Genomic DNA, 56,218 nt, shown 5'->3' on the forward strand with positions numbered 1-56,218 from the left:
CAGACGAAATGCCTCCGCCACCGCCTCTTGCGGATAGCGACGCGCAAAGCTGCGCCAGAACCCCACGTAGCCGAGCCGGCCGGAGAGGACGTTTTCCATGACCGAGAGACGATCAACCAGCGCGTACTCCTGGAAAATCATCCCCATGGCGCGCCGTGCCTGACGCAGTTTCTGGCCTGACAGCGACGTCAGCTCCATACCGTCCAACCGGATGTTGCCTTCACTGGGTTCCACCAGGCGGTTGACGCAGCGAATTAGCGTGCTCTTGCCTGCACCCGATGGGCCAATCAGCGCCATTACCTGGCCATTGGGCAGGGTGAGTTCGATGTTGTTGAGGGCGCGATCCCCGGTGGAGTAGCGCTTTCCAACGCCGTTTAGGGTGAGCATGGTCTACCTCGTTACATAGCATAACGGCCAGAAGAGGGCTCTTCTGGCCGGTAGAAGCGCGTCAGTGACGCTTAATCGCAGTCGTAGGTCACGCCGTTGGCATCGGCGATGGTGCGGATGACGTTCCAGTGCTTTTCGTAGGTGATCGGGATAAATTGCGCCTCACCTGAGTTGGAGAACTCGGCCTCAAGGGCGGTGCCTTCCCACTCGTAGCTGAAAAACGCGTCTTGGATCTTCTCCTGAAGCGCCGGCGTTAAGTTGTGCGCCGTGCCGTAAGCGGTGGTGGGGAAGGTTTCCGAGGTGTAGATCGTGGTGTAATCCTCCTCGGCGATGACGTCGCGGGCGAGCATACGGTTAAGCACCGAGTTCGCCACGGCGGCTGCTTCGTAGTCTTGATTGATCACGCCCAAAATTGAGTTGTCGTGCGAGCCCGAATAGGCGGTGTCGAAATCCTCGTCGGCTTCCAGGCCGTAATCCGAGCGCAAAAGCGCAGAAGGCGCGCGAAAGCCGGAGTTGGATGTCGGCGAGGTAAAGGCCAGTTCGCGCCCTTCAATATCCTCCACCGAGCGGATGTCACTGCCGGGATAGGTAATGATCTCCATCTCGTAGCCGAAGCTGCCGTCCTCGCCGGCCATGATGGTGAACGGGCGGAAGCCGCCGCAGTTCACCGCCACCGGCACACCACCGGTATTAAACCCCGCGACGTGAAGGCGGCCGGCGCGCAGCGCTTCTTGCTGGGCAGCGTTGGATTGCACCGGGAAGAACCGCACGTCTTTGCCCGTGGTATCGCTTAAGTGGTCGAGGAAATCGGCCCACACCTCGGCGTAAACGGCCGGGTCTTCCACCGGCGTGTAGGCGAAAATCAGCGTATCGGGGTCGACCTGCTGCGCTTTTTCAGCGGGAATGTCGGCGATCATGTCGCCATCGTTATCGCTGTAACGCGAAGAGAGATCGGCGCTGGCGGCAATGCTTGCGGTGGCAAAAAGACCAGCAATAGCGCTATTGAGCAGGGTACGTTTTAACAGCATGGCGAAAAGGCTCCAAAACAGAGGGCAATGGGCGAGACACCCACCTACCCTGGCCGGCCGAGATGACACTGGCGCGACGAAGACGTGACGAAGCGATGAAAAAAGCGTGACCGTCAGCGGCTTTATGCGCTGGTCGCCGGGACGTTTCATACGTCTGTCATGCCCAGCGCCCACACTGCGGCGCTGAAAGTATTGACGCCGAAGGAGATCACCATGCGTCTTGCCCTGTTTGACCTCGATGACACGCTGCTGGATGGCGACTGTAGTGCGCTTTGGAACACCTGGATGGCCGATCGCGGCTGGGTCGAGGATCCGGTGGACTATCTGGGGCGCACTCGGGCCATGAATGCGGCATACCATGAGGGGCGCTTGCGGCTGGAAACGTATCTGGCGCTGACGCTATCGCCGTTGATCGGCCGCCACACCGACGAGGTCGCCACTGAAGTGCAACGCTTTGTGGCTGCTTGCATCGCGCCGCGGCTATTCGCGCAAGGCAGGGCGCTGCTCGATCAGCACCGTCGCCACGGGGAGTATTTGATGCTGATCTCGGCCTCGTCGCGGCACCTGGTGGCGCCCATTGCCGCCATGCTAGAGGTTGATGCGGTGATCGCCACCGAACCCGCGCTTGACGCTGACCGCTTTACCGGGGCGACAACGGGGGTGCTCTCCTATCGCGGGGGTAAAGTGGCGCGCCTGAACGCCTGGTTAGAGCAGCAGGCGTGGGACGTCCACCACATGAGCTTCTATTCTGATTCGCAAAATGATTTGCCGCTGCTTAACAGGGTGAACCGCCCGGTCGCGGTCAACCCCGACCCGGTGTTAGCGGAAATCGCCCGTTGCGAGCGGTGGGAGCGCCTCGACTGGCGCGCGCCCTAATCGCTGCGTTGGCAAACGTGCTTTGCCCCTCTACCCTGAAGTGTGTGAATTTTACGTCAATGAGGGCAGAACATGACCAACAAGGTACTGATTACCGGCGCGAATCGCGGTGTGGGTTTGGCACTGGCCGAGCACTACCATCAAGCGGGCTGGGGTGTGATTGGCGTGTGTCGCCAAAGCTCGGATGAGCTCAAGGCGGTGGCCGAGCGCGTGATTGAGGGTATCGATGTCACCCAGTCGGAAGACGTGGCGCGCCTCGCCCGCGAACTCGAAGGCGTCACGCTTGGCGTGCTGATCAATAACGCGGGGCTTTTGCGCGACGAGTCCCTCGGGGAGATCAATTTCGACACCATCCGCGAGCAGATGGAGATCAACGCCTACGCGCCCCTGCGGGTATGCGAGGCGTTGCTGCCGAATTTGGCCAAGGGCAGCAAGATCGCCAACATCACCAGCCGCATGGGGTCGATTGCCGATAACGACTCCGGCGGGCGCTACGGTTACCGTGCCTCGAAAGCCGCGCTTAACGCTTTCGGCAAATCGTTGGCGATGGATCTCAAGCCAGAGGGGATCGCCGTGGCGCAGCTGCACCCCGGCTTTGTGCAAACGCGCATGGTCAACTATGGCGGTTTGATCGCCCCGGAAGAAGCCGCCGCGGGTATTGCCGCGCGTATCGAGGCGCTCAATCTCGACAACACCGGCGGCTTCTGGCACAGCAACGGCGAGACGCTGCCCTGGTAAGGCTCCCGCTTATTGCCCGAGCGGCGCCAGCTGGTAGATCTGCTCGCGCCGATGCTGCTGACGCGCGATCAAGGTTTGCCGCCAGGTGTGGAACTCTTGCGCGACATCGTCCGGTAGCGTCTGCTTATGGGCGAAGGCAGCGAGCCAGGTAAGCTGTACGGCGCGGTCTTGATAATCGCCGAGCAGTTTCTGGCGCGGCTTTAAGCGCTTGAGCAAGTCGCTGTGTCGCTCGGGCATGAGTTCGGCCAGATAGCGTATGCGTTTGACGCTTTTGCGCAGCTCATGCAGCGCCGCGTCGGGGGAGTCGGCGCTAAGGTTGGCAAGCTGCGTATCGTGATCTGTGATGCGCGCCTTGAGCACCTGGTGGATCTGTTTGGGTTTTAGCCCCTTGAGCGCTTGCTTGAAAGCATCGCTCTCGATCAGCGCCCGCCAGCGCTGCATGTCCTCCTCGTAGGCTTCGCTTGTCAGCGCCTCGCAAAGGGTTTGTTGACGCTTCCGCGCTTCATCGCGCAGCCAGCGGCGAAGCGCGGCACCCAGGTGGGGGAGCTCGGGGGTGTCGCTAATATCCTGCAAAAACACGTCAAGGTCGCGTAACTCGCTGGTGGCTTGGGCGCGCTTTTTGATGCGCTTGAGCGCTTTTTTCAACTTGGGCACCGGCGTGGTCGCTTTGATGGCTTCCACCACGGCGCGGCTGCGACGCAGGTTGACCCGGTACTGGTGCAGAAACTCTGGGTCTTCCCCCGCGATCACGCCAGGCTCCAGGGCGCGTACCAGGCCGTAACGGTGTTGCAGCATGGTGGGCAGACGCTTGGGCAGTGTCTTGTTTTTTATCTTGTTTTTGAGTTTCGGCTGACCGGCCAAGGTGCGCTTAAAAAGCGCATAGCTTGCGTCCACTGGCGTGAGGCTATCGCTCAGCTCGCCGCCTTTTTCTAGGCCCTCCACCTCCTTCCAGCTATCGATGGGCAGCGCGATATGCAGCATGCCCAGCGTCGGCAGGGAATCGGGTGCGTCGGCGATGAGCCGCTGCGCCAGTTGCTCAAGGGCGGGGTTGTGGCCGATAAGCGTAACGCTCTCCGCGCTGGGGTTGGCGTGAACAAGCCAGTTAATGAGCGCTTTGGCGTCAAAGTTGTAAAGCGCGGGCGCGTTACGCGCGCGGCTTTTAAGCGCCAACCCCGGCAGTGAGTGACTCAGGTTTGAAAGGGTCTGTTGCGCGCGCACCGCCGGGCTTGCGTAGACCGTGCCGGCGAAGGCGCCGCGACGCTGCAGTCCGGCGGCGACGGCACTCGCTTGCAGTTCACCGTGCGGGCTAAGAGGGCGCTCATCATCGGCAAGCGACGGATCTTCCCAGCTTGATTTGGCGTGGCGAAGAAGAAAAAGGTGTTTCACGGCGACGCTCCTTGTGAACGGTGGTTAAGGTGACTTGGGGCTGTTTATAGCGTAGTAGGCGTGGGCGTAGGTGAGTGGTAGGGTTTCGTTAATGTTTTTTTACCTAACGAGCCAGGGTAATGCGGGGAGCCAGCCATTCCATGAACGATGTTTTTATGCACGAAGATGCTGTGACACTGCTGGGTAAATTGGTTGCTTTTGACACCACCTCAAGTCGCTCCAATTTGGACCTGATTGAGTTTATCGAAGCCTACCTTGCCGATTACGGCGTGGCGAGCGAGCGGGTGATGAGCCCGTGCGGGCAGAAAGCCAACCTGATCGCCCGGATCGGCCCAAAGGCATCGGGTGGGGTGATGCTTTCCGGCCATACCGATGTGGTGCCGGTCGCGGGGCAGCCGTGGTCGTCCGACCCTTTCATTCTGCGCGACGGCGGTGATGGTCGGCTCTACGGCCGAGGCAGTTGCGATATGAAAGGCTTTATCGCCTGCGCGCTGGCGATGGTGCCCGAGTGGGTAAAAGCGCCCTTGGCGCAGCCGATCTATTTGGGGTTCTCCTACGATGAGGAGATCGGCTGCGTTGGCGCGCCGGATTTAATTCGTCGCTTTTACCAGCACCACTCCACCACGGCGCATGTGATCGTGGGCGAGCCGACGAGCATGCAGCCGGTGGTGGCACAAAAAGGCGCGACCAACCTGCGCACCACCGTCATCGGCCGCGAGGCGCACAGCAGCCAGGTCTATCAGGGCACCTCGGCGATTCACATGGCGGCAAGGCTGATCACTTTTATCGAAGACACCATGGCGGCGCTGGTGGAAGAGGGGCGTGTGGACACGGCGTTTAACGTGCCGCATACCAGCCTGCACGTGGGCAAGATACAGGGCGGCACGGCGATCAATATCATGGCCCGCGAGTGTCAGTTCGAGTGGGAGATCCGTCATCTCCCCACCGATACGTTCGATGAAGTCTATGCCCGCGTTCACGCCTATGCGGAGCGCTTAAAAGCCGAGCTAGAAGCGCGCGGCAAAGCGGTCGAGATCACCACCGAGGCGCTCAATGTCACCGTGCCGGGGCTTGCCAACCGCGATAACGCACGCGTGCTGCGGTTGACCAAAGACCACCTGCCGGGCGCTTGCTGCGACCACGCCGTGGCGTATGCCACCGAAGCCGGTCAGTTCCAGCGCCAAGGGCTTGAAACCCTTATTTTGGGGCCTGGAAGTATCGCGCAGGCGCATCAGCCGGATGAGTACATCGAGAAAAGCGAGCTTGAGGCGTGCATCGCCTTCATGGCGCGGATGGGCAAAGCGCTAGAAGTGCCTTTTGAAACCGGGTAGCGGCAATCAATGTCCGGCAAACAAAAACCCCACGCGCCTAAGCGGGTGGGGCATCTAGCGGTTTCATCATCGCGAATTAACGCGCTACGACGAAGGGTGCTCTTCATACAGTTCTGCTTTCGCATGGCGCATAACGTCTTCACAGGCTTGCTGATGGGCGAGCTGCGTGAGCAGCCGCTGGGTCACTTCAAACCCCTTACCCAAGCAGGTGTCGACTTCATCACGGCTAACCACGGGGGTTACGTCATAGTGGATTTTCAACGTTCTGCCACCGCCCTCAAGCCGGTCGGCGATCCCTCTTAGCCGCCACGCGATTCGCTCTTTCCAGTTGGCCGATGTTTCTGCGCCTTCGTTTACGCTAAACGTGCACTGCCATTGCGGTTTGTAGACCTTCATGGGAGAACCTCCGCTACGTGTAGGAAAGATTAATCGATCGTGATGCGTACTCCGTGTCAAAAATCATGCTGCGTTGATAGTGTACCCAAATTGTCACCCAAGCTAAACAAACCCTACGAGACGTTAACGGGGGAATCGATTAGGCTAGGAGCTTCTTTGCCTTGGTGGGCGCATGGTAATAGTGAGGGCCATCATGCTGATTAAAACCCGCGATTTGGCGCAAGAGAGTTTGCTCCTTTTGGTGGCCGCCACGCTTTTGTGCCTGGGGGCGGCTGGATTGGCGTTGAACCTCTGGGAGCGCCATTACGCCCTGGTGGCCAACGTGCTGGTGCCCGATGCCGCGCTAAGCGCGATGCTATTTGGCGCCGGGCTTCTGGCCTCGCTACAAGGGTGGCGCGGGGTGCGCCGTGCCTCCACGCTCACGCTGCTTCTCCTGTTGGGGTATACCCTGGCGCACAATGCGGTGGCCGGCGGCGTCTCGGCGTCGTGGGTGACCCAGGGGCGGCGCATGGCAACGCTTCCCACGCTGATTATGCTGCCGGCGGCGGTGAGCCTGCTTTTCGGGCTCACTTGCCGCTGGCACCAGCGGCTATGGCGATTTTCCGGGGCTTTGCTGCTGGGATTCGGCGCGCTGACGGTTGGCGTGCTCGCGGATTTATGGTTTCAGGCCGCGTTGAGGGCCAACGGATCGCTGGCCACGTCATCGCCACTGGTGGTGGTCTTTTTCGCTTTTTTGCTGGGGGTGGCCATGCTGCTTGCCAGTCAGCGCGAAAGCGACAAAGCGCTCAACCCGGGGCCACTGACAGTCGTGGCGTGCGTGGGAGGGGTGGCACTGAGCAGCCTGGCGTGGCTGGCGCTAAGCCAGCAACAGCATGCCAATACCCAGCGCCAAGCGAGCTACTTGCTCGACAATATTCAGCTCAACGCCGAGCAGGTAGTGAGCGACAAACTGCGCTTGATGGAGCGCATGGCCGCGCGCCTGGAAGCCGCCGAAACCCGCCTTGATCCGGTGGTGATGGCGCGGGATGCGCGTAATTACCTGCGCGACACGCCCAGCATCGAGGTGATTGCGCTGATGGACGCCGACTCCGGGCAGCGCGAGTGGGCGTTTGAGCGTTCACTGGCACGCACGCGCTGGCTGGAACAGCAGCTAGCGCGTGAGGTGATACAGGCGTGGCTGGAGGCGCCTTCCGAGCAGTCGCGGCTGCTGCTGCCCGATACAAGTCGTCCGGCCGATGCACTGCTGTTGATCCATTTACCCGAGCATAGCCAACAGCTCGTCACGGTGTTCGATCTAGCGACCTTGCTGCACGGCGAGCTGGGGTTGGAGTTTGGGCTTTTTCAGGTCGGGGTGATCCGCGGCGACGAACGCCTTTTTCTTCTGCAACCGGAAACAGGTGAAAGGGAAACCTCCACGGCTTTCGATTACCCGCTGGCTACCCAAGCGGTGGCCCTGCCGGGAGGCATCGACCTACAGCTACAGGCGTATCCGGGGAGCAACGAAGACTGGCAAACGGCCAGTCTCGTGCCGATGGGCGTCACCTTTGGCGGCCTGACGCTTAGCTGGTTGTTGGCGTTTAGCCTGGGAACGGTGCGTTTGACCTCAGCGCGCAGCCAAGAGCTCGCTCAGGCACGCCAAGCGCTAGAGGATCAGCAGCACACGCAGCGGATGATCGCGCAGGATGCGCCGCTTGAGCATATTTTGGAGGCGATTTGCCAACTGCTTGAGCGGCAACTGCCGGGCGCTCTCTGTTCGATCATGCTCGCCAATGACGAAAAAACACACTTGTACTTGGCCGCGGGCGAGCGCTTACCCGCCTCCTATAGCAAGGCGGTGACGCGTATTCCCATTGGCCTTATGCGAGGCGCCTGCGGCAGCGCGGCGTTTCTCCACGAGCCGGTGATTTGCGCCGATATCGCCAACGACAGCCGCTGGCGAGGGTACCAAGAGATCGCGCTGAAAAATGGCCTCAGTGCCTGCTGGTCGTGCCCGGTGCTCAGCGGAGAAGGCCAGCTTTTGGGCACCTTTGCCACGTACTACTCCCACGTCGCCGAGCCGGATAAAGCCCACCAGAGGTTAATCGAAAAAGCCGCCGGGCTGGTGGCGCTGGCCGTGGAGCGCGCCCAAGTGCGACGTTCGCTGCAGGAGAGCGAGCAGCGCTACCGTTCGCTGTTCGTGCACCATCCGGATGCGGTGTTCTCCCTCGATTTAGAGGGGCGTTTTGTCAGTGCCAACGCGACCTGTGGACTCATCACCGGCTATGCGCCGGAGGAGATGCTGGGGCACTCTTTTGTCGATTTTATTCAGCCCGAGGATATCGAGCGGCTGACGCAGCACTTTAACGCCGCCAAGCAAGGGCATATCGAACGTTACGAGTTTGTGCTCTACGACCGCGCAGGCGAGGCCCATGTGATCGAATTGATCAATACGCCGATCATGGTCAATGGCGAGATCGAGGGCGTGTACGGCATCGGTCAAGACGTTACCACCAGCCGCCGCCAGCAGACTCGGCTGCGTACTCTAGAGCGCAGCGTCGAGGCGAGCGTCAACGGCGTGGTGATTGCCGATGCCACCCAGCCCGACCAGCCGATTATTTACGCCAATCGCGCCTTTAGCCAAATGACGGGCTACCCGCAAGACGAAGTGATCGGTCGTAACTGCCGCTTTTTGCAAGGTAAGGAGAGCGACCCCAAGGTGGTGGCGCGAATCCGCAAACACGTTAAAGCGCAGCGCGATATCCACGTCACGCTGTGCAACCATCGCAAAGACGGCACGCCCTTCTGGAACGATTTGTACATCGCTCCGGTGCGCGATAACGACGGCCAAGTCACCCATTTTGTCGGCGTGCAGCACGACATCACCGAGCACAAAGCGTTTGAGGCTCAGTTGGCTTATCACGCCTCCCACGACGACTTGACGCGTCTGCCCAACCGCTCGCTGTTTGAAGAGCGGCTAATGGCTAAGTTCAGCGCATCTCAGCGCCGGGGCAAGCAGGTCGCCGTGCTGTTTGTCGACCTGGACGATTTCAAACCCATCAACGATAACCTAGGCCATGCGGTGGGCGATCAGTTACTGATTGAGGTGGCGCAGCGTCTGCTCGCGGCGGTGCGGCCAACGGATACCGTCGCGCGGCTAGGCGGCGATGAGTTCGTGATCTTGCAGGCCAATATCGGTGATGAAACCCAGGTCATGGGCGTAGTCGAGCGCATGCTGCCGGCGCTGGCGCTGCCCTACCATGTGGATGGCCAGGAGCTTTATCTTACCGCGAGTATCGGGATCGCCATGAGCCAGCCTGGCACGCTGCGGCCACAGGAGCTGATTCAGCAGGCCGATATGGCGATGTATCAGGCCAAACAGCAGGGGCGTAATGCCTATCACTGGTTCAACCACACGCTTACCGATAGCGTCAGCGAGCGCATGGTGCTGCGCAATGACCTGCAAGAAGCGATCGACCATGAAGCCTTTGAGCTCTACTATCAGCCGCTGATCAACCGCGAAGGCAAGCTCTCCGGCGTGGAGGCACTGCTGCGCTGGCCGCACCCGCAAAAAGGCTTTATCTCCCCCGCACGCTTTATTCCGCTGGCGGAGGCGACGGGGCAGATCATGCCCATCAGCGAGTGGGTGCTAAAGCGCGCCTGCCGCGATATGCAGGCGCTTAACGCGCAAGGCTATGGCGCGGTGAAGGCGGCGGTCAATTTATCGCCGCTGCAGTTCCATCGCGCGAGCTTTTTAACCACGCTGCGCGATGCCCTGGATGCCTCAGGGCTGGCCACCGAACAGCTGGAACTAGAGCTGACCGAAGGCATTTTGCTGGACAACACCGAAGCCGCCATTGACACCCTGCATGCGCTGCGCAGCATGCAGATCCGCGTGGCTATCGATGATTTCGGCACTGGCTTTTCCAGCCTTAGCTATCTGAAAAATCTGCCCATCAGCACGGTGAAAATCGATCGCAGCTTTATCAAAGAGCTGCCGGACAGCGACGACGACGCGGCGATCGTGCAGGGGATTATCTCCATGGCGCACCACCTGGGATTGGACGTCGTTGCCGAAGGGATTGAGACGGCGCCACAGCATGCGCGCTTGCTGGCGTATCAGTGCGATATATTCCAAGGTTTTGGCCTGGCCAAACCCATGCCGTTGCACGAGCTGAAAACCTTTTTGCACGCCCTGAAGCGGGCGCCCATTAAGCCGGAGAGCGAGGTGCCGTCAGCGTGAGCGCGGAAAAACGCAGCTGGTACGTCTATTTACTGGAGTGCCAGCGCGGCACCTACGTGGGCATTACCAATGATCTTGCCAAACGCTACCGAGCGCACTGCGAGGGTAAAGGTGCGCGCTACACCCGCGCCAACCCGCCGCGTGGGCTGCTTGGCGCGCAGCCGTTTGCCGATCGCGCGGCGGCCAGCCGCGCCGAATACGCGTTGAAGCAACAACGCCCCGAGCAAAAACGCCGTTGGGCCGCCGCGTGGCGCTGCTCCGACACCTGGGATAACGAGGAAAAAAACACCTGCCATGTTGACGTTTCACAGCGATAAAACCAGCCTGCGCCAAGCCAACACCGAACTCCACGACGGCACCCTGGTCACGCCGTTTGAGAGCCCCGAACNCGCCGCGTGGGCTGCTTGGCGCGCAGCCGTTTGCCGATCGCGCGGCGGCCAGCCGCGCCGAATACGCGTTGAAGCAACAACGCCCCGAGCAAAAACGCCGTTGGGCCGCCGCGTGGCGCTGCTCCGACACCTGGGATAACGAGGAAAAAAACACCTGCCATGTTGACGTTTCACAGCGATAAAACCAGCCTGCGCCAAGCCAACACCGAACTCCACGACGGCACCCTGGTCACGCCGTTTGAGAGCCCCGAACGGGTGGCGTTGATCCTAGCCTGCCTAAAGCAGGCGCAGTTGGGTGAGATACGAGAACCGCCCGCCTTGGGATTGGCGCCGGTATTGGCGGTACACGATCGAGGCTACGTCGATTTTTTGCAAAGCTGCTGGCAGCGCTGGCAAGCGGCGGGGCACGCCGGCGAGGCGATGGCGAATATCTGGCCGGCGCGCACGCTGCGCGATGACCGTATTCCTAAGTCGGTCAGCGGGCAGCTCGGCTACTACGCGCTCGCAGCGGAGACGGCCATCACCGACGGCACTTTCGAGGCGGCCATGGCGAGCAAAGACGTGGCGCTCGCGGCGGTCGCGCATACGCTTGCCAGTGGCGAGCCGAGCTTTGGACTTTGCCGCCCGCCGGGGCATCACGCCGCGTTTGATCAATTCGGTGGCTACTGTTTTTTCAATAATGCCGCAATCGCGGCCCAATACGCCCGCGATGCCGGCAAGAAGCGGGTGGCGATTCTGGATGTCGATTTCCACCACGGCAATGGCACCCAGCAGATTTTCTTTGATCGCGACGACGTGCTGTTTGTCTCGATTCACGGCGACCCGGCGGTGACGTTTCCCTACTATCTTGGCTACGCCGATGAAACCGGCCGTGGCCCTGGTGAAGGGTTTAACGTCAATTATCCGCTACCGCCGGGTACCGATGTCGCCACTTGGCTTGCCACGCTGGATCAGGCGCTGGCAGACATCCAGGCGTTTGATCCCGAGCTTGTGGTGATATCGCTAGGGGTGGATATTTTCGAGGGCGACCCGATCAGCGCGTTCACGTTTAAGAATGACGACTTTGTGACCCTCGGTGAGCGCCTAGCGACGCTTAAACGACCGACCACCTTTTTGCTGGAAGGGGGCTACGCGGTGGCAGACATCGGCGTCAATGTGGTAAACGTACTGCGTGGTTTTGGCGGCGATAGCGGTAGGGCGTAGGATAGGGCGTAGCGATAGATGGTGCCGCGCACGGATGACTTTTGCACTAAATTCGGGCAGGCTAACGCACTCATCGCTTGGGGGAGGTTTTGGTGGCAGTTTACGGCGGTATACAAGCGCGTGAGCTGGGGTACTGGCTGGACGCGTTAATCAACGCAGCCTATGATCGGCGCTGCCCGCTCTCAAGCGTGCACGGCGGCTTTGCCCGTGCGCGCACTGCCCGTCAAGACCTTTTGGACATGGCCAACCGCTACCGCTGTAACCAGCAAAGCGCTGACGTCACCGCCGCCGCGCTGGGGCGCTGGTGCCAGAGCTACCTGACCGAAGAAGAGTGGTACCAGCTCACCGGTGCCCGCCTGAGTGCAAGCGATACCCCGGCGGATTGGCTGCTTCGCCACCACGCCGGCTGATCCCAACGATGACGATATAGCCCTCGCACAATCCCACTTGCAGAGTGGGGTTTTTGGGCTACCCTACTGCCCGTACTACCCATTGATTCGCGTTTAATCACAACTTTTTATAGGGGGTTGATTAGATGGCAGTCAAGAACATGCCTTTCCGTAACACCACGCAAAAACAGTACAGCGAAATGACCGACATGCCTTCCGCGCAGCGCGCGTCGGTGAAGGATGTCTACCCCACCCGTTTGAGCAAAGCGCCGGACGCGCTTTGGCAGCCTCGCCAGGACGGTGTGGTCAAAGGCCGCGAGCTTGAAGGCCCGCTGACGGCCGCGCAGCTTGACGAGTTTGAGCGCAAAGGCTTTCTGTTTATTCCCAATTTGATCAGCGGTGAAGAGCTCAAGGAGCTGCGCCAAGAGATGACGGCGCTGCTGGAAGAGGACGCCTTCCGCGGCCGCGATTTCAGCGTCACCGAGCCGAAAAGCCAGGAAATTCGCTCGCTGTTTGCCGTGCATTTTCTTTCCCAGCGGCTTGGCGAGCTGGCGAAAGATGAGCGCTTCGCGGGTGCGGCGCGTCAAATTATCGGCGCCGACCCTTACGTGCATCAGTCGCGGATTAACTACAAGCCGGGTTTTGCCGGCAAGGGCTTTAACTGGCACTCCGATTTTGAGACCTGGCACGCCGAAGATGGCATGCCGCGCATGCACGCGGTCAGCGCCTCGTTGATTCTGACGAAAAACCACGAGTTTAACGGCCCGCTGATGCTTATCCCCGGCTCCCACGAGAAGTTCGTGCCGTGTCTGGGGGAGACCCCCGAGGATAACCACAAAAGCTCGCTGAAAGCCCAAGAGGTAGGCGTGCCCGGCCCACAAGCGCTTACCGAGCTGGTCAAGGAGCACGGCATTGAAGCGCCGAAAGGCGAGGCTGGGGGCCTTCTGCTGTTTGACTGCAACGTGCTGCACGCCTCCAACGCCAACCTCTCGCCGGACCCGCGAAGCAACGTGTTCTTCGTCTATAACCGTCCAGATAACCGCTGCCAAGCGCCGTTTGCCGCGCCCAAGCAGCGCCCGAGCTTCCTGGCGCACCAGCCCGGTGAGCAGTGGACGCCTGAATAAACGCGCGTTCACGCAAAAATCGGGGTATAGCACTATTGCCATGGTGGGGTAGACTGTTGCGTCCGCCGTGAAGCGGCGGCACGCATCAGGAGAAGGAGACGACCCACCATGCGCTTTGTTCCCCACTTTACCGATGGCCAGGCGTTTTCCCAGCCGCTAGGCAAAATCGTCTGTATCGGCCGCAACTACGCTGATCACGCCAAAGAGCTGGACAACCCCGTGCCCACCGAGCCGCTTCTGTTTATCAAGCCGGCCACCAGCGCGGTGGATTTGCGCGAGCCGCTCAATCCGCCGTTTTCGCGCGGGGAGGTTCATTACGAGATCGAATTGGCGCTGCTGGTGGGGGATACCTTGACCGATGCCACCCAGGACGAAGCCCAACGCGCCATCGTCGGCATTGGCCTGGCGATGGACTTAACCCTGCGCGATGTGCAAACCCAGCTCAAAGAGAAAGGGCACCCGTGGGAAATCGCCAAAGGGTTTGACGGTGCCTGCCCGCTATCGCCGTTTTTGCCCCTAGAGCGTGTCCCCAACTGGAACGCGCTTGCCTTCACCTTGGAGATCGACGGCGAAGAGCGTCAACGCGGCGAAGGGGCCGACATGATTTTCCCCGTGCCCACGCTGGTGGCGGAAATGAGCCGCCACTTCACCCTGGAGCCGGGGGATGTGATCTTGACCGGCACCCCGGTGGGAGTGGGCGAACTCCCCCGCGGTGCCAAGCTCAAAATGACGCTCACCGGCGGGCTGGAAATCACCGGCAGCGTAGTGGAGTAAGCGTTACTTAAGTCTGTTCAAGCGCGTTACTCAAGCACGTCATTCAAGTGCGTCATTCAAGATAGGTATAGCCGCTTAGGCCGTCGCTTAAGCTTTGGGCGAAGTGGGTCTGCTCATGCGCGGAGAAGCCGCTGGCGGTGAGCTGGTCCATCAGTTTCTTTTTCAGCACCTCGGCGTCGAAATTGACGTAGGCCAGCACGTCGGCCACCCGGTCGCCCGCCACGGGGTTGGAGAGCATCCACTCGCCGTTAGCGTCGAGGGCGGCGTCGATGGAGTCGGTATCGCCGAACAGGTTGTGCAAGTCGCCCAGAATCTCCTGGTAGGCGCCGACCAGGAAGAAGCCTAGCCAGCGCTCCTCACCGTTGACCCACTCGGGCAGTGGCAGGGTGCTCTCCACCCCTTGGCCATCCACGTAGTGATCGATACGCCCGTCAGAGTCGCAGGTGATGTCCTGAATCACCGCGCGGCGCGTGGGAGGCTGGTCGAGCCCCGAAAGCGGCAGCACCGGGAAAATCTGTTCAATGCCCCAAATATCGGGTACCGATTGAAACAGCGAGAAATTGACGAACAGTTTGTCGGCGAGTTTCTCGGCAAGCTCATCTTGAATCTCGCGGTGGGCGCGGTTGCGGCTATCCAGCTGCGCGCGCAGCCGTGCGCAAGCGGCGGTATACACGCGTTCACCCTCGGCGCGCGCGGTGACGCTGCTAAGCCCCATGACAAAGCGTTCTTGCAGCTCGCTGATAGCATGGAGCAAGTCATGCCACGCCTCGACCAGCACCCGCGGCTCTTGCGCTTCTTCAAGCCGCTCAAACACCTGCCACAGCGTCTCAACGTAAGCGTCGTCAAGGGCCTGGCGCTCGGGCGGGGTGGCATCGATGCGCTCTTCGTCGATCACGTTGGTGATCAGCACCGCATGATGGGCGGTCAGCGCGCGGCCGGATTCGCTAATCAGGTGCGGCTGCGTAAGCCCTTGCTCCTGACATAGCTGGGCGAAGGCGTGAACCACATTGCGGGCGTACTCGGCCATGGAGTAGTTGGCCGAGCAGAAACTGCGCGAGCGGGTGCCTTCGTAGTCGACCCCCAGGCCCCCGCCAACATCCACGGTATCCACCGGCGCGCCGAGCTCGACCAGGCTTTGGTAGAAGCGCGCGCACTCGCGCAGGCCGCGCTGAATGTCGCGGATATTGGCGATCTGCGAGCCCAGGTGGAAGTGCACCAGCTGCAGGCTGGCCAGCGCATCGCGCTCGCGCAGGGTCTCGACAACCTGCAAAATCTGGCTCGCCGTAAGGCCGAACTTGGATTTCTCGCCGCCGGTATTTTGCCATTTGCCTTTACCCACCGAGGCCAACCGCGCGCGTAGGCCAATGCGCGGGCGCACCTCCAGCGCTTTTGCCTCCTCCAGAATCAGCTCAAGCTCGGAAAGCTTCTCCACCACCAGGTAGACCCGGTGGCCGAGCTTCTCGCCGAGCAGCGCCAAACGCACGTACTCGCGGTCTTTGTAGCCGTTGCACACGATCAGCGACGAGCCGCTATCCGATAGCGCCAGCACCGCCAAAAGCTCGGGTTTACTGCCGGCTTCAAGCCCTACGCGGCCGTGGCCGCGCTCGCTGGTGGCGAGAATCTCCTCCACCACGCGGCGCTGCTGGTTGACCTTGATCGGGTAGACCGCCGTGTAGCCGGCGCTGTAGTCGGCCTCCTGCATCGCTTGGTCGAACGCACCGCACAGCTGCTCCACGCGGTCGTGCAGGATGTCGCTAAAGCGCACCAGCACTGGCAGGCGCAGCCCGGCGCTTTGTAGCTGATGCACCAGGCCCGTCAGCGGCAGCGCAGGACCGTTCGTCTCGCTGCCGTGGGGGCGCACCAGGGTTTGACCGCCCTCGTCCACGTCGAAGTAGCCGCTGCCCCACTGATCGATATTCCAAGTGCGCCGAGCGCGCAGGGTGGGGCTTGCGGCGGAGGCCATATAACTCATTGGCGAACCTCGGGGATCGGCAGCGCGCCGTGCTTAAGGCGCGCGTGCAAAATGGTGCGAAAGCGCTCCGGGTCGTGGGGCGTCAAGTCGTGCGCGGGCGGGTCGACGTAGACGACCAAAAGCCGCGAGAGCCAGTAGCGCAGCGCGGTCATGCGCAGCATTACCGGCCAGAGCTTGCGCTCATCGCGGGAGAGCGGGCGGCGCGTCTGGTAGGCGCTTAGAATCGCGTCGTGGCGCTCGGCGTTTAAGCGTCCATCGGCGTCGGAGGCCCAGTCGTTGATCACGATCGCCAGATCGAAGAGCAGATCGCCGGTGCAGCCGTTGTAAAAATCAATCATGCCGCCGAGCCGGTCGCCGTCGAACAGGGTGTTATCGCGGAACAGGTCGCCGTGAATCGCGCCATGCGGCAACTCGCCGTGCTGACTGAACGCGGTTTCGAAGTCGTCGACCTCGTTTTTCATCAGCGTTTGGTCATCGGGGCTTAAATAGGTCAGCACCTTATGATGCATGGCCCTTAGCCAGTGCAGATCCCGGGGGTTGGGACGATGACCGGGGAAGTGCTGCGACACCACGTGCATTCGCCCCAGGGTATCGCCGAGTGCTCGGCACTGCGCGAGGTTGGGGGCTTCGGGGTGGCGGCCGGGCAGGCGCGGAAAGAGCAGCGCCGGCTTGCCGGCCAGGGTGTGCAGCGCCACGCCCTCGCGGTCGTGTACCGGCCAGGGTGTGCAGCGCCACGCCCTCGCGGTCGTGTACCGTGCCGGGCACCGGCAGGCGGTGCTCGTCGAGGTAGTCGAGAAGGTCGACAAAAAACGGCAGCTCCTCGTGCTCACCCTGCTCAAAGAGCGTCAATACCAGCTCGCGGCGGTCGGTGGTGACAAAAAAGGTGGAATTTTCCGTGCCGCCCGCCACGCCCTGAAGGGCGGTAAAGCGGCCAACGTCGAACTTGTCCAAAAACGCTGCGACCTGTGCGTCGCTAAGCGGAGTGAATACAGCCATGAGAGTCTCGCCCAGGTTGCTAAGCCCTCTATTGTAGCGGCTTGGGGCGTCACTTGGCAGCGCCTGGGGCGCCGATTGCGTTATGATGGGGGCAATTTTTACCGCAAGATAACTAAGGTGGACAACATGGCTCGCGCTCCCATTGTGCTGGTGGATGGCTCTTCGTATTTGTACCGTGCGTTTCACGCGCTGCCGCCGCTGACCACTTCCCAGGGGCAGCCCACTGGCGCGGTGAAGGGCGTGCTCAACATGCTCAAGCGCCTGATCAAGGACTACCCGGAAAGCCCCATGGCGGTGGTGTTCGATGCCCCGGGCAAGACCTTCCGCGACGACATTTACGAAGCGTATAAGGCCCAGCGGCCGCCGATGCCGGACGACTTGCGCCGCCAGGTGGAGCCGCTGCACGAGTGCGTGAAATCGCTAGGCCTGCCGCTTCTGTGCATCGAAGGGGTCGAAGCCGACGACGTCATTGGCACGCTGGCGCGAAAGGCCACCGAGTCCGGGCGCGACGCGGTGATCTCCACCGGCGATAAGGACATGGCGCAGCTGGTCAACGCGCACATCACGCTGGTCAACACCATGAAGGAGGAAACCCTGGACGAGGCGGGGGTGGAAGAGAAGTTTGGCCTGCCGCCGTCGTTGATTATCGATTATCTCGCCTTGATGGGCGATAAGGTCGACAACATTCCCGGCGTGCCGGGGGTGGGGGAGAAGACCGCCATCGGCCTGCTGCAAGGCATGGAGGGCGGGCTCGATACCATCTACGCCGATCTCGAACGGGTCAAAACGCTGGGTTTTCGCGGCGCCAAAACGCTGCCCAAAAAACTCGAGGAGCACCGCGAGCAGGCGTTTCTCTCATACCGGCTTGCCACCATCAAAACCGATTGCGATCTGCCGGTGGGGCTCGATGATCTGGATATCGCCCACCCCGACCGGGAACGCCTGCTTGAGCTCTACCGTGAGCTTGAGTTCAAGCAGTGGCTCGCTGAGCTTTTGGAGGGCAAAGACGAAGGCGTTGACGATATCGAAGGCGGCGCGACGCTGGATGACGAGGCGGACGGGCAAGGCACCGGCGCATCGCAAGGGCGCCAGGATCATGTCATTACCGCGCAAGACGATTTCGACGCCTGGCTTGCGCGGCTACAACAGGCCGACGCTTTCTGCTTCGACTTGGAAACCACCAGCCTGAACTATATGGAGGCGGACATCGTCGGCATTGGGCTTGCGCTTGAAGCCGGCGAAGCGGCGTATATTCCAGTGGCCCACGACTACCTGGACGCCCCCGAGCAGCTTGCACGCGACGCGGTTTTAAAGGCGCTCAAGCCGCTGCTTGAAGACGGCGATAAAACCAAAATCGGCCAGAACCTCAAGTACGATATGTCGGTGCTGGCCAAGGCGGGTATCGCGCTTGCCGGGCCCCTCGCCGACACCATGCTCGCCTCCTACGTGCTCAACTCCACCGCCACGCGTCACGACATGGATTCGCTCGCGCTTAAATACCTCGGCGAAAAAACCACGACGTTTGAGGAGATCGCCGGCAAGGGGGCGAAGCAACTCACCTTCAATCAGATCGCCCTGGAGCAAGCCGCGCCCTACGCCTGCGAAGACGTCGACATTACCCTGCGCCTGCACGCGACGCTGCGGCCCCAGGTGGAGAAAGAGGGCGCGCTTGCCGAGGTGCTGGATAGCCTTGAGCTGCCGCTGGTACCGGTGCTCTCGCGCATGGAGCGTAATGGGGTGGCGCTGGATGCCGAGCGTCTGCACACGCAAAGCCGTGAGCTGGAAAGCCGCATCCATGAGTTGGAGCGGAAAGCCTTCGATCTCGCCGGGCGCGAATTTAACCTTGGCTCGCCCAAGCAGCTAGCGGAGATTCTGTTCAACGAGCAGAAGATTCCGGTGATCAAGAAAACCCCCAAAGGCGCGCCCTCCACCGCCGAAGCGGTGCTTGAGGAGCTGGCGCTGGACTATCCGCTGCCCAAGGTGATCATGGCGCATCGTGGGCTTGCCAAGCTGAAGTCGACCTACACCGATAAACTCCCGCGTTTGATCAACCCGCGCACGGGGCGGGTGCATACCAGCTACCATCAGGCGGTGACCGCGACCGGGCGGCTGTCGTCGTCGGACCCCAACCTGCAAAACATCCCCATTCGCACCGAGGAGGGGCGCAAGATTCGTCAGGCATTCACCGCGCGCCACGGGTACCGCATTGTCGCCGCCGACTACTCGCAGATCGAGCTGCGCATCATGGCGCATCTCTCTGAGGATAAAGGGCTTTTGAGCGCCTTCGCGGAAGGCAAGGATATCCACGCGGCCACCGCCGCCGAGGTGTTCGGCACCACGCTTGAGAAGGTCTCCAATGAACAGCGTCGCAGCGCCAAGGCGATCAACTTCGGGCTGATCTACGGTATGAGCGCCTGGGGGCTGTCGCGCCAGCTGCATATCGAGCGCAACCAGGCGCAAACCTATATCGATCGCTACTTCGACCGCTACCCGGGTGTGGCGCGCTACATGGAGCGTATTCGCGCCCAAGCCGCAGAGGACGGCTTCGTCGAGACGGTGTTCGGGCGGCGCCTCTATTTGCCGGAGATTAACGCGCAAAACCGCAACCGTCGCCAAGGCGCCGAGCGCACCGCCATCAATGCGCCGATGCAGGGCACCGCCGCGGATATCATCAAGCGCGCCATGATCGACGTCGATGCCTGGCTTGCCGAAAGCGATTTTGATGCACTGATGGTGATGCAAGTTCACGACGAACTGGTGTTCGAGGTCGCCGAGGGCCACGTCGAGGCGTTTATCGAAGAAGTGAAAAAACGCATGCAGGCCGCCGCCGAGCTCAGGGTGGAACTTACCGTCGAAGCCGAAAGCGGCGCCAACTGGGACGAAGCGCACTGATATTTTTTTCTCCCACACGAAAACGCCCGCTGCCATGGCAGCGGGCGTTTTTTATAGCGTTTGCGGTGCGCGCGAGGGCGCGCCGGGCTTAACGCCAGCCAACGCGATCGAAGATGCGGATCGCTTCAGGGTTGTTTTCACCCAGCTCGCTGATGTTCAGGTCGTCTTTCTCAAAGTTGCCCCAAGACTCCAGCACCGGGTCTTGCTTCACGCCATCCACCACCGGGAATTCGTTGTTGCCAGAGGCGAAGACTTCCTGGGCGGTGTCGGAGGCCAAGAACTCAAGGAAGCGTACGGCGTTCTCGCGGTTGGGTGCGCCTTCAACCACGCCAGCACCGCCAACGTTGACGTGCGTGCCGCGACCGTCTTGGTTGGGGAAGATAATGCCCACTTTGCGCGCGGCTTCACGGTCGGCGACATCGTCCGACTTCAGCAGGCGCACGTAGTAGTAGTGGTTGGCAACGGCCAGGTCACACTCGCCGCTGGCAACGCCGCGAATCTGATCGGTGTCACCGCCTTCCGGGTCGCGCGCCATGTTATCGACGACGCCCTGGGCCCACTCTTCTGCACCCTCTTCACCGTGATGGGCGATCATCGAGGCCAGCAGAGACTGGTTGTAAATGTTGTTGGACGAACGAATGCACACTTCGCCTTCGAACTGCGGGTCGGCCAAGTCTTCGTAGGAGCTGATCTGGCTCGGGTCGAAGTTCTCGCGGTCGTAGAAAATCACCCGCGCACGCTGGCTAAAGCCGAACCACTTGCCCTCTGGGTGGCGCATGGCTTCCGGCAGACGCTCGTTGAGGACATCCGACTCAACGCTCTGGAAAATGCCGTCTTGCTCGGCGCGCCACAGGCGACCAGCGTCGACGGTCATCATCACGTCAGCGGGGCTGGCCACGCCTTCGCGCTGAATACGCTCGATCAGCTGATCGGAGTCGCCTTCGAGCACATTAACCTCGATACCGGTCTCTTCGGTAAAGGCGGTGTAAAGGCGCTCGTCGGAGTCGTAGTGGCGCGCGGAGTACAAGTTGATCTCGTTGGCCAGTGCCGTGCTGGCAAAAGCGCTACCCACTAGAACGGCTGCAACGGGCGCTGCAAAACGTGCGGTTTTCATCGTCGAACGTCCTCTTTCTTGATGGCTAATGATAATACGTTGCATTACTAAACGCTTTCATTTAAACGCTTAGCGCATGTCGCGTCAAGCCAATGAGAAAGAAAACCATCCAAAGTGAAGGCGATCGAGCAAGAAGGGTGCATTGGTGGTCAATAGAAAATAGAATGCAAATACCTTTCAATCCTCTCAACGGCGGAGTTGTCATGACGGTCACGATGAACACAGCGGAAGTCGCAGCGCCAGCCAGTGCACTGACGCTGAGCGGCGTGCGCCATACCTTTGATGGCAATACCGTGGTGAAAGGCATCGACTTGGAGATTGAGCCCGGCGAAGTGGTGTGCTTGCTCGGGCCTTCCGGGTGCGGAAAAACCACCCTGCTACGCATTGCCGCCGGGCTTGAAGTCCTGCAAGAGGGCAGCGTGGCCCTCGAAGGCGATGTGATCGCCGCTCCGGGGCAGCGCCATGTGCCGCCCGAAAAGCGCAACGTCGGGCTGGCCTTTCAAGATTCGGCGCTGTTTCCCCACCTCACCGTGCTGGAAAACGTCATGTTCGGGCTCAAAAAGATGCCCGCGCCCAAGCGGCGCAAGCGCGCCGAGGCGCTGTTGGCGCAGTTGGGCATGGCCAACTACACGCAAACCTACCCGCACATGCTCTCCGGCGGGCAGCAGCAGCGCGTGGCGCTGGCCCGCGCCTTGGCTCCCGAGCCTCGGCTAATGCTGCTGGATGAGCCGTTTTCCAGCCTGGATGCGCGCTTGCGCGATCAAATCCGCGACGACACCCTCCATGTACTGAAAAAAGTCGGCGCGGCAACGCTGCTGGTCACCCACGACCCGGAGGAGGCGATGTTCATGGCCGATCGCATCGCCCTGATGCGCGACGGCAGGATCATTCAGGTAGGCACCCCGCGCGAGCTTTACTGCGCGCCTAACGACCCCTTTGTGGTGACGTTTTTTGGTGAGGTGAATGAACTTGATGGCACGGTGAAAAACGGCAAGGTCGCAACGCCAGTGGGAAGCGTCGAAGCCGGCTGGCTGCCCGAAGGGAGTCAGGCGAAAGTGATGATTCGCCCCGAGGCGCTGCGGGTTGCCGAACGCGACGGAGACCCCAAAAACCACGACCAAAGCCATGTGATCATGGCCAAACTGTTGGGTCGCACCAGCTTGCTCCACCTGTGCGCCCACGGGAGCCAGGGCGATGAAGCGCACCTGCACGCGCGGGTACCGGGGCTTTTCCTCCCCGATGAAGGGCAGCCCGTGGATATCCACCTGGACCTTTCCCAGGTGTTCGTGTTTGCCTCACCCGACGCTGCTGCCGGGACGAGCGCGACGCATCGCCACGCTTAACAGAATCACCGGAATAATCCCCACCACCACGATCGCGAGCGAGGCCGTCGAGGCCTCCGCTAGGCGTTCGTCGGCGGCCAGGTTGTGTGCGCGCACGGCCAGCGTATCGAAGTTGAACGGGCGCAAAATTATGGTGGCCGGCAACTCCTTCATGACGTCGACAAACACCAAAATCCCGGCCGCCAAGAGGCTGCTGCGCATCAGCGGTGTGTGAATGCGCCGCAGCGTGCCGCCCGCCGTTTGCCCCAGCGTGCGCGCGGCGGCGTCCATGCTCGGCGTGACTTTGCCCAGGCTCGCTTCCACGGCGTTAAACGACACCGCCAAAAAGCGCACCACGTAGGCGTAAAGTAAAATAAACGCCGACCCGCTAAAAATCAGCCCGACAATCTGGCCGTAATGGGCGTGTAGCCAGGTGTTAATGGCGTTATCCAGCCAGGCAAAGGGAATCAAAATACCGACCGCCACGACCGAGCCGGGAATGGCGTAACCCATGGCGGCAATCCGCGAACTGACCCGCGCGAAGGGGGTGTTGTGGATGCGCACGCCGTAGCTCAACAGCATCGCCATGCCCACCGCGAGAAGCGCGGCAAGGGTCGCAAGCGAAAGGCTATTGAAGGCGAAGCTGATAAAACGCGTGCCGAACAGCGAATCGCCCTCGACGATGGCCATCTGCAGCAAAATCGCGCTGGGGAGCAAAAAACCGATCAACACCGGCAGTAAACAGGCGATAAAGGCGCTCGCCGCGCGCCACCCGTGGAGCGGGTACTCCGGCAGTTGCTGGTAGCGGTTGGTGGAGTGAAAGTAACGCCGTTTGCCGCGCGAGACGCGCTCGATCAGCACCAGCGCCACCACAAAGGTCAAAAGGCAAGCCGCGAGCTGCGCGGCGGCCACCGGCTCGCCGAGGCCGAACCAAGTGCGATAAATCCCTGTTGTGAAGGTATCGACGCCGAAGTACTGCACCGCGCCGAATTCGTTGAGCGTCTCCATCAACACCAGCGATACGCCGCCTACCAGCGCGGGGCGCGACAGCGGCACGGCGACCGTGGCAAACAGGTGCCAAGGCCCGCGCCCCAAGGTGCGGCCCACATCCAGCACGCACACCGACTGCTCCAGAAAAGAGGCCCGGGCCAGCAGGTACACGTACGGATAGAGCACCAGCGTAATCAGTGCCGCGGCACCGCCAAGCGAGCGGATCTCAGGGAAAAAATAGTCGCCGTACGCCCAGCCAAAGGTATCGCGCAGCAGGGTCTGCAAGGGGCCGGCGACCTGGAGAAAATCGGTGTAGGCGTAGGCGATCACATAGGTGGGCACCGCCAGCGGCAGCAAAAGCGCCCACTCGAACAGGCGCTTGCCCGGAAAGCGGCACATCACCACGAGCCACGCCGTCCCCGTACCAATCAAGAGGGTGCCGGTACCGACAATCAGCACCAGCCAGAACGTATTGGTTAAATAGCGCGGGAGCACGGTGCTGGCGAGGTGCTGCCAGACGCCTCCGGTGGGCATGAAGATGTGGGCGAAAATGACAATAACGGGAAGCGCGACGGTGAGCGCAATCAAGAAAAGCGTCACTGACCACCCGTTGACGCGGCTGAAGAAGCGTTCGGTGAGGGCAGAAAGCCCGCGACTGTCTGAATGGGACAAGTGAACCCTCCTTGAGAAACGATCGGCGTGTGAGCGTCACGCAGCGATAATGCGATGAAATATCAGTCGCGAATAGTAGCACCTGAGCGCTCACCGTGTACAAAACCTGCGAGCCAAAAAACGCCGCCTGCGTTGGCGTAACGCAGGCGGCGCAGCGATGCTGAAACGCAGAAAGCGTCTAGCCTAGCAGTATCGCCGGCAGGCCGGTGATCAACGCCGGGAAAAACGCCATCAGGATACACGCGAATAGGATGATCGCGACAAAGGGAATCACCGCTTTGTAGAGATCCACGATTTCAACCCCCGGCGGCGCCACCCCTTTGAGGTAGAAGAGCGCGTAGCCGAACGGCGGCGTGAGGAAGGACGTTTGCAGCACCACGGCCACCATCACCACGAACCACAGCACATCGACGCCCATGCTCTCCACGATGGGCAGCATGATGGGGAAGCTCAGCAGCACGATGCCCGTCCAGTCGAGGAACATGCCCAGAATAAACACCAAAAAGAGCATCAAGAGCAGGGCACCCACGGTGCCACCGGGCATCGAGAGGACCAAGTCGCTGATCACGGTCATGCCGCCGCCCAGGGAGAACACCCCGGTAAAGGCGGTGGCGCCGACCAGCACCAGCATCACCATGGTGGTGGTTTTGCCCGCCTCGATCAGGGTGTGGTAGCAGGTGGAGAGCTTACGGTCGCCAAAGATCATGAACAGGAGAAAGGCGATGAACACGCCAATGGCCGAAGCCTCGGTCGCAGTGGCGATACCGGTGAACAGCGCGCCCAGTACCCCCAGGATCAGCGACATCGGCGGTACCACGTACTTCGCCAGCATGATCAGAAGTTCTTTGGTGCTGACTTCTGCGCGCTCTTCGGCTGGCACCTTGGGGCCGTAAGAGGGTTTGACAAAGCAGATGATCAGCACATACAGCGCGTACATCACCCCGAGCATCAAGCCGGGCACGAGCGCGCCAGCAAACAGCGCCCCTACCGACACCGGGGAGTAGCTCGCCATCAAAATCAGCATGATGCTAGGGGGGATCAAGATCCCCAGGCAGCCGCTGGCCATGATCACACCGGCGCTTAACTCTTTGTTGTAGCCGTACTTCAGCATTGGCACCAGGGCAATCATGCCCATGACAGCAATGGAGGCGCCGACGATACCCGTGGTGGCGGCCAGCAGCACCGAGACCACGACCACGGTCAGCGCTAATCCGCCGCGTAGGTTGGCGAGCAGCAGGCGCATGGCATCGAACATCTTCTCGGTCACGCCCGAGTCGTTCAAAAAGCGCGCCATTAAAATAAACAGGGGAATCGCCACGAGGACGTAGTTATCCATGGCGTTGCCATAGACGTTATTGATGATGATGCCGAGGGTATTGATACCGGGGCCAAAATAGGCGCCAACCACGGCAACACCGCCGAGCACAAAGGCCAGCGGATGGCCCATGAACAGGCCGATCAGTAGGCCGCTAAACATCACGACGGTCAGTAATTCTGCACTCATGCGTGGTTCTCCTCACGCAGCTCAATAATAGCGCGCAGTACGATGGCAATGGCCTGGAGCAAGATCAACACAGCGGCGAGCACGATCACGCCTTTCACCGGATAAACCGGGATCGAGACCATGCCGTAGGTGGTTTCGCCACGGCTGAAGGAGCGCTCAAAAAACGCCCAGCCCTGGGTCAGCATCAGCCAGATAAACGGCACGAAAAATACCAGATAACCGATCAGCTCCAGGATTGCCTGTTTTTTACGCGTTAACAGGCGCTTTAGCACATCGACTTCCACGTGGGCGTGGTGACGAAGGCCGTAGGCGGCCATGAGCATAAAGTGGGCGCCAAAGAGCATTTTGGTGACATCGAAGGCCCAGTCGCTAGGGCGACCAAGGAAAAAGCGCATCGCGATGTCATACAGCACAATCAGCGTGATGACCGCGATAAGAGGCGCCACAATTCGCCCAAAGAGCTCATTGAACGAATCAATGGCTTTTGCGATCGCATGCATGGGAGGTCTCCCGGTTCTTAATGAAGGCTCTTGACGAAAAAACCGCCCCGGCGCAAGCGCCGAGGCGGTATCGGGGGTGGATTACATGCAGGCTTCGATTTCTTCGAGAGACGGCAGGTTGTCGATGGAGCGGCTCATGTTGTACGGCACGGTCAGGTCACGCCAGTTCGCGTAGTGCTCCATGTAGCTGATCATGGAGTGGTAGACCTTGGCATGCATCGGATCTTCGCAAGCACCGCGCAGGATCACTTCGTTGGTGGCGTCCTGGATGGTCGCAAGATCTTCCTCGCCGAGGGTGGTGATTTCAACACCGTCTTCGCGGAACTTGATTGTCGCATCGGTAGAGGTGCGCTCAGACCATGAGAGCGACCACGTCATGGTGGCTTCGGCGGCGATTTTCAGAATCTCCCGCGTCTCTTCCGGCAGCGCATCCCAGGCGTCTTTGTTGATCATCACGCCGAACACACTGGCGGATTGGTGCCAGCCAGGCGTGGACCAGTAATCGGCCACTTCGGAGAAGCCGGCATTGTAGTCGACGCCCGGCGTGGAGAACTCACCCGCGTCGATCACGCCACGCTCGATCGCCTGATAGACTTCGCCGCCGGCCAGGGTGACCTGGGAGCCGCCAAGCTTCTCAAGTACGCGGCCCTGGTCACGGCCGGAGAGGCGCAGACGTTTGCCCTCAAGGTCAGCGATGCTCTCGATCGGCGTGTTACCCATAAAGCCGGATTCGTTGTTGGTAATACCGTAGGGCAGGTAGACCATGTTGTAGTCGCCGTACACCTCTTGGTAGAGGTCAAAGCCGCCCCACTGCTGAATCCAGTTGAGGTAGTCGACCCCGTTGAACAAGCTGGTGGTGGTAGCTAGCGGCGAGAACGCCGGGCTGCGGCCAGCCCAGTAACCGGGCCAATCGCCGGCGGCTTGAATCGCTCCGGTTTCGGTGGCGTCAAACACCTCGGTGCCGGGCATCAGCGTGCCGCCCGCGCGGAAGTTGATTTGTAACTCGTCGCCGGCCAGTTTGTTGACCATATCAACCCAGTGCTGATCGATTTTGATCAGATCCAGGTTATCCGGCCAGGTCGTGGTCATGGTCCACTGCTCTTGGGCGTGCGCGGTGGAGGAGAGCGCGGCGAGGGCGATGCCCGCGGCAAGGCCGGTAACGGCAAATTTGGTCATCTTTGTCATTTTAACTTCCTGATGAGGTTGGCGATTAGCGTTATTCGGTTAAGCGATTTTAATCAATGGCTTGAGGGTTAATAACGTTATTGAAGCCACTACTTGTTGCGAATTGCGCAAGTAGCGCCCTACCGTGCAAACAAATATTTACGTTAACGTAAGTTATCTGCCTGCCATCACGACAACAAATTAGCACAGACGCCCGGCTGCAGCGCAATATCAGTAAAAAATGACGGATCAACGCCGATGCGTAGTGAGAATTTCTTAAAGTCTATATTTATCAATAAGTTGTATTTATTTAGCGAAGCTTTTATGACGAGGGCTAGGGAGCAAAGCGTTGAAAAATCGATATTTTTACAACCAAAGTCGTAAGCGTTTGACCAATTTAAAAGCGCCATTTTATGCGCCACGTTAAACGCCCGTTAGGTTTACCCCCCGCGCTGGCTGCGGTGCTTGTGCATAGGCAACGCCTTGAGCGCCGTGGCTTTCGCCAATGGCTGTGGCTTTCGGGTGAGCCCGCCCATGCCTACCGCGAAGCGCGAAGGCTCTGGAGCGCTCGCAACTGGCAAGCGCCGCTTTGGGTGGGCAGCTATCAAAAACGCGTACCGGAAAACCCAGAGCTCGCCGCTGATATACCCGTCTTGCCGGCCTCGCAGGCGCGCACGCGGCTAGGCCAAGAGCATCAGCTGATCATCTTTGATGCCGCAAGCGGCGGGCTAGACCCGGACGCCCTCGGCGCGCTCGGCGGCACGCTGATTCCCGGTGGCCTGCTGGTACTGATCACCCCGCCCGACTGGGGCAGCGCCCCGGATTGTGATTATCGCCGCCTGGCGGATTACCCCTACGCTTGGGAAACCCTCACGTCCCACTATCTGGGGCGGCTTGCCCGCTTGCTGTGTGACGACCCCGGCGTGATTCGCTGGCAAGCAGGGGAGGGGGTGCATTTGCCGCGTTTGCCCGCCGCGCCGCCTCGCACCAGCCCGCCCACGGACACGGAGTGTCTGAGCGTTGACCAGGCCCAGGCGGTAGCGAGGCTCACCGCGCTTAAGCGCCGCCGCCCGCTGGTGATCACCGCCGATCGCGGGCGCGGCAAGAGCGCGGCTTTGGGGATTGCCTGCGCGCGGCTGCTGGGCCAAGGCGTTGAGACGATTTGGGTCACCGCACCGCGACCGGCTGCCGTGGTGCCGTTATTTGAGCGTGTGGCCGCGCTGTGCCCACTAAGTGAACGGCCCTCATCTCATGAGGTGCGACTCCCCAGCGGGCAGCGTGTGGCCTTTATCGCCCCGGATGCGCTGAGCGCCGGGGTTGAAAGCGGCGAGCTCGGCGGCGATGGCGGTTATTTGCTGGTGGATGAAGCCGCCGCGATTCCCGCCGCGCTGCTGGGCCGTTGGCTGAAGGCCTTTCCGCGCATTGCGTTCGCCACCACGGTGCACGGCTATGAAGGCTCGGGGCGCGGCTTTGCGCTGCGCTTTCGCGACCAGCTTGACCGTCACGCGCCGCAGTGGCGCGAGCTGACCCTTGAGACCCCCATCCGCTGGCGCCAAGGCGACCCGCTGGAGGCGACCCTCAACAGATTGCTGCTATTAAAAGCGCCGCTGCCGCCGCTCACCCACGCTAGCGGCCCCTCTTGCCGCGTAAGCCAGGCGCGGCTGGCACAGGATGAAACCGCGCTTGGCGCGCTGTTTGGCTTGCTGGTGCAGTCGCACTACCGCACTTCGCCGGCGGATGTGCGCCAGTTGCTGGACGGCCCGGCGACGCAGATTCGCGTGGCCGGGCCTATTGATGCGCCGCAGGGCGTGGTGGTGACCCGCCGCGAGGGCGGCTTTGCCCCTGAGCTTGCCGAGCAGGTCGCCCGAGGCGAGCGCCGCCCCCAAGGGCACTTGTTGGCGCAGTCGCTGGCGGCCCACGGTGGTTGCCGTCGTGCGGTAGAGGCGCATTGGCGCCGGGTGACGCGCATCGCCGTTCACCCCGAGGCGCGGCGTCACGGCCATGGCCAGGCGTTATTGACGGCGGAGATCGAGGCGGCCCGCGATGAGGGCGCTGACCTTTTTGGGGCCACGTTTGGCGCCGAGGCTGGGCTTGTGCGCTTCTGGCGCCAAGCGGGGTTTATCCCGGTGCGGGTGGGCATCTCCCGGGATACCGCCACCGGCGAGTTCGCCGTTATGGTGGCCAGGGCGCTCAGCCCCCGGGGCGAGCGCGTCTTAACCGAGCTGTGCGAGCGCTTTCACGCGGGGCTCTTCAGCCTTTTGCCGTTTGAGCTGCGCGCGCTGCCCGCTGATGTATTGGTGCAGCTACTGGGTGATGGGCCGCGACGTCGCTTAAGCGCGGTACTACACCAAGACACCATGGATGTGGCGTACGCCCGGCGCGATCCACGCCTGGCGCGGGCCGCGCTGCAAGCACTCGCGGTCAACGCCGCCCAGCAAACGCTGACGCCCGCGCAGCAAGAGGCCCTTCTCGGCGTGGCCGGCTGGGCGTTTCAAAACCGTTTGCTAGCCGAAGGCCACAAGGCTGCCACTGCCGCGCTACGCGAGGCAGTGGCGGCGCTGCTCTAGCGGCGCGGTCGGCAGGGCGGTAAAGTAGCCCGGTAAATTTTGGAGCTAACATGAACGAACACCTTGAAACGCTCGATCCGGCGCCGGTATGGCGCCATTTTCGTACCCTGTGCAACACACCGCGTCCCTCCGGTGAAGAGGCGGCGCTGGTGGCCACGCTAGAAGCGTGGGCCGATGCCCAGGGGCTGGCGCACGATCGCGACGCCTTCGGCAATCTGCGCATCAAAAAGCCGGCGTCGCCCGGCAGCGAAAACGCGCCGGGCGTCATTCTTCAGGGCCACCTGGACATGGTTGCCCAGGCGAATGCCGGCACGCTGCACGACTTCAGCCGCGACCCGATTCGCACTTACGTCGAAGCGGGCTGGCTGCACGCCGACGGGACCACGCTTGGGGCGGATAACGGCCTTGGCGTGGCGGCCGCGCTTGCCGTGCTGGAAGATAACACCTTGACCCACGGCCCACTGGAGGCGCTTTTCACCCTGGAAGAGGAGACCTCGATGGGCGGCGCGCTGAATCTGGCCGAGGGCTGGCTTGAGGGCGCGCGCCTGATCAACCTTGACTCCGAGGAGCGCGGCGAGGTGTACATCGGCTGCGCCGGCGGTAGCGACGTGGTGGTGGACGCCCAGCTACCCACGGCGGCGATAAGCGCCGAAGAGCGCGGCCTTGAGCTGGCGCTGACCGGGCTTAAAGGGGGCCACTCGGGCATGGATATCCACCAGCCCCTAGGCAATGCCAACCGCCTGCTGGTGCGCGTGCTGCGTATGCTGGAGCCGCTTGGCGCGCGGCTCGCCGCTTATAGTGGCGGTACTCTGCGTAACGCCATCCCCCGTGAGGCGTTTGCCACCGTGGTGCTGCCCTCGGACAGCGTCGAGGCGGCGATGGCGCAGGTGAAAACGCTGGAAGAGACGCTGAGACGCGAGCAGGGCCGCTTGGATAACGGCTTGACGCTTACGGCGGCGCCTGCGCCTTTTGACGGTGAGGCGTTGACCCATGACGCCAGCGCCATGCTGGTGGCGACCCTTCACGCCGCCCCTTGCGGGGTGGAGCGCATGAGCGCCGATGTGCCGGGTGTGGTGGAGACCTCCAACAATTTGGGCGTGGTCAGCCTCAGCGCGGGGCGCTTTCACCTCTGCGCACTGGTGCGCTCGCTTCACGATAGCGCGGTGACGGCCATGGTGGATCGCTTTCAGGCGCTGTTTGGCCTGATGGGCGCGCGAGCGCGCGCCGAGCACGGCTACCCAGGCTGGGTGCCCAACCCCGAGGGCGAACTGCTGGCGGCATTTAAAGCCCAGCATGAAAGCCTTTTGCAGCGTGAGCCGGGGGTCAAGGTGATTCATGCGGGCCTTGAGTGTGGGATTATCGGCAGCAAGTACCCGCACCTGGACATGATCTCGTTTGGGCCTTCGATCCGTGGCGCCCACTCGCCCGACGAGCGGGTCGAGCTGGCTTCGGTCACGGAGTTCTGGCAGATGCTGAAAGCGCTACTGGCGGCGACGGCGCGCTAACGGCCACGATCACTGCCTGCGGACACACAAACGGCGCCTCTTGAAGGCGCCGTTTTTCTATCAGCCGGCCGTTTAGGCTTCAGTGGCCCAGGTAGGCGTTGAGCATCCACACGGTTTTTTCCTGCTCGCGGATGTAGTCGCCCGCTTGCGCCGCGGTGCCTTCGTCGTCGGCATCGGAGGCGAGTGCGAGCACTTCGCGCTGCAGCTCGATCAGCGCTTGATACCCCTCCAGTACGCCCTTGACGCACGCTTTACCGTCGTGAACGTCTTTATCTTCCTGAATGCGCGAGAGCTTAACGTAGTCGCTATAGGCGTGTACCGGCTTGTGGCCCAGGGTCAGAATGCGCTCGGCGACTTCGTCGACTTTCATCAGCAGGTCGGTGTAGAACTCCTCAAACTTGGCGTGCAGCTCGAAGAAGTCGTTGCCCTTCACGTTCCAGTGGTAGCCGCGCACGTTCATGTAGAAAATCTGATAGTTGGCCAGCAAATCGTTGAGCTTTTCCGCGAGCTGGCTGGCGCTGCCGGTGTGCAGGCCAATGCTATTGGTATCGGTCATAAAGGGTGCCTCCTTGTCAGTGCCGCGTGTTAGCGGCGGTTGCGGAACATCTCCAGCATAAAGGGTCTAAGCGCCGTGGTGAAAAAGAGGTTTTGCATGGCGCTTATAGCGTTAGAACATCAGCTTAAGTTGCAGCGTGTTTATGCCGGCGGCCGCCGGGCTTTTCAAGTGCGCGCTGCCTGCCATAGGTAAATAAGGCTTTCGCAGCGCGCTTCCAGCAGCGAGGCGGTGCGCGCCACGGCGTCATTAAGCGCGATGGGGCCATCGGCCAGCGCGAAGGCGGCGGTCACGCCCTCGGCGTAACACGCTTGCCAGCCGTCGCCTAAACTCCCCGCGAGCACAATCACCGGTTTGCCCATTTTGTGCGCCGCGCGGGCGACGCCGATCGGCGTTTTCCCCGCCAGGCTTTGGCCATCGAGGCGGCCTTCGCCGGTGATCACAAGCTCGGCGCGTGCTAGCCGGTGGGCCATGCCCGCCTGCTGCATGATGATCTCGATGCCGGGCTTAAGGTCGGCGGCGAGAAAGGCGCGCGCGGCAAAGCCCATGCCGCCGGCGGCGCCGGCGCCGGGCAGTTCGCGGTGATCCACGCCTAGGGTGCGCGCGGTGATGTCGGCAAAATGCGCAAGCGCCCGGTCGAGTTCGGCGACCTCCTCGGGGGTAGCGCCTTTCTGCGGGCCAAACACGCGGCTTGCGCCGTGGCGGCCGAGCAGCGGATTGTCCACGTCGACGGCGGCTTCCACGTGCAGGCGCGAAAGGCGCGGGTCAAGGGCGCTTACATCGAGCGTGTCCAACGCGGCTAACGCCGCCCCGCCGGGAGCGAGCGGGCGTTTGTCGCGATCCAGGAGTTTGGCGCCCAGGGCGGCCAGCATACCGGCGCCGGCATCGTTGGTCGCGCTGCCGCCGAGCAGCAGCAGGGCTTTCTCGGCGCCGGCGTCGAGGGCTTGGCGAAACAGCTCCCCCGCGCCGTAAGTGGAGTTGATGCGGGCATTGCGTTCATTATCGGCAAGCGCTTGCAAACCGGACGCTTCTGCTAGCTCGATAAACGCGGTACGCTCCGCTTCAAGCCACCCCCACGCGGCTTGAATAGGGCGCCCCAGCGCGTCGTGCACGTGGGCGTGGCGCTGCTCGGCGCCAGTGGCGGCGATCAACGCCGCCAGGCTGCCCTCACCGCCATCCGCCAGGGGACAGAGGTCAACGTGCAGGTGGGGCGCGGCGCGTTTTATCCCTCGCGCCATCGCCTCGGCGGCCATTTGGGCGCTTAGCGCATCTTTGAAACTGTCGGGGCAGAGTAGAATGGACATGAGGACTCTCTTGCGTAACGAAGGAAACCGAGTATGAAGAGCGTAACCCAAAGCGCCGCACGGCGCTGCGCCATTGGCGTTGTGGTACTGCTCGCCGGCGGGCTATCGCCCTATCTCTATGCGCACCCGCACGGCTGGGTCGACATAAGCGTGCAGGTGGTCACAGACGAGGAGGGCCATGCCACGGCGCTGCACCAGACGTGGCGGATGGATCCTTTCTACAGCCTCGTGGTGTTTGAAGAGCTTTCCCAGGGGGGAGCGGCGAGTTTAGACGCAGGCTTGGATCAGCTTGGCCATGAGATTCGCGACAACTTGGCGGGGCAGCACTACTTCACCGAGGTGCGGCTTAACGGCGAGCGCCTGGCGCTGGGTGAGGTCGCCGATTACACCGCCCTGCGGCGAGAGGGACGCTTACACTTTATGTTTCGCTTGCCGCTGGCTGAGCCCGCAGCGCTGGAAGGGCGTAAGCTGACGTATCAAATCTTCGACCCGACGTACTACCTGGAAGTCGTGCATGAAGCCGAGGATAATCAGGTGCGAGACACGGCCCTGACGCTGCGCGGCGAGCTTGATTGTGCCCTGCGCGTCGAGCCCGCCGACCCTGACCCCGAAGTGGTCATGCAGGCGGCGCTGTTGGATAGAGACGAAACGGGCGAGCCGGGGCTTGGGCGTTACTTCGCGGAAACCGGGGTGGTGGCATGTCGTTAAGCGGGCGTCAATGGGGTATTGCATTTGGGCTGATAGTGCTTGCGGCAGCGTTGGCTTACGCCGTGTCGGCGGGTGCGTTTCAGGCGCTGAGCTATCAACTGTTGGGCTGGCAGCGCGATCTGCACCGGGCGCTAACGCTGACGTTGACCGAACTGTCGCAAACGCCCTCGGCGTCGACGTGGATGATGCTGATCGGCGTAAGCTTTGGCTATGGCGTATTTCACGCGGCGGGTCCGGGGCACGGTAAGGCCGTATTGGCGACGTATCTGGCCTCCCACGGCGGCGCCACCCGCCGAGCGCTGGGGCTCTCGTTTGCCGCCTCAATGCTGCAGGGCGTTACCGCCATCGCGCTGGTGGTCGTGCTGGTGCATGCCCTGGGGTGGGTGACCCGCCAGGCCATGGGCAGCGTGACGATGGTGGAGCAGGCGAGTTTTCTGCTGGTCGCGCTACTCGGCGCGTGGCTGTGTCTGCGCGCGTTCAGGCAGCTTCGCGCGGCGTATCGCCCTGCGCCCTTCGTCCGCGTCGATCACCGCCAAGGTCTTTATCTCCAGGACCCTCAGCGCCAGGACCTTCATCACCCTACGTTTCATCATACTCACGGCGAGGCGTGTGGCTGCGGCGCGGCCCACCATGTGGCGCCCACTCAGGCGCTGGATTGGCGCACGGCCGCGATGACCGTGGGGGCGATTGGCATGCGCCCATGCAGTGGCGCGGTCTTGATGCTGGGCGCGGCGAGCCTGCTGGGTCAGTTTGTGCTGGGGGTGGCGGCCGTGGTGGCGATGTCGCTGGGCACGGCGCTGACGGTATCGGCGCTGGCGCTGGCGACGCTGTTTGCCCGCGACTGGGCCAAACGGCGCTTGGTGAGCCAGCAGCAGCGCCAAAGCGGGCAAAAAGTCGCCGGCTGGCTGGCGCTGACCGGCGGTATCGTGATTGTCGCCTTGGGTGTGTCATTAAGCGTGACGGGAGCCGCGCAGCCTGCCAGTACGCCCCTGCTGAACGAGCCGTCAGCACGCCAAGAGGCAAACCCACTGAGGGGTTAGGTGTCGTTCTGGGGAACCAGACTCAGCCCTTCAATCAGTGCCAGCAGTCTGTCACGTACCTCGGCCTGATGGTCGAGGCCATACGTTTCTGGCGTGCCCTTGCCCCAGACCGGGCCGGGCCACGCCTCGTCGTCGTGATAGCGCACGATGAGATGGACATGCAGCTGGCTGACCACGTTGCCGAGGGTGGCGATATTCATCTTGTCGCCGTCAAAGCCCGCTTTCATGGCCTCTGCAAGGGCAGAGGCCTCGCGCCAGAGCTGGGTTTGATCATCGGGAGACAGTTCGAACACTTCGCTGACATTGGGCTGGCGGGGGACCAGCACCACCCAGGGGAAGCGCGTGTCGTTCATGAGCAGCACCCGGCACAGCGGTAGTTCGGTGACCGGGAGGGTGTCCGCTTCCAAGCGCTTATCCAAGGCGATATCGTGCATGTTAGGTTCCTTTGTCTCGGCGTGAAACATGAGCATAGCAGCCTTAATGAGCGTAATCCCATCATTGCTGTTACGCTTAAAAAGCGCGGTGAGATAATCCATAGGGCTGCGCCGATCCATGTTTAATCGATGCAATGTACCGATGAAAGGTAAAAAGGGAAGGAGAGTGCAATGAAAAGTGCAATGAAACGATTCAGCATCAAAAAAGCCCTCGCAGGCAGCTTTATTGCGCTAATGGCCATGGGCGCGCTCAGCGGCTGTAATACCATGGCGGGTCTTGGCCAAGACGTGGAAGAGGGCGGTGAAGCCGTCCAGGAAGCGGCTAGCTAGCACTCCCACCCTCCGTGGCGCGTAGGTTTTTGGCGCCACGGCTCCGCCTCCATCAACATCGCGCCTTCAGCTTGAGGCCTCGTGTTGCTGTTGGGTCAACTGCTCTTCGCGCTCGGCTTGCTTGCGCAGTTTTTTGCGCAGCGCGGCTTTCTCAAAGCGCAGCTTCTGCAGCGGCGTTTCCAAGCGCAGCGGCGGCACGCGGGCGGGCTTTCCCTTCTCATCCACCGCCACCATGCTGAGATAGCAGCTATTGGTGTGGCGGATGACTTTTTGGCGAATATCCTCCGCGACCACCTTGATGCCGACTTCCATGGAGGAGCGTCCGACGTGGTTCACGCAGGCGAGAAATGTCACCAACTCCCCCACGTGAATCGGCTGTTTAAACAGTACCTGATCTACCGACAGCGTGACCACGTAGTGGCCCGAGTAGCGGCTGGCGCAGGCGTAGGCGACTTCATCGAGCTTTTTGAGAATCGCGCCGCCGTGGACTTTGCCGCTGAAGTTGGCCATATCCGGGGTCATCAGCACGGTCATGGAGAGATCGCGCTGCCCGGGGAGCGGCGCATCGTGGGCGTCATGGGAAGAAGACATGGGGCTCTCGTCGTTGAGGGGGATCGGTTAAGACGGTAGATGGTGGTCGTCGTCGCGCCGGCGGCTGTATTGGCGCGTTTGCCAAGGCCAGTGGCCCTCGACCTCGACGTGCAGGGTAAAACCCAAAAACGCCCGAATCAGCACCACGGCGGCGAGAGTGGCGACCTGTTCACCGGTGTTGACGACAATCACGGTTTTGACCAAGTCGCCGGCAATCAAAAAATCCAAGCCCACTAAAATGGAGCGGCCAATGCCGTGGCGATACGCCAGGTACGCATGACGGCTGTCGTAGAAGTGGGGGTGGCGAGCAAAGCGATAGGTGGCGATCACAAAGCCCGCCACCATCACGGCCACGCCCACGGCCTCCACCGTGAGCGCGACGTATTCGATCCAGTGCAAAAATAGCGACACGGCTACCTCTTGGGTCTTTTTTTAGCACTTAATGTTCAGCATGTATTGTCAGCGCTTAAAACCATACCAGACCCGCGGAGATAATCGCACCGGTGATAAACAGCTGCACCAGGCAAAAGCCCATGATGTCCTTGGCCTTGAGCCCGGCAATGGCCAGAACCGGCAGCGCCCAGAACGGCTGCAGCAGGTTGGTCCAGGCGTCGCCCCAGGCAACCGCCATGGCGATACGTGACACATCCGCGCCCAGCGCTTCGGCGGCCGGCAGCATCACCGGCGCCTGCACGGCCCACTGGCCGCCGCCCGAAGGCACGAACAGGTTGACGATGCCGGCGCTAATGAACGTCCAGAACGGCAGCGAGGTTTCGGTCGCAAAGGAGACCAGCCACGCCGACATGCTTGCCGCGAGACCCGACTGGATCATGATCGCCATGATGCCAGCGTAGAAGGGGAACTGAATAACGATGCCGGCGCCGCCCTTGACCGCTTCGTTCAAGCTGGTCAAAAGGCTACGCGGCGTGCGGTGCAGCACAATGGCGAGAAACAGGAACATAAAGTTGACCACGTTCAGGTTCAGCCCGCCGCCGCGCAGCACGAAGTGGTCAAGCAGAAAGATAAGCCCCGGGATGCCCACCAGCCAGGCCAACATCACGCTGTTTTCCAGCCGCTCCGCCGGGCGGGTAATGCGCACGGGGGCTGAGTCGTCGGTGGCGTCTTCAAGCTGGGCGCGGTCCACGTAGATACTGTCTTTTTCGTCTGGCAGCATCATGCGGTTGACCAGCGGCATGACGATAAACAGGCATACCACGATCGCCAGGTTAAAGAAGGCAAAGATCGTGGAGCCGGTACCAATCACGCCGATTTGGTCGGCGGTAAAGTGGCCGTCGGTGGCGATCGTCAGCGGAATCGAGCCCGCAAGCCCGCCGTGCCAAATCACAAAGCCCGAGTAGGCGCTGGCCACCAGCAGGCGGTAGTCGACTTTCACCAGCTTGGCCAGCTCCTTGGCGAACAGCGCGCCCACCACCAGGCCAAACCCCCAGTTGATCCAGCTGGCGGCAAGCGACACATAGGTCACCAGCAAAATCGCACCGCCAGGGCTTGCGGCGAAGCCGGCGATTTTTTGCAGTAGGCGTTTCACCGGCGGCGAGCTCGCCAGCATAAAGCCGGTCACCAGCACCAGCAGCATCTGCATCGAGAAGGTGAGGAGGTTCCAAAAGCCATCGCCCCACATCCGCATCACCGCCAGTGGCGTCTGGCGTTCAACGGCAATCGCCGCGACCGCGGCAATGACCGTGAGGAGCAAAACAAAAATATAAGGGTCGGGCAAATAGCGATCGACCAGCTTCACGGCCGGTTTTGAAATCATCTTTAACATAAGTGACTCGCTTTTATTGGTTGCTTTTATGCGGTATGACGTGCGCTACCAATATACGACTTTTGCACCAAATTTTGCAGTGATGGTGTTTTACTCTTCGACAGGCTCAGAGCGAACGGCGACCACCCGGTCATCCTGAGCTTGTCGAAGGAGCCAGGCGCTTAGCGCCAATGGGTCAGCCGATAGCGGCGGTAGTAAAGGAGCAGCACGCCCGAGCGCACCAGGGTAAACAGCGTGAAAGAGAACCACAGCGCGTGATTGTGAAGCTCATGCTCAAGAAGTCGGGTGGCGAGCCACCAGGTGGGCAGATAGACCGCCAGGGCAATAAAAATGCTATTGCGCATCTCCGTCACCGCCGTGGTGCCGATAAAAACGCCGTCGAACAGATAGCTCCATACCGCGATCAACGGCATGACCACCATCCAGGGCAGGTACACCGCCGCCGTGGCGCGCACCTCCGGAAGTCCCGTGAGCAGGGCAATCAGCGCATTACCGCCGAGCGCGAACGCCAATGAGGCGGCTATCGTCGTCCAGAGTGAAAAGCGTGCCGCCGCTTTTACCGTGGCGGCGAAGGCCTGCCAGTCGCGGCGCCCGTAAGCGCGCCCTACGAGCGACTCTGCGGCGTGGGCAAAGCCATCCAGCGCGTAGCTTGTGAGCATGATGAACTGCAGTAGCACCGCGTTGGCCGCCAGGATGGTGTCCCCCTGGCGTGCCCCCTGAGAGGTGAAAAACGCGATCGCGAATAGTAGCCCCAGGGTGCGCAAGAAGAGGTTGGCGTTAACGTGAAACAGCGCGCGGTAAGCGCCCAGTGAGGTGAGTTCGCGGCGCAAAAAGCGCCCGTCAAGAGTGCCGAGCTGGCGCAGTACCAGCGTGGCGCCCACGATAAGCGCCGAGTAGTCGGCCAGCACGCTCGCCCAGGCCACGCCGTCGCTGGTCATCTTAAGGCCCACCACGAACCAGAGATCCAGCACGATATTGACGCTATTGGTGAGCACTAAAATCAGAAGCGTCACGCGTGAATTCTGCTGACCGAGAAACCAGCCCAAAATCGCGTAGTTCGCCAGCACTGCCGGGGCCGAGAGGATGCGGATTTCGGCGTACTCCCGCGCCAGGGGCGTGGCCGTTTCGCTGCCATCAAGCAGCGTAAGGCCCAGCGAAATCAGCGGCGAGGAGAACGCAATCAGCAGCGTGCCGATCACCGCGGCCATGATCAGCGCCTGGCCGAGCAGGTTGCGCACCGCCTCGTCGCTTTCGCGCCCGACCGCCTGGGCGGTGAGCCCGGTGGTGCCCATGCGCAAAAAGCCAAACCCCCAGTAGAGAAAGCTAAACAGCGTCGCCCCCAGCGTCACGGCGGCCAGGTAGCGCGAGTCCGGCAGGTGACCCACCACGGCGGTGTCCACCAGCCCCAGCAGCGGAACGGTGATATTGGAGAGAATAATCGGCCACGCCAGCGCCCAGATGCGCTGGCGTGATGGCGAAACGGCCAAGGACACGGCGGTGGGTTAGTTCGAGGTGATACGGCGGTACTTTTCCATCAGCTGGTCGTGGGTTTCGGGGCGCTCGGGGTCAAGGGGGATGCAGTCCACCGGGCATACCTGCTGGCACTGGGGCTCATCGTAGTGGCCCACGCACTCGGTACACAGGTTGGGGTCGATGACGTAGATCTCCTCGCCGGGGGAGATGGCGTCGTTGGGGCATTCGGGTTCGCAGACGTCGCAGTTAATGCACTCGTCGGTAATCATCAGGGCCATGGGCGTACCTCACGTATGGCGTCGCCACCCAGGTGTCGCGATGGGCGATACCTGAGTGTTTTACTCAACAATAGGCGGTTGGCTAGCTATTGTAGTGCTTGTGCAGCGCCTGCGCGACCTGCGGATGCACCAGCGACGAAATGTCGCCGCCTAGCCGCGCGATTTCGCGCACGATGGTGGAAGAAATATAGGAGTTTTCCAGCGCCGGGGTGAGAAACACGCTTTCAAGCTCGGGGTATTGCGCGCGGTTCATGTTGGCGAGCTGCAGCTCGTACTCGAAGTCCGATACCGCGCGTAGCCCGCGCAGAATGATGTTGGCCTGCTGCTCGCGCATGAAGGAGGTCAAAAGCGAGGAGAAACCGATCACCTCGGTGTTGGGAAGGTCACGACAGACCTCTCGGGCGAGCGCGATGCGCGTCTCGAGATCAAGGGTGGGGCGCTTACTGGGGCTTTCGGCGATGGCCAGGATGACCCGGTCAAACATGCGCGCGCCACGTTCGATCAGGTCGAAATGCCCGTTGGTGATGGGGTCAAAGGTGCCGGGGTACACGGCAATGTTCATCACGCCTCCTCGTCATCCGGTGTCCCCTCGTCCAGGTGGCCGAAGGGGTTGTCGACACTCAGCGATACGGCTTGAGCGTAGCCGGGGATATGAATCCGGTCGGCGTGTATCTCAAGCTCGGGGCCTTCGAGCACGGCCTCGCCAAACTGATAGCGCGGCTGATAATCGCCGCGGTCGGCTTGGGCGAGGTAGGCATTAGCGGCCTCGCGCACGCCGTCGCGACGCTTTTTCCACGCGCTGATCGCGCCGGCGCCATGGCGCTGGGTGAGCAGCCGCTCGGTGACCGCGGGCGAGAGCACCACACCGGTGGCGTTGTTGCCGCCAAAGCCCTTGGCATTGATAAAGGCGGCGTCGCCCTGAAACGACTGAGCGCTTTGGGAAAAGCGCAGGCGGCTGGCGTAGACGTCATCGGCGACCGCGTCCAGCGTCGGGATGCCGGGCAGCACGCCGTGGGCAAAACTGCCCAGCGCGCTCATCAGCTGATCCCCCGCCGCGGAGCCTTGCGAGTGGCCGACAAAGGCTTTGACCGCCACCAGCGGCCAGTCGCTGATGCCGTTGGCGCGGGCGATTTCGTCAAACACATGGGATTCGGTCACGCGATTTTTGGGCGTGCTGGTGCCGTGGGCGTGAAGGAAGGTCCGCTCTTGAAGCGCCCGCTCGCCGAGCAGACTGCGCGCGAGCGACGCCGCCTTGCCCAGGGTGACGTAGTTGCCGATACCCGGGGCCGAGATGGAGCGCTTGAAACCGTCGGCGTTGACGAACACATCCGGCACCGCGCCGAGAATGTCGGCGCCGATATCCAGCGCCAGGGTGTCGTCCATCAGCATCACGAACTGACTCGCCTCGGCCATGGTGAAGCCGCAGTTGCGCGCGAACGGGCGGCAGGCGCGCTGATAGTCGGCGTCGTTCAACATCTCCAGCGCGTCCAACGCCTTGAGCCCGGCGTCGTCGGCCAGCGCCCCCATGGCGCGAAAGCCCTCGATGATTTCCGGGGTGATCGGCGCATCGGCGGTGCCCACCATCACCACGCGGCTGCGCCCGGCGCGAATGTCGTCGATACCCAAGCGCAGGTTATACAAAAAACTGGCGCAGGCGCCGAGCGCAGCGCCGGTGCCGCCGACGCTGCCGAGCACATAGGCGTTCAAAAAATCGGCCGGCATTTGGCCGTAGCCCAGCGGCATCTGTTTGGACGTGGCACGCTGCCCGCTGACCAGGCTTTTTAAGAGCCCGCCCCAGCCTTGTTCATCAAGCTGGCCGATGGAGTTGCCGGCATAGACGGAGACGTGGTTGGGGTCCAGGGTTTGGCGCAGCGTCTCCCAGTGGAAGCCGCTCGCCCCCAGGCAGTCGCTGGCGGCAAAAATCGCCATGGAGAGCCCGCGCGGGTGGTGAACGCTGCGGTAAAGCGCGGCCGGGTCGAAGCCGCTGGGCAGCTGCGCCGCCGTCGAGACCCTGGGTAGCTGAGCGTCGGGCAGCAGCACGTTGAAATCGCCCTGGGGCACGCTGACTTCTACCATGCGGGCGTCGAGTTCGCGCACTTGCCAATGATCAGGAAGGTGCTCGGGAAGCTGGCGGCGGCGTAGTTGAAAACGCAGCGGCTCGCTTAAGCCGAGCGTTGCCTGGCGATTGGCGGGCAGCCCCGGCGGGTTGAAGCGCGGGTCTTCGTTGCGTCGCACCAGGGTATGCGTGAGCACCGCGTCGCGTAGCGCATCAAAGGAGGGAGTGGCCTCAACGTTAAGGCGCATGAGTGCGGCCAGGCTCTTTAAGGTCTGACGTTGCTGATCGGCAGAGAGTGCATCAAGCACGGTGCGGCGAAAGGCCTGATGGCCCGAGGTTCTGCCGGCGGGATTGATGCCGCCCATGCCGACAATCACCGGTAAGTGTGACAAGCCGGGTTCCTCGTGGTGCGGTGGTGGTCAAAATCGTTATCGGCACACGAACGGTAACGGGATTGTCGCGTGCGCTTCATCATTTACTGGGTTGTGATCATAGCACCGGGCGTGCAACGGCGTCATGCTACAAGCACGGGAGCCTGTTAGAATCTGGCGCTTTTCCGCCACTATTTTGTGAGAAACGCCATGTTAAAGCGATCGCGCGCGGTGCAGTCCAACCAAACCGGGCCGCACCAGGATGTCTCGCGCCGTGTGGCACGGGCGCTTGCTCACCCGTTACAAAAGCCTGTTGCCGCGCACACGCAGGCCGCGTTTGACCACGCCGCAACCTGGCTTGGCGAACGTAACGCGCCCTTGATTCTCGATTCGGGCTGCGGGGTGGGGCTCTCCACACGGCGCTTGGCGGCGGCTTTTCCTAGTCACGCGGTGATTGGGGTTGATCGCAGCGAGGATCGCTTGGGGCGCGATCACGGTGAGTTGCCGGATAATGCCCTGTTAGTGCGCGCCGATTTGGTCGATTTCTGGCGCTTGGCAGCGCGCGCGGGTTGGTCGCCTGAGCGTCACTACCTGCTTTACCCCAATCCCTATCCCAAGGCGGCGCATTTAAACCGGCGCTGGCACGGACACCCGGTCTTTCCCACGCTGCTGGCGCTGGGTGGGCGTCTGGAGCTGCGCTCGAACTGGCAAATTTACCTTGAGGAGTTCGCCGAAGCCGTGGTGCAGGCCACCGGCAAGCAGCCGGTCGTTGAAGCCCACCACCCGAACGGCGACTATTTAACGCCCTTTGAAGCAAAGTATGACCACAGCGGCCAGGCTCTCTGGCGCCTTACCGTGAATTTGGAGCGTGTATGACCTTCGTCTATTTAGTTCTCGCGATTGTGGCTGAAGTGGTGGCGACCAGCGCGCTCAAGGCCTCCATGGGTTTTACTCGCCTGCTGCCGAGCATCGTGGTGGTAGTGGGCTACGGCGTGGCGTTTTACTTGTTAAGCTTGGCGCTGCGCACGCTGCCGGTCGGCGTGGCCTACGCGATCTGGGCGGGCCTTGGCATCGTGCTGGTTACCCTCGTCGGCATCGTGGTATTCGGCGAGCGCCCCGATTGGCCCGGGATCCTCGGAATAGGTCTGATTGTGGCCGGCGTGGTGCTTCTGCAGGTATTTTCCAAGATGAGCGTTCACTAATTTTGTTTGTAAAAAATTAAGCATGTGAAGGTTTCAGGATGCAAAGACGAAGGATGCAAAGAGTGAATAACGCGTTATTACCCAGGCGCCCCCGGTGGATGGTCGCTTCGCTCGCGGCGCTGACGCTGCTGGTAAGCCCGGCGGCGATGGCGGACTTTTCACGTCTGGCGGCGCTGCAAGAGAGCGGCTTTGCCATTAGCGCCGAGGCGCGACTTTTGAACAGCCCCAAGGCGACGCTTGCCAGCATCAACCCCCGGGAGATGCGCTCCCCCGCCTCGGTGACCAAGGCCTACCTGGCCGCCGCCGCGCTTAACCGCTTCGGCCCGCAGCACCGCTTTACCACTGAGTTAGTGAGTCGCGGTGACATCGACGCCAACGGCGTGCTGCAGGGCGATCTGGTGTTTAACGGCGGCGGCGACCCCGGGCTTACCAGCGAAAACCTTTGGCGCCTGGTGCAGCGGCTGCAGCAGGCCGGCGTGCGCGAGGTGGCGGGTGGCTTGGTGGTGAGCCAGTGGCGCTTTGGCCCGGTGGCGTGCATCACCACCGACCGCTGCGAGGCGCTGGACCGGGTGGCGAATAGCTACAGCGCGCCGCTCTCCTCGGCCGGGGTGAACTTTGGCAGCTGGTGCGTCAATGTGGCGCCTGCGGTCGCGCCGGGCGAGCCCGCGCTGATTACGCATTGCGATGGCCCGTCGTCGCTCACAAGGGTGGATAACCGCGTCACGACCCGCCCCGATAATAGCGGCACCGAGCTCAACGCCGAGCGCATTACCGACGAGCGCGGCGATATCATGCGCATCAGCGGGCAGATCTCCACCAATGCCTGGCCCCGGGATGTCTACCGGGCGGCGAGCGACAGCGCCGCGCAAACCGCGCAAACCCTTCACGCCATGCTCATCCGCTCGGGCATCGCGATGGGCGCTGAGCCACGGGTGACCACCGAGCCGCCGCCTCAAGGCGCAAGCCGGCTGGCGGCGGTCGATAGCAAGCCGGTGCAAGAGATTCTCTTACGGGTGATGAACTACTCCAACAACTACATGGCCGACGTGCTGGCGCTGAACTTGGTCGAGACGCCCAAAGCGCAGCTTCGCCAGGCTGGCGAAGCGCTTGAAGCGTATGCGAACAGCTTGCCCGACCACGGTCCGATCACGCTGGAGAGCGGCAGCGGCTTGACCACGGAAAACCGCACCAGCGCCCACGGGGTTAACGTCATGCTTGAGTCGATGTTTCACCAAGCGTCGCTCTTTCCCAGCTTTGTCGCCGCCTTTCAGTCGCCCGCCAATGGGGTGATGCGCTTTATTCGGCGCGGTTCCGAGACGTTCCAACACAACGTGATGCTCAAAACGGGGACGCTCAACCAACCGTTCGCGGTGCGGGCCGTGGCGGGCTACTTTCGCACCGAAAGCGGGCGCTGGGGTGTATTCAGCGTGCTGGTGAACGGTGATTCGCGCACGCCCTATCTCAACTGGACGAAGGTGCTTGAGCCGCTAGCACAGGACCTTGACGCCATGATTCAGGCCCATTAACCGCCAACGCTTGGCTTGCTACGTGAGGTCGCACGATGAAACCGGGTCATACGGGCTTAACGCACTTAAAGCACTCCACGCACTACTCGTTAAAAGGCCTAAAAGCGGCGTTTCGTCACGAAGCCGCGTTTCGCCAAGAGGTGGCGATCACCCTGGCGCTGCTACCGCTGGCGTGGTGGATCGGGGATGGGCCGCTCGCCTGGCTGTTGCTGGTGGGCAGCTGCGTGCTGGTGTTGATCACCGAGCTTTTGAACAGCGCGATCGAAAGCGTGGTCGATCGCATTGGTACGGAGCCCCACGAACTCTCCGGGCGCGCCAAGGATATTGGCTCGGCCGCGGTGATGTTGGCGCTGATACTCGCCGGGCTGACCTGGGGCCTGCTAGGCTGGCAAAAGTTCTGGGGATAGGCTTTTTCGGATAAAACAACAACCCGCGAGGATGCTATGGAACTCAACGACGACGTGTTACCGCTGGACTTTCTGCCCGCCTCTTTGACGGCGACGGCGCAACAGGCGCGCGAGCGCTTAAACGAAGCACTCGCGCAGGCGGATAACATCGCGTCGATGACCGACCAGGAGCCGCCCTCGGAAAGCTGGGAAGCCTTGAGCGCGTCGCGTCGTGAAGCGCTTGCCCGGGTGGTCACGGTCTCCACCTTTGCGCTGGATGTGCTGGTGCGCACACCCACGCTGCTCGCCGAACTCGATGCCGCCGGCGAACTGGACGCCACCCCCAGCCGCGAGACGCAGGCGGCGTGGCTGGCCGAGCGTTTGGACGAGGCCGAGGATGAGACTGCCATGCACCAGGCGGTGCGCCGCTTTCGCCAAGCGCGCATGCTCGGCATTGTCTGGCGTAATATTAACCGCCCCGAAGGCTATGCCATGTGGGACACCGCGCGGGCGGTCTCGGCGTTGGCCGAGGTGTGCTTGGAAGGGGCGCTTGGCTGGCTAGAGGCCTTCTTAGAACCGCGCTGGGGACGGCCCGCGCCGCGCCGTGACGAGAGTGAACAGCGCCTGGTCGTGCTGGGCATGGGCAAGCTCGGCGCCGGGGAGCTCAATCTCTCCTCGGATATCGACCTGATTTTCGCCTTCCCCGAGAGCGGCGAAACCCAGGGCGGGCGCAAGGCGCTCGACCACCAGGAGTATTTTACCAAGCTAGGGCAAAAACTGATCGCCGCCCTCGATGCGGTAACCGCCGACGGCTTCGCCTTTCGGGTGGATATGCGCCTACGCCCGCTGGGCGATGGCGGCCCGCTGGTGGGCAGCTTCTCCGCGCTGTCGGCCTACTACCAAGACCAGGGACGGGAGTGGGAGCGCTACGCCATGCTCAAGGCGCGCCCGGTGGCGGGGGATCTTGACGCGGGCGATGAGCTGCTGGCCAGTTTGCGCCCCTTTGTCTACCGCAAATACCTCGATTTTGGCGCCATCGAGTCGCTGCGCGAACTGAAAGCGATGATCAACCGCGAAGTGAAGCGCAAGGGCATGGAGAGCAACATCAAGCTCGGCCCGGGCGGTATTCGCGAAGTGGAGTTCGTGGTGCAGGCGTTTCAGCTGATTCGCGGCGGTCGCGATACCGAGCTACAGGTCACCTCGCTTTATCGCGCGCTCAGCCGCCTGCCCGACCTGGGGCTCTTACCCCAGGCGGTGGTGGAAGAGCTTCTCCCCGATTACGCCTTTCTGCGCGATGTGGAACACGCCCTGCAGGCGTTGGAAGATCGCCAAACGCAGCGCCTGCCGGATGACGCACTCGACCGCGAGCGCGTGGCCTTGGCGCTGGATATGGAGGACTGGCCGGCGGTGGTCGCCAAGCTCGATGAAGTGCGCGAGCGGGTGCGTCACCACTTCGATGCGGTGATCGCCGACCCGGAAGAGGACGTGGAAGAGGCCAGTCGCAGCGAGTCGAGCCTTGAGCAGTGGCGCTTGGTATGGCGCGGCGAGTTAGAGCAGGAGGAGGCCGAAACCTATTTGGCCCAGGCCGGCTTCAAGGAGCCCGCCAAGGCGCTTAAACGCCTGAGTGGGCTTTACCATTCGCGGGCGGTGCAAAGCATGCAGCGGATCGGCTACGAGCGCCTGGATGCGCTGATGCCGCTGCTGCTCGACGCGCTGGCACAAAGCGAGACGCCGGACACTGCGCTGCCTCGGGTGCAGCCGCTGCTTGAGGCGGTACTGCGCCGTACCGCTTATCTGGCGCTTTTGCGCGAGAACCCCCAGGCGCTTGAGCACCTCACGCACCTGTGCTCGGCGAGCCCCTGGATCGCCGAGCAGCTCGCCCGCTACCCGATTCTGCTCGATGAGCTGCTGACCCCGGAGTCGCTCTATACCCCGGCGGATAAAGCGCGGCTTGCCGACGAGCTGCGCCAAACGCTCAACCGTATTCCCGAGGATGACGAAGAGGCGCAGTTGGAAGCGCTTAGGGTGTTCAAGCACGCGCAGACCTTGCACGTCGCGGCCTCCGATATCGCCGGCACGCGTCACCTAATGAAAGTGAGCGATTACTTAACCTATATCGCCGAGGTGATCCTCGATGCCGTGCTCGCCATGGCGTGGAAGCACTTAACGCGCAAGCACGGCACCCCGCCCGGCATGAGCCGTGATACGGCCGCGTTTCTGATCGTCGGCTACGGCAAACTCGGCGGTATCGAGCTGGGCTATAGCTCCGATTTGGATCTGGTGTTTCTCCACGACAGCGACGGTAAAGGCACCACCGACGGCGATCGCGCGCTGGATACGCCGGTGTTTTTTACCCGCCTGGGGCAGCGCATTATTCATCTGCTGACCGCTGTGACCCCCGCCGGCTCGCTCTACGAAGTCGATATGCGCCTAAGGCCCTCGGGAAACGCCGGGCTTTTGGTGACCTCTCTTGATGCCTTTGCCGACTATCAGCGCGAAAACGCCTGGACCTGGGAGCATCAGGCGCTGGTGCGCGCCCGCGTGGTGGCGGGGAACGCGGCGCTGGCCGAGAAGTTCAACACCGTGCGCGGTGATATTCTGGCGCAGCCGCGTAGCCGAGAGGCGCTCTGCGAGGAGGTGGTCAAGATGCGCCACAAGATGCGCGACCACCTGGCAAGCAAAAAAACCGGCACCTTCAACCTCAAGCACGACGCCGGCGGCATGGTGGATATCGAGTTTCTGTGCCAGTACGCAGTGCTGGCGTTTGCCCATGAAACGCCCGCGCTGCTCGATTACAGTGACAACATCCGCATTCTGGAAACCCTGGCATCAAGCGGGCACTTGCCCGAGGACGAAGCCGAGCGTTTGCGCGACGCGTATCTGGCCTATCGCAGCACCACCCACCGCGCGGCCCTGACCGGTGAAAAAGCCAGCGTGGAGGAGGGCGATTTTCAGGCCGAGCGCGAGATCGTGACCACGCTGTGGGCGCGTTTTCTGGGGGACGAGGCGTAAATGATCGGGCAGATTCTCGCCACGCTCTTGCCGGTGTTTCTGATTGCCGGCTGTGGCGCGGCCTATGGGCGCTTTCGCACACCGGATATCCGCAGTCTCAACACGCTCAATATGGAGCTGTTCGTCCCGCTTCTGGTGTTCGCGGTGCTGGCCGACCGTCAGGCGCCGCTTGCCGACTACGCTTGGCTGGCGCTCGCGGCGGCGCTGGTGGTGCTCGGCTCGGGGCTTGTGCTCTGGCCGCTCGCCAAGTGGCTTAAGCTCGACACCCAGGTGTTTTTACCGCCGATGATGTTCAATAATTCCGGCAACATGGGCGTGCCGCTTCTGGTGTTGGCGTTTGGCGAAAAGGCGCTGCCGGCGGCGATCGTGGTGTTTATCGTCGAGATGCTGCTGCACTTCTCGGTGGGGCTTTACATGCTCGACCCGCGCACCTCGCTGTGGCGCTTGCTGCGCATGCCGATCGTGTTCGCAAGCCTTGCCGGGCTCACCGTGAACTTGGGTGGCGTGCCGCTGCCGGGGTGGCTTTTAGAAGCGATGAATACGCTGGGCGGGGTGTGTATCCCGCTGATGCTGTTCGCGCTCGGCGTGCGGCTATTGGAAATTGACTTCAGCGACTGGCGCACCGGCCTACTGGGGGCGCTACTCTGCCCGCTGTCGGGTTTGGTGATTGCGCTGCCGCTGATGCTACTGCTGCCGCTGAACCCGCTACAGTTGGCGGTGCTTTTGGTGTTTGCCGCACTGCCGCCCGCGGTGCTCAACTATCTTGTCGCCGAGCAATATAAGCTCGCTCCGCAGAAGGTCGCCTCACTGGTGCTGATCGGCAACCTGGGTAGCCTGGTGATCATGCCGCTGGCGCTCGCCGCGGCCTTTGCGTGGCTGGTTCCCCCGGCCTAGGGCTAGGCGCTGCGATCTTTGTCTTTGACCTCGTAGTGCCCCTCAAGCACATCCTGCGGCTTGCGCGATTCGCGGTAAGCGTGGCCGCTGCCGATATCCTGCGCCTGGTGGGCGCGCATCGCCTCCATGCGCTTTTTCATCTTATGGCGCACAAACGGCATCATCGCCCAACCCACCAGCAAAAACATGAGCCCGAGCACCAGGCCGATGATCAACAGCGCGCCGAACGCCAGCCAGGTGAAAAACAGCTTGATGGTACCCATTAGGCCGTCGGGGCGCGTTTGTGCCGCGCGTTCGCGCCACTGGTGGGCAGCCTGCCAAGCGGCATTGCGTTGATCGTGGTTTGGGTGTGGCATGAGAGCCTCCAAATGGGAGTGTTCGCGGCATTGGAACACACTTTTCTTGCTGAGTTCATCCGGCTGGATCGCACTTGCTTGCCCTCAACAAGGCTCAAGGGCAGGTTTTGAACCGTATATTAACGGTGCAGGGCAGAAAAGAACTTGGTAGCATCAAGGCGTAACAAGCGAAATTTCCTACGATGATGGTCTTGGTGCGCAAGCCGCGACGCGAAAGCGCACCCTCTGAGGGAGCGGCGCATGGAGATCAGCGTCTGATGAAGGGGCAGAGTCGGCACGGAGCCACGCCGCGCGGCGATAAAGGCGCTGCGTTTGATCGCTGGCTGAACCGCGTGGTGAGCGTTGCGGTCACAGCCGCGCTGCTGGTGGGGCTGGCCGCGGTACTCGCGCACTGGCTGTTATAACCTTCAACCACAGGGTCTTCAAAAACAGAGTCTTTGCATGCTCACCGCTTCCACCGGTTCCCGTCAGTACGCCTCTCGTCGTGAAATATTCGGCTGGGCGATGTTTGATTTCGCCAATCAAGCCTACACGCTGCTGATTATTACCGTGGTGTTCGGTGAACTTTACACCACCGTGATCGTGGGGGAGCGTGGCGGTGATTACCGTCTGGCGAATTTCCTCTGGAGCATGGCGCTGGCCATCAGCTATTTACTGGTGGTGGTCACGGCGCCACTGTGTGGGGCGGTGATGGATTACCGCGCGCAGAAAAAGCGCTTTCTGTTTATAAGCTATATCGCCACCGTGGTGACCACCGCGCTTTTGTACTTTGTCGCGCCGGGGTATATCTGGCTAGGCTTCGCGCTGATCATTCTCTCCAACTACGCCTACTCCATGGGCGAATCCTTTATCGCTGCGTTTCTGCCCGATCTAGGGCCGCCGAGTGCCTTGGGGAAAATTTCTGGCTTTGGTTGGGCGCTAGGGTATATTGGCGGACTTTTCGCCGCGGGATTTACACTGGTGGTGTTAGGCGAGGCGACGGCGGAGAACTTTGAGCGCATCCGCTGGGTGGGGCCCTTTGCCGCGGGGTTTTTCCTGGTCGCGGCCATCCCCACGTTTTTGACCCTGAAAGAGCGTGGCGAGCCGCAGCCGGTGGCGGCCTCTTACCGCCACATTGCCCGTCTGCGCGTTACGTCCACGCTGCGAGATTTGCGCTACTTCAAGGACTTGGGCGTGTTTTTGGTCTCGCTGCTCTTCTCCATGGCCGGGGTCTACATCATTATCGCTTTCGCCTTTATCTACGGCGCGCAGGTGATTGGCTGGGATGAGGGCGTGCGCAATATCATGTTTATCATTGTGCAGGTCACGGCCGCCGCCGGTGCCCTGGGGTTTGGCTGGGTGCAGGATCGCTTGGGCGCCAAGCCAACCTACCTCATTACCCTGGCCCTTTGGGTGCTAGCGATTGTCTGTATCTGGGCAACACCCATGATCACCGACCTAGTGAACCGGCACTTTGGTTGGCAGTGGCAGTCTCAGTATGTGTTTCTGGTGGTGGGGACGCTGGCCGGGGCTAGCCTGGGTTCCAGTCAGTCGGCGAGCCGGACGCTGGTGGGGCTATTTTCACCGCTCTCCAAAACCGCGGAATTTTTCGGCTTTTGGGGGTTGGCCAATAAGTTGGCGGGGGTGTTGGGTATCGTGATGCTTGGCACACTGCAGGCGCTGGTCGGCTTGCAGGCATCGATACTGCTCTGTGCGGTACTGTTCATTACCGCTATGCTGCTGTGTAGTCGGGTGAACGAGGCCCGGGGGCGGGCCGCCGCCGAACAGTGGCAGGCGTCTTAAACGGCGCAGGAGGTGGAGCATGTCGCAACGCAACGGCACCGGCCTGGTGATGATGCTGCTGTTTTGGGTGCTGCTGATGGCGACCGGCACATGGTGGCTACACGGCGGGCTCGAGGAAATGCTGCGCCCCAATGCGCATATTGCCCAGAGTGATAGTGACGGTGGGCCAGTAACGTTAAAGCGCAACCGCGCGGGGCACTTTCAGGCGCCGGGGTTTATCAACGGCAAACCGGTCACCTTTTTGCTCGATACCGGGGCGACCTACGTGGCGGTGCCGCAAAGCTTGGCCGATACCCTGGGCTTGGAGCCGGAGCGCAGCGCCTGGTTTAACACCGCCAATGGCCGAGTGGAGGGCAATTTAACCCAGCTCGATGAGGTGCGCTTGGGCGGGATCCGCATTGAGAACGTTCAAGGCTCGATGGGTCCCGGCATGGAGCGCGACACCGTGCTATTGGGCATGAGTTTTCTCAACTTACTCGCCATTGAGATGTCACAAGGGGAAATGGTGCTGCGCTTACCCCAAGCGTGCGCGGATCCGCCTTGCTAAGCCGCGAGCTTGTTAAGCGCTAGTGCCTGTGCTTAGCTTAACTATCATTACCATTATCATTTATGCCTTACGGTTATGTATGGCGTTACGGCTAAGGAGTTGCCATGGGGATTGAAGTTGGGGGACTGTTAGGGCTCATCTGGCTGCTTATTGTTATTTGGGCCATTGTGAAAGTGGCCAAAAGTTCGGCCGGAGGGATTTCCAAGCTGCTATGGATTTTGGTGCTGCTCTTTTTTCCCTTTATTGGCCTGCTCATTTGGCTGTTGTTGGGGCCAAAAGGGTAGCCAACCACGCAAGCGTTCAAGGCAAGCTTTAGGGCTTGCCTTCTCTTGTCGATGTGCCTTCCGGCACAAATGTAGTTATCCTTATTTCGTTTTACGCATCATTTCGTTTACATGAAGTTGCCCTAATTAACTACGTATCCTGACGCATTACATCACCACCCGCCTCAGTACAGGGGAGCGGGCGAAGCGCGCACTAAAGCGGAGCAATGAAGACGCATGGTCGATCACTTAGAAAAACAGTTTGAAGCGCTTGGCGCACAAGAGCCAACGGTGCCTGACTACCCCGATCAGGACCATATTTTGATTATTGAAGACGATCAGCGCCTAGCCGAGCTAACGCGTGACTATCTCGAAGCTAACGGCTTTCAAGTCACGCTAGAAGCCGATGGCTCCAAAGGAGTGGATCGCATTTTAACCCTGCAACCCGATTTGGTGATTCTGGATTTGATGCTGCCCGGCGAAGACGGGCTGTCGATTTGTCGGCGCGTTCGCCCCAATTATGCCGGCCCCATCATGATGATGACCGCGCGTACTGACGATTTGGATCAGGTGCTAGGGCTTGAAATGGGGGCGGACGATTACGTGCCCAAGCCGGTGCAGCCGCGTGTCCTGCTAGCGCGCATGCGCGCGCTTTTGCGCCGAGCCGATGGCCCGGCGCCTGGTGGCGAAATGCGCCTCACCTTTGAAAACCTGGAAATTGATAACGCCACCCGCGAGGCGTGGCTGGCCGGCGAGCGTATTGACCTGACCAGCGCCGAGTTTGATCTCTTGTGGCTTCTGGCCAGCAATGCCGGGCGAGTGTTGACCCGGGAGGAGATCTTCAGCGACCTGCGAGGGATCAAGTACGACGGACAGGACCGCTCCATCGACGTGCGTGTGTCGCGTATCCGGCCCAAAATCGGGGACGACCCCAATCAGCCTCATCGAATCAAAACCGTGCGGAGTAAAGGCTATTTGTTTGTCAAAGATAGCTAATCACGCTCCGCCAAAGGGATAAGCGCCATGCGCTGGGGGCTCAAGCAAAGCGCTTTTTTGCGTTTTTATCTGCTGCTGGGCATGGCGCTGCTGATCATTTTCGTGATGGCGCTTGGCGGACGGATGCTGATTGAAAAAATCCGCCAGGAAGCCTATCGCGAGGAGTTGGCTACGTTTCCCATGTCGCTGCTGGTGAAAGAGCTCTCGCCGCTGTCGCCACGGGAGCGCCAAACCCGGCTGGATGAGCTAGCCGAGCGGTTGGGCATGACGCTCACGCTGATTCCCTTGAATGTCGCCGACCTAAGCTACTTCGAGCGCGCTCGCCTGGAGCGCGGGCAAGTATTAGTGGAAGCCTCGCCGTGGCGCTTGCGCCAACGCCTTAACGATACGCCTTGGCTGATTCATGCTCGGGTTGCCGAGTGGCACGACCAGCAGTGGCAAGCGAGTATTGCCTTGGCGGCCGAGCGGCTCGCGGCGTTTCCTCCCGCCGAGCGGGAAGCGCAGCTTGCCACCTTGGATAGCGGCAGTTGGCCGCTGACACTGCGCGATTCGCTCCCGCCGGGGTTGACCGCCATCCAGCAGGAGAAATTGGCCCAAGGGCACGTGATTACCCGGCTACGCGGTGAAGCCTTTGACGTCACTCTTCTGACCGCGCTGCCGGCGGGCTCGGGCGAGTCGCCCTCCCAGTGGCTCGAAGCCGGCCCCATGGAGCGCGACGAGCTGCTGCCGCTTAATCTGCATCTGCCGCTACTAATCGGCGTGATGGTGGTGCTGACGCTGGTGATCTACCTGATCATGCGCCGCATTGAAGCGCGCATGGCGCGGCTTGAACTGGCGGCAACGCGCATCGCCGGTGGGCGCTTGGAAACCCGTGTCAAGGTGGAGAGTGGCGACTTTCTGGGTCGCGTGGGCATGGCCTTTAACGCCATGGCCAACCAAGTGCAGTCGCTTCTGCGCGGCCAGCAAGAGATGATCCGGGCGGTTTCCCACGAACTGCGCACGCCGGTGGCGCGGATTCGCTTTGCCGTGCAGATGGTCGAGGACATGACCGACCAGCCCGCCATTCGTCGGCAGCTTCAAGGCATCGACGCGGATATCGCCGAGCTTGATGCGCTGGTGGACGAAATTCTCACCTACGCCCGCTTAGGCGGCGAGACCATCAACGGCGCGGAAATGGAGATGTCGTTTGTGGATTGCCGCGCGATGGCCAAACGCGTACTGGATACGCTCTCTCCCTTGCACGACGACTTGACGCTCACCCTCGCGCCCGGCCCCGAGATAGAACTTCTCGCCGAGCCACGTTATTTACAGCGCGCCCTGCAGAACCTGGTCAGCAATGCCTGTCGCTACGGCCACTCGCAGGTGGAAGTGCGCCTGTGGGATGAACCCAATTTGGTGCGTATCGACGTGGAGGACGACGGCCCCGGCGTACCGGTGGAGTCGCGCGGGGAGATCTTTAAGCCCTTCGCCCGCCTGGACGATAGCCGCACGCGTAGCTCCGGCGGCTATGGCTTGGGGCTTTCGATCGTGCAAAAAATCATGTCGGGCCACGGCGGAAGCATCAGCGTGGATGCGAGCCCAACGCTGGGCGGGGCGCGTTTTACCCTGCTGATTCCGCGTCGCGAGCCGCCGGCTTGATCCCCGACAGCACCGCAAACGAGGTTTCGCGCGCGGTGCGCAAGAAGTCCTGCATCCAGGGCGCCTCCGCGCTCTCTTCTCGAATCGCGGCGTAAAGCGTGCTCCAGACGCCGCTCTCCCCAAGGCTCACCGCGCTCACGTAGTCGCGCTCCAGGTATTCGGTCAGCGCCCAGTTGGGCAGGGCGCACACGCCCCGGCCGCTGGCGACGAGCTGCATCATCATGATCGTCAGCTCAGCGGTGCGGATCTCTCTGGGGCGCACTCCCGCCGGGTTGAGAAAGTGGGTAAACACGTCCAGGCGCGACTGCTCCACCGGGTAGGTGATCAGCGTCTCCTCTGCTAGCGCCTGCGGGGTGATGTAGCGCTGGTGCGCAAAGGGGTGCTGGCGCGCCACGGCCAAAAGCCCCTCGTAGCGAAACAGCGGCGCATAGCGCACGCCCTCAAGCGGCTGCGGGTCGGCGGTGATGACCAGATCAAGCTGCTCGCGGGAAAGCGCCGGCAGCGGGTCGAAGTGGTGCCCACTGGGAATATCGATCTCCACTTCCGGCCAGTGATCGCGAAAGTAATCCACCGTCGGCATCAGCCACTGAAAGCAGCTATGGCACTCGATGGCCATGTGCAGTCGCCCCTGCTCGCTGCCGGAAAGCCGGGCAATATCGCGCTCGGCGCGGCGCACCTCGGGGAGCACTTGATCGGCAAGCGTCAGCAGGCGCAAGCCGGCGTGGGTGAACTCAACCGGGCGGGTCTTGCGGATAAACAGCGGACTCTCGACGCGGCTTTCCAGATCTTTTAGCTGGTGCGAGAGCGCCGACTGGGTGAGGTGAACGCGCTCGGCGGCCTCCACCAGCGAGCCGGTTTCGCGCAGTGCCAGCAGCGTGCGTAGATGACGAAGTTCAATCATGGTGATTTATATTCATTTTAAATATTAAAAATATTAGTTTGATTCACTTTTTGTCGGCGCCCAGACTATGCGAAATCATTCACGTTGAAGAGCAATCATCATGACAGTTTCTCATATTCTTGGCTATCCGCGTATCGGCGCCCAGCGCGAGCTGAAAAAAGCCACCGAAGCCTACTGGCGCGGAGAACTCTCCCGCGAAGCGCTAGAGAGCGAGGGCAAAACGCTACGCCGCCGGCACTGGCAGGCGCAGTTCGACGCCGGGCTCGACTATGTCAGCGTGGGCGACTTCGCTTTTTATGACCAGGTGTTAAACGTCTCTGTACTGCTCGGTGCCGTGCCCGAGCGCTTTAACGCCC

The 56,218-nt window shown here is 61.6% G+C and carries 50 protein-coding genes and 2 pseudogenes (2 of these 52 only partly in view); 29 read left to right on the plus strand and 23 right to left on the minus strand.

All coding sequences use genetic code 11. The features are described from left to right. Together phnC and phnD are read right to left on the minus strand one after the other, a co-directional pair. A protein-coding gene (gene phnC, locus BQ9846_RS08740) for a phosphonate ABC transporter ATP-binding protein (RefSeq protein WP_075880621.1) crosses the window boundary here: on the minus strand, positions 1–387 show its 5' end (the start). 468 nt of this gene lie to the left of the window's left edge; 387 of the gene's 855 nt are visible here — the first part of the coding sequence; it begins with the start codon at positions 385–387; its stop codon lies beyond the left edge, outside the window. A gap of 71 nt (positions 388–458) precedes the next feature. Then, complete coding sequence (gene phnD, locus BQ9846_RS08745; protein ID WP_075880622.1) at positions 459–1,415, minus strand: phosphate/phosphite/phosphonate ABC transporter substrate-binding protein; 957 nt, start codon at positions 1,413–1,415, stop codon at positions 459–461. Positions 1,416–1,628: 213 nt separating this feature from the next. Here phnD and BQ9846_RS08750 point away from each other — a divergent pair, with 213 nt between their 5' ends. Both BQ9846_RS08750 and BQ9846_RS08755 read left to right on the plus strand, forming a co-directional pair. Then, positions 1,629–2,291: an HAD family hydrolase gene (locus BQ9846_RS08750; RefSeq protein ID WP_075880623.1), complete on the plus strand. Its 663-nt coding sequence runs from the start codon at positions 1,629–1,631 to the stop codon at positions 2,289–2,291. A 72-nt stretch (positions 2,292–2,363) separates the two neighbouring features. Beyond that, positions 2,364–3,029 carry an SDR family oxidoreductase gene (locus BQ9846_RS08755; RefSeq protein ID WP_075880624.1) on the plus strand — a complete coding sequence of 222 codons (666 nt, stop codon included), beginning with the start codon at positions 2,364–2,366 and terminating at the stop codon, positions 3,027–3,029. Between the two features lie 9 nt (positions 3,030–3,038). On the opposite strand, the gene BQ9846_RS08760 is transcribed toward BQ9846_RS08755, so the two are convergent. Beyond that, positions 3,039–4,415, minus strand: coding sequence for a CHAD domain-containing protein (locus BQ9846_RS08760; protein ID WP_075880625.1), 1,377 nt, complete (start codon positions 4,413–4,415; stop codon positions 3,039–3,041). Between the two features lie 140 nt (positions 4,416–4,555). Between BQ9846_RS08760 and argE the strand changes: the two genes are divergently transcribed. Beyond that, positions 4,556–5,746, plus strand: a complete 1,191-nt coding sequence (gene argE / locus BQ9846_RS08765; protein WP_235818943.1) for an acetylornithine deacetylase — start codon at positions 4,556–4,558, stop codon at positions 5,744–5,746. A gap of 84 nt (positions 5,747–5,830) precedes the next feature. Here the strand turns inward: argE and BQ9846_RS08770 are convergent, their stop codons facing one another. Then, positions 5,831–6,142: a hypothetical protein gene (locus BQ9846_RS08770; protein ID WP_075880626.1), complete on the minus strand. Its 312-nt coding sequence runs from the start codon at positions 6,140–6,142 to the stop codon at positions 5,831–5,833. Between the two features lie 193 nt (positions 6,143–6,335). On the opposite strand from BQ9846_RS08770, the gene BQ9846_RS08775 reads away from it, so the two are divergent. From BQ9846_RS08775 to BQ9846_RS08805, 6 genes are all read left to right on the plus strand, one after another. Then, positions 6,336–10,361, plus strand: coding sequence for a sensor domain-containing phosphodiesterase (locus BQ9846_RS08775; RefSeq protein WP_235818944.1), 4,026 nt, complete (start codon positions 6,336–6,338; stop codon positions 10,359–10,361). Next, positions 10,358–10,678: a GIY-YIG nuclease family protein gene (locus tag BQ9846_RS08780; RefSeq protein WP_083651535.1), complete on the plus strand. Its 321-nt coding sequence runs from the start codon at positions 10,358–10,360 to the stop codon at positions 10,676–10,678. Before BQ9846_RS08775 ends, BQ9846_RS08780 begins: the two co-directional genes overlap by 4 nt. A 231-nt stretch (positions 10,679–10,909) precedes the next feature. Continuing rightward, positions 10,910–11,953 (plus strand): histone deacetylase family protein, encoded by a 1,044-nt coding sequence (locus BQ9846_RS08790; RefSeq protein WP_075880628.1) that lies wholly within the window; start codon positions 10,910–10,912, stop codon positions 11,951–11,953. Between the two features lie 92 nt (positions 11,954–12,045). Next, entirely contained in the window at positions 12,046–12,363 is a 318-nt protein-coding gene (locus BQ9846_RS08795) for a hypothetical protein (RefSeq protein WP_075880629.1), read from the plus strand. 125 nt (positions 12,364–12,488) lie between these two features. Further along, a complete protein-coding gene (thpD, locus tag BQ9846_RS08800) occupies positions 12,489–13,466 on the plus strand; it encodes an ectoine hydroxylase (protein ID WP_075880630.1) in 978 nt (325 codons plus the stop codon). 108 nt (positions 13,467–13,574) lie between these two features. Continuing rightward, positions 13,575–14,240 (plus strand): fumarylacetoacetate hydrolase family protein, encoded by a 666-nt coding sequence (locus BQ9846_RS08805; protein WP_075880631.1) that lies wholly within the window; start codon positions 13,575–13,577, stop codon positions 14,238–14,240. Positions 14,241–14,292: 52 nt separating this feature from the next. Here BQ9846_RS08805 and speA read toward each other — a convergent pair whose 3' ends face one another. Further along, on the minus strand, positions 14,293–16,212 hold the full coding sequence (speA, locus tag BQ9846_RS08810) for a biosynthetic arginine decarboxylase (RefSeq protein ID WP_075880632.1): 1,920 nt from the start codon (positions 16,210–16,212) through the stop codon (positions 14,293–14,295). Further along, positions 16,209–17,208: pseudogene (locus BQ9846_RS08815) on the minus strand (homoserine kinase). The gene speA and the pseudogene BQ9846_RS08815 overlap by 4 nt, the downstream one beginning before the upstream one ends. Before the next feature lie 126 nt (positions 17,209–17,334). Here BQ9846_RS08815 and polA point away from each other — a divergent pair. Further along, on the plus strand, positions 17,335–20,100 hold the full coding sequence (gene polA / locus BQ9846_RS08820) for a DNA polymerase I (protein ID WP_075880633.1): 2,766 nt from the start codon (positions 17,335–17,337) through the stop codon (positions 20,098–20,100). Between the two features lie 88 nt (positions 20,101–20,188). On the opposite strand, the gene BQ9846_RS08825 is transcribed toward polA, so the two are convergent. Continuing rightward, entirely contained in the window at positions 20,189–21,214 is a 1,026-nt protein-coding gene (locus BQ9846_RS08825) for a Fe(3+) ABC transporter substrate-binding protein (protein ID WP_075880634.1), read from the minus strand. A gap of 203 nt (positions 21,215–21,417) precedes the next feature. On the opposite strand from BQ9846_RS08825, the gene BQ9846_RS08830 reads away from it, so the two are divergent. Further along, positions 21,418–22,557 (plus strand): ABC transporter ATP-binding protein, encoded by a 1,140-nt coding sequence (locus tag BQ9846_RS08830; protein WP_075880635.1) that lies wholly within the window; start codon positions 21,418–21,420, stop codon positions 22,555–22,557. On the opposite strand, the gene BQ9846_RS08835 is transcribed toward BQ9846_RS08830, so the two are convergent. From BQ9846_RS08835 to dctP, 4 genes are all read right to left on the minus strand, one after another. After that, positions 22,510–24,198, minus strand: coding sequence for an ABC transporter permease (locus BQ9846_RS08835; protein ID WP_075880636.1), 1,689 nt, complete (start codon positions 24,196–24,198; stop codon positions 22,510–22,512). The genes BQ9846_RS08830 and BQ9846_RS08835 overlap by 48 nt on opposite strands. A gap of 178 nt (positions 24,199–24,376) precedes the next feature. Next, entirely contained in the window at positions 24,377–25,702 is a 1,326-nt protein-coding gene (locus BQ9846_RS08840) for a TRAP transporter large permease (protein ID WP_075880637.1), read from the minus strand. Beyond that, positions 25,699–26,202, minus strand: a complete 504-nt coding sequence (locus BQ9846_RS08845; RefSeq protein ID WP_075880638.1) for a TRAP transporter small permease subunit — start codon at positions 26,200–26,202, stop codon at positions 25,699–25,701. The genes BQ9846_RS08840 and BQ9846_RS08845 overlap by 4 nt, the downstream gene beginning before the upstream one ends. Before the next feature lie 81 nt (positions 26,203–26,283). Continuing rightward, positions 26,284–27,387 carry a TRAP transporter substrate-binding protein DctP gene (gene dctP / locus BQ9846_RS08850; RefSeq protein ID WP_075880639.1) on the minus strand — a complete coding sequence of 368 codons (1,104 nt, stop codon included), beginning with the start codon at positions 27,385–27,387 and terminating at the stop codon, positions 26,284–26,286. A gap of 392 nt (positions 27,388–27,779) precedes the next feature. Here dctP and BQ9846_RS08855 point away from each other — a divergent pair, with 392 nt between their 5' ends. After that, on the plus strand, positions 27,780–29,933 hold the full coding sequence (locus BQ9846_RS08855; RefSeq protein WP_075880640.1) for a tRNA(Met) cytidine acetyltransferase TmcA: 2,154 nt from the start codon (positions 27,780–27,782) through the stop codon (positions 29,931–29,933). A gap of 50 nt (positions 29,934–29,983) precedes the next feature. Then, positions 29,984–31,438: an aminoacyl-histidine dipeptidase gene (locus tag BQ9846_RS08860; protein ID WP_075880641.1), complete on the plus strand. Its 1,455-nt coding sequence runs from the start codon at positions 29,984–29,986 to the stop codon at positions 31,436–31,438. Positions 31,439–31,517: 79 nt separating this feature from the next. Here BQ9846_RS08860 and BQ9846_RS08865 read toward each other — a convergent pair whose 3' ends face one another. Both BQ9846_RS08865 and BQ9846_RS08870 read right to left on the minus strand, forming a co-directional pair. Next, positions 31,518–31,994: a Dps family protein gene (locus BQ9846_RS08865; RefSeq protein WP_075880642.1), complete on the minus strand. Its 477-nt coding sequence runs from the start codon at positions 31,992–31,994 to the stop codon at positions 31,518–31,520. A gap of 164 nt (positions 31,995–32,158) precedes the next feature. After that, positions 32,159–33,295, minus strand: a complete 1,137-nt coding sequence (locus BQ9846_RS08870) for a glycerate kinase family protein (RefSeq protein WP_075880643.1) — start codon at positions 33,293–33,295, stop codon at positions 32,159–32,161. 33 nt (positions 33,296–33,328) lie between these two features. Here BQ9846_RS08870 and BQ9846_RS08875 point away from each other — a divergent pair, with 33 nt between their 5' ends. Then, positions 33,329–34,003: a DUF1007 family protein gene (locus BQ9846_RS08875; RefSeq protein ID WP_083651536.1), complete on the plus strand. Its 675-nt coding sequence runs from the start codon at positions 33,329–33,331 to the stop codon at positions 34,001–34,003. Next, positions 33,994–35,043: a nickel/cobalt transporter gene (locus BQ9846_RS08880; RefSeq protein ID WP_075880644.1), complete on the plus strand. Its 1,050-nt coding sequence runs from the start codon at positions 33,994–33,996 to the stop codon at positions 35,041–35,043. Before BQ9846_RS08875 ends, BQ9846_RS08880 begins: the two co-directional genes overlap by 10 nt. On the opposite strand, the gene BQ9846_RS08885 is transcribed toward BQ9846_RS08880, so the two are convergent. Continuing rightward, entirely contained in the window at positions 35,040–35,477 is a 438-nt protein-coding gene (locus BQ9846_RS08885; protein ID WP_075881706.1) for an HIT domain-containing protein, read from the minus strand. The genes BQ9846_RS08880 and BQ9846_RS08885 overlap by 4 nt on opposite strands. Before the next feature lie 171 nt (positions 35,478–35,648). Between BQ9846_RS08885 and BQ9846_RS08890 the strand changes: the two genes are divergently transcribed. Then, the gene (locus BQ9846_RS08890) at positions 35,649–35,807 is read left to right on the plus strand and encodes an entericidin A/B family lipoprotein (RefSeq protein WP_237416662.1); all 159 of its coding nucleotides are present in this window, start codon (positions 35,649–35,651) and stop codon (positions 35,805–35,807) included. A gap of 66 nt (positions 35,808–35,873) precedes the next feature. On the opposite strand, the gene BQ9846_RS08895 is transcribed toward BQ9846_RS08890, so the two are convergent. The 7 genes from BQ9846_RS08895 to BQ9846_RS08925 form a co-directional block, all read right to left on the minus strand. After that, on the minus strand, positions 35,874–36,398 hold the full coding sequence (locus BQ9846_RS08895) for an acyl-CoA thioesterase (protein ID WP_075880645.1): 525 nt from the start codon (positions 36,396–36,398) through the stop codon (positions 35,874–35,876). A 27-nt stretch (positions 36,399–36,425) separates the two neighbouring features. Beyond that, on the minus strand, positions 36,426–36,809 hold the full coding sequence (locus BQ9846_RS08900) for a DUF1622 domain-containing protein (protein ID WP_075880646.1): 384 nt from the start codon (positions 36,807–36,809) through the stop codon (positions 36,426–36,428). A gap of 55 nt (positions 36,810–36,864) precedes the next feature. Continuing rightward, complete coding sequence (locus tag BQ9846_RS08905; RefSeq protein WP_075880647.1) at positions 36,865–38,181, minus strand: short-chain fatty acid transporter; 1,317 nt, start codon at positions 38,179–38,181, stop codon at positions 36,865–36,867. A 161-nt stretch (positions 38,182–38,342) separates the two neighbouring features. Continuing rightward, a complete protein-coding gene (locus BQ9846_RS08910; RefSeq protein ID WP_422821882.1) occupies positions 38,343–39,674 on the minus strand; it encodes an MATE family efflux transporter in 1,332 nt (443 codons plus the stop codon). Positions 39,675–39,683: 9 nt separating this feature from the next. Next, positions 39,684–39,932, minus strand: coding sequence for a YfhL family 4Fe-4S dicluster ferredoxin (locus BQ9846_RS08915; protein ID WP_075880648.1), 249 nt, complete (start codon positions 39,930–39,932; stop codon positions 39,684–39,686). An 82-nt stretch (positions 39,933–40,014) separates the two neighbouring features. Then, positions 40,015–40,494, minus strand: a complete 480-nt coding sequence (gene coaD / locus BQ9846_RS08920; RefSeq protein ID WP_075880649.1) for a pantetheine-phosphate adenylyltransferase — start codon at positions 40,492–40,494, stop codon at positions 40,015–40,017. Next, positions 40,494–42,353 (minus strand): beta-ketoacyl synthase, encoded by a 1,860-nt coding sequence (locus tag BQ9846_RS08925; protein ID WP_075881709.1) that lies wholly within the window; start codon positions 42,351–42,353, stop codon positions 40,494–40,496. The genes coaD and BQ9846_RS08925 overlap by 1 nt, the downstream gene beginning before the upstream one ends. A gap of 216 nt (positions 42,354–42,569) precedes the next feature. On the opposite strand from BQ9846_RS08925, the gene trmB reads away from it, so the two are divergent. Genes trmB through BQ9846_RS08955 form a run of 6 tightly spaced genes read left to right on the plus strand, consistent with a single transcriptional unit; the run spans position 42,570 to position 49,379 of the window. Further along, entirely contained in the window at positions 42,570–43,235 is a 666-nt protein-coding gene (gene trmB / locus BQ9846_RS08930; protein ID WP_075880650.1) for a tRNA (guanine(46)-N(7))-methyltransferase TrmB, read from the plus strand. Continuing rightward, positions 43,232–43,561 carry a DMT family transporter gene (locus tag BQ9846_RS08935; protein WP_075880651.1) on the plus strand — a complete coding sequence of 110 codons (330 nt, stop codon included), beginning with the start codon at positions 43,232–43,234 and terminating at the stop codon, positions 43,559–43,561. Before trmB ends, BQ9846_RS08935 begins: the two co-directional genes overlap by 4 nt. Positions 43,562–43,614: 53 nt before the next feature. Further along, positions 43,615–45,087, plus strand: coding sequence for a D-alanyl-D-alanine carboxypeptidase/D-alanyl-D-alanine endopeptidase (dacB, locus tag BQ9846_RS08940; RefSeq protein ID WP_075880652.1), 1,473 nt, complete (start codon positions 43,615–43,617; stop codon positions 45,085–45,087). Positions 45,088–45,122: 35 nt separating this feature from the next. Then, complete coding sequence (locus BQ9846_RS08945; protein WP_075880653.1) at positions 45,123–45,494, plus strand: diacylglycerol kinase; 372 nt, start codon at positions 45,123–45,125, stop codon at positions 45,492–45,494. Positions 45,495–45,530: 36 nt separating this feature from the next. Next, positions 45,531–48,485: a bifunctional [glutamate--ammonia ligase]-adenylyl-L-tyrosine phosphorylase/[glutamate--ammonia-ligase] adenylyltransferase gene (gene glnE, locus BQ9846_RS08950; protein ID WP_075880654.1), complete on the plus strand. Its 2,955-nt coding sequence runs from the start codon at positions 45,531–45,533 to the stop codon at positions 48,483–48,485. After that, positions 48,486–49,379 carry an AEC family transporter gene (locus tag BQ9846_RS08955; protein ID WP_075880655.1) on the plus strand — a complete coding sequence of 298 codons (894 nt, stop codon included), beginning with the start codon at positions 48,486–48,488 and terminating at the stop codon, positions 49,377–49,379. A gap of 2 nt (positions 49,380–49,381) precedes the next feature. Here the strand turns inward: BQ9846_RS08955 and BQ9846_RS08960 are convergent, their stop codons facing one another. Further along, positions 49,382–49,735, minus strand: coding sequence for a hypothetical protein (locus BQ9846_RS08960; protein WP_075880656.1), 354 nt, complete (start codon positions 49,733–49,735; stop codon positions 49,382–49,384). A gap of 182 nt (positions 49,736–49,917) precedes the next feature. On the opposite strand from BQ9846_RS08960, the gene BQ9846_RS08965 reads away from it, so the two are divergent. From BQ9846_RS08965 to BQ9846_RS08990, 6 genes are all read left to right on the plus strand, one after another. After that, on the plus strand, positions 49,918–50,139 hold the full coding sequence (locus BQ9846_RS08965) for a hypothetical protein (RefSeq protein ID WP_075880657.1): 222 nt from the start codon (positions 49,918–49,920) through the stop codon (positions 50,137–50,139). A gap of 37 nt (positions 50,140–50,176) precedes the next feature. Beyond that, entirely contained in the window at positions 50,177–51,517 is a 1,341-nt protein-coding gene (locus BQ9846_RS08970) for an MFS transporter (protein ID WP_075880658.1), read from the plus strand. A gap of 19 nt (positions 51,518–51,536) precedes the next feature. After that, entirely contained in the window at positions 51,537–52,064 is a 528-nt protein-coding gene (locus BQ9846_RS08975) for a retropepsin-like aspartic protease family protein (RefSeq protein ID WP_075880659.1), read from the plus strand. A gap of 104 nt (positions 52,065–52,168) precedes the next feature. Next, entirely contained in the window at positions 52,169–52,348 is a 180-nt protein-coding gene (locus BQ9846_RS08980) for a PLDc N-terminal domain-containing protein (RefSeq protein WP_075880660.1), read from the plus strand. A 216-nt stretch (positions 52,349–52,564) separates the two neighbouring features. Beyond that, a complete protein-coding gene (locus BQ9846_RS08985) occupies positions 52,565–53,323 on the plus strand; it encodes a winged helix-turn-helix domain-containing protein (RefSeq protein WP_075880661.1) in 759 nt (252 codons plus the stop codon). A 27-nt stretch (positions 53,324–53,350) separates the two neighbouring features. After that, positions 53,351–54,961: an ATP-binding protein gene (locus BQ9846_RS08990; RefSeq protein WP_075880662.1), complete on the plus strand. Its 1,611-nt coding sequence runs from the start codon at positions 53,351–53,353 to the stop codon at positions 54,959–54,961. On the opposite strand, the gene BQ9846_RS08995 is transcribed toward BQ9846_RS08990, so the two are convergent. Next, positions 54,924–55,862 (minus strand): LysR family transcriptional regulator, encoded by a 939-nt coding sequence (locus tag BQ9846_RS08995; protein WP_075880663.1) that lies wholly within the window; start codon positions 55,860–55,862, stop codon positions 54,924–54,926. The genes BQ9846_RS08990 and BQ9846_RS08995 overlap by 38 nt on opposite strands. A gap of 100 nt (positions 55,863–55,962) precedes the next feature. Between BQ9846_RS08995 and metE the strand changes: the two are divergent. After that, positions 55,963–56,218: pseudogene (gene metE / locus BQ9846_RS09000) on the plus strand (5-methyltetrahydropteroyltriglutamate--homocysteine S-methyltransferase); it runs 2,055 nt beyond the window's last position.

Source organism: Vreelandella massiliensis, from assembly GCF_900155385.1.
Classification (GTDB): domain Bacteria; phylum Pseudomonadota; class Gammaproteobacteria; order Pseudomonadales; family Halomonadaceae; genus Vreelandella; species Vreelandella massiliensis.

Excerpts from the sequence above, each read along its gene's own strand:
- BQ9846_RS08755 (WP_075880624.1), top strand. The coding sequence starts at position 2,364 with ATGACCAACAAGGTACTGATTACCGGCGCGAATCGCGGTGTGGGTTTG.
- speA (WP_075880632.1), bottom strand. The coding sequence starts at position 16,212 with ATGAGTTATATGGCCTCCGCCGCAAGCCCCACCCTGCGCGCTCGGCGC.
- BQ9846_RS08895 (WP_075880645.1), bottom strand. The coding sequence starts at position 36,398 with ATGTCTTCTTCCCATGACGCCCACGATGCGCCGCTCCCCGGGCAGCGC.
- BQ9846_RS08945 (WP_075880653.1), top strand. The coding sequence starts at position 45,123 with ATGAAACCGGGTCATACGGGCTTAACGCACTTAAAGCACTCCACGCAC.
- BQ9846_RS08775 (WP_235818944.1), top strand. The coding sequence starts at position 6,336 with ATGCTGATTAAAACCCGCGATTTGGCGCAAGAGAGTTTGCTCCTTTTG.
- BQ9846_RS08830 (WP_075880635.1), top strand. The coding sequence starts at position 21,418 with ATGACGGTCACGATGAACACAGCGGAAGTCGCAGCGCCAGCCAGTGCA.
- BQ9846_RS08995 (WP_075880663.1), bottom strand. The coding sequence starts at position 55,862 with ATGATTGAACTTCGTCATCTACGCACGCTGCTGGCACTGCGCGAAACC.
- BQ9846_RS08935 (WP_075880651.1), top strand. The coding sequence starts at position 43,232 with ATGACCTTCGTCTATTTAGTTCTCGCGATTGTGGCTGAAGTGGTGGCG.
- BQ9846_RS08965 (WP_075880657.1), top strand. The coding sequence starts at position 49,918 with ATGATGGTCTTGGTGCGCAAGCCGCGACGCGAAAGCGCACCCTCTGAG.
- BQ9846_RS08975 (WP_075880659.1), top strand. The coding sequence starts at position 51,537 with ATGTCGCAACGCAACGGCACCGGCCTGGTGATGATGCTGCTGTTTTGG.
- BQ9846_RS08805 (WP_075880631.1), top strand. The coding sequence starts at position 13,575 with ATGCGCTTTGTTCCCCACTTTACCGATGGCCAGGCGTTTTCCCAGCCG.
- BQ9846_RS08955 (WP_075880655.1), top strand. The coding sequence starts at position 48,486 with ATGATCGGGCAGATTCTCGCCACGCTCTTGCCGGTGTTTCTGATTGCC.
- BQ9846_RS08885 (WP_075881706.1), bottom strand. The coding sequence starts at position 35,477 with ATGCACGATATCGCCTTGGATAAGCGCTTGGAAGCGGACACCCTCCCG.
- BQ9846_RS08970 (WP_075880658.1), top strand. The coding sequence starts at position 50,177 with ATGCTCACCGCTTCCACCGGTTCCCGTCAGTACGCCTCTCGTCGTGAA.
- BQ9846_RS08985 (WP_075880661.1), top strand. The coding sequence starts at position 52,565 with ATGGTCGATCACTTAGAAAAACAGTTTGAAGCGCTTGGCGCACAAGAG.
- BQ9846_RS08990 (WP_075880662.1), top strand. The coding sequence starts at position 53,351 with ATGCGCTGGGGGCTCAAGCAAAGCGCTTTTTTGCGTTTTTATCTGCTG.
- BQ9846_RS08845 (WP_075880638.1), bottom strand. The coding sequence starts at position 26,202 with ATGCATGCGATCGCAAAAGCCATTGATTCGTTCAATGAGCTCTTTGGG.
- BQ9846_RS08890 (WP_237416662.1), top strand. The coding sequence starts at position 35,649 with ATGAAAAGTGCAATGAAACGATTCAGCATCAAAAAAGCCCTCGCAGGC.
- BQ9846_RS08870 (WP_075880643.1), bottom strand. The coding sequence starts at position 33,295 with ATGTCCATTCTACTCTGCCCCGACAGTTTCAAAGATGCGCTAAGCGCC.
- trmB (WP_075880650.1), top strand. The coding sequence starts at position 42,570 with ATGTTAAAGCGATCGCGCGCGGTGCAGTCCAACCAAACCGGGCCGCAC.
- BQ9846_RS08915 (WP_075880648.1), bottom strand. The coding sequence starts at position 39,932 with ATGGCCCTGATGATTACCGACGAGTGCATTAACTGCGACGTCTGCGAA.
- BQ9846_RS08925 (WP_075881709.1), bottom strand. The coding sequence starts at position 42,353 with ATGGGCGGCATCAATCCCGCCGGCAGAACCTCGGGCCATCAGGCCTTT.
- BQ9846_RS08840 (WP_075880637.1), bottom strand. The coding sequence starts at position 25,702 with ATGAGTGCAGAATTACTGACCGTCGTGATGTTTAGCGGCCTACTGATC.
- dctP (WP_075880639.1), bottom strand. The coding sequence starts at position 27,387 with ATGACAAAGATGACCAAATTTGCCGTTACCGGCCTTGCCGCGGGCATC.
- glnE (WP_075880654.1), top strand. The coding sequence starts at position 45,531 with ATGGAACTCAACGACGACGTGTTACCGCTGGACTTTCTGCCCGCCTCT.
- BQ9846_RS08905 (WP_075880647.1), bottom strand. The coding sequence starts at position 38,181 with ATGTTAAAGATGATTTCAAAACCGGCCGTGAAGCTGGTCGATCGCTAT.
- BQ9846_RS08980 (WP_075880660.1), top strand. The coding sequence starts at position 52,169 with ATGGGGATTGAAGTTGGGGGACTGTTAGGGCTCATCTGGCTGCTTATT.
- dacB (WP_075880652.1), top strand. The coding sequence starts at position 43,615 with ATGCAAAGAGTGAATAACGCGTTATTACCCAGGCGCCCCCGGTGGATG.
- polA (WP_075880633.1), top strand. The coding sequence starts at position 17,335 with ATGGCTCGCGCTCCCATTGTGCTGGTGGATGGCTCTTCGTATTTGTAC.
- BQ9846_RS08825 (WP_075880634.1), bottom strand. The coding sequence starts at position 21,214 with ATGAAAACCGCACGTTTTGCAGCGCCCGTTGCAGCCGTTCTAGTGGGT.
- BQ9846_RS08875 (WP_083651536.1), top strand. The coding sequence starts at position 33,329 with ATGAAGAGCGTAACCCAAAGCGCCGCACGGCGCTGCGCCATTGGCGTT.
- phnD (WP_075880622.1), bottom strand. The coding sequence starts at position 1,415 with ATGCTGTTAAAACGTACCCTGCTCAATAGCGCTATTGCTGGTCTTTTT.
- coaD (WP_075880649.1), bottom strand. The coding sequence starts at position 40,494 with ATGAACATTGCCGTGTACCCCGGCACCTTTGACCCCATCACCAACGGG.
- BQ9846_RS08855 (WP_075880640.1), top strand. The coding sequence starts at position 27,780 with ATGCGCCACGTTAAACGCCCGTTAGGTTTACCCCCCGCGCTGGCTGCG.
- thpD (WP_075880630.1), top strand. The coding sequence starts at position 12,489 with ATGGCAGTCAAGAACATGCCTTTCCGTAACACCACGCAAAAACAGTAC.
- BQ9846_RS08880 (WP_075880644.1), top strand. The coding sequence starts at position 33,994 with ATGTCGTTAAGCGGGCGTCAATGGGGTATTGCATTTGGGCTGATAGTG.
- BQ9846_RS08770 (WP_075880626.1), bottom strand. The coding sequence starts at position 6,142 with ATGAAGGTCTACAAACCGCAATGGCAGTGCACGTTTAGCGTAAACGAA.
- BQ9846_RS08750 (WP_075880623.1), top strand. The coding sequence starts at position 1,629 with ATGCGTCTTGCCCTGTTTGACCTCGATGACACGCTGCTGGATGGCGAC.
- argE (WP_235818943.1), top strand. The coding sequence starts at position 4,556 with ATGAACGATGTTTTTATGCACGAAGATGCTGTGACACTGCTGGGTAAA.
- BQ9846_RS08790 (WP_075880628.1), top strand. The coding sequence starts at position 10,910 with ATGTTGACGTTTCACAGCGATAAAACCAGCCTGCGCCAAGCCAACACC.
- BQ9846_RS08865 (WP_075880642.1), bottom strand. The coding sequence starts at position 31,994 with ATGACCGATACCAATAGCATTGGCCTGCACACCGGCAGCGCCAGCCAG.
- BQ9846_RS08860 (WP_075880641.1), top strand. The coding sequence starts at position 29,984 with ATGAACGAACACCTTGAAACGCTCGATCCGGCGCCGGTATGGCGCCAT.
- BQ9846_RS08960 (WP_075880656.1), bottom strand. The coding sequence starts at position 49,735 with ATGCCACACCCAAACCACGATCAACGCAATGCCGCTTGGCAGGCTGCC.